This is a genomic window from uncultured Marinobacter sp., from assembly GCF_947488835.1.
GTDB lineage: Bacteria > Pseudomonadota > Gammaproteobacteria > Pseudomonadales > Oleiphilaceae > Marinobacter.
Map to the genome: position 1 here is coordinate 1 of NZ_CANLBK010000008.1, position 45,768 is coordinate 45,768.

The window sequence follows — 45,768 nt, forward strand, 5'->3', positions numbered from 1 at the left end:
ACGTTCAACGGTGGCATTTCTCCCGTTGCAGCAGAGGAAAACCTTAAAATACTGTCCGGGATTAGTTGACCACTACATGGCCTCCGACAAAACATTCAATGCAATGCCGATTACTGGCAATGATTCGACAAAAGAGCCTGATTTGCTCAGCCTGAGAGTCTTTGATAACCCGCTTCTTGTTAATGATCAGACCAGCTTTCCCCTTGCCGCTATCACGGTTGTCGAAATCAAGCGCCCAATGCGTAATGACATGCGCGAAGGCGAAGATAAAGACCCGATTGATCAGGCGCTTAGTTATTTAGAGCGGATAAGAGAAGGCAAAGTAACTACGAAATCCGGCCGCCCAATCCCCGGCAACAACGATATTCCCGGCTATTGCTATGTAATTTGTGACCTCACTGAATCCATGCACCGGCGTTGTCGCCGAGCCAATCTGCGGATTACATCTGACGGAATGGGCTATTACGGTTACAACGAGCCTTCACATGCCTATATCGAAGTAATTAGTTTCGACCAATTAGTGAAGGCAGCTAAAGAACGTAACCGAGCTTTTTTTGACAAGCTTGGGTTACCTTCCGCATAGGAGAATGCATCGGCTGACCGGCCACCAGTCTTCGTAACTGACATTGACCAAGCGCCCTCCCGGTCCCTTGAGAATAATGGATCGGTTTGAGTTTAATAGCGTTTCCCGCTCTCCAATCCACCAAAAGGCATATAGGCCAGCCTGGTGTGGCAGGTCTATCTTGGAGCCCAAGCATATCTCCCTGATCGACTGTATCTTGGTGACCGAGTGCATAAACTGAGAATCCTTACAGAGCTGGAGTGCTCAAACTAAGATCCAAAATCTATCGTAACCGATTTGTAGCACCGTAATGCCCTGATTCCCTTGTCGGTGACAAGATTTATCAGGAATTTACCGGACTCAAGCAGTTCCGCAGCTTCCTTAAGTGTCGCAGCGTAAACTTTATTCGCAGCCCGGTTTGTCGTGTTCCCGGCTGTCGGTGACGACTTTTTCCGGTTCAGCACATACCGTCCGGAACGGTCGTGCTTAGCAGTGAAAAGGGTAGGTTTGCCTTTCACCCTGCCGATGGCATCGATCCGTTTGACCTCACCATAGCTTGCTGCTGCTAACTCATCGCTTGTTAAAGCTACACGCGCTTCGGTTAGTTGTGCTGTTTCGATTTTCTCGTTGGTTGGGGCGTTCTGCTTGCCAGAGAGTATGGCTATTTGGTTAAGAAGTCCTTCGCGAGCTGCGTCGAGTTTGTCAGGGTTGGTCTTGTCCGAGAGTTGGTCCCGCTCCTTACGCTGGCAAAAGTAGGCAATCCGCTCGGCATTTGCCCCGGAAGCATGAGGTAGACCCGAAAGTACGAGAGTTCGGTCGATAACTCCTTCACTGGCAAGTTTCTCGAATACCGCATCAACTCCCTGGCCTAGAGGGATAAACACACAATCATCTGGCAGAGAACTTATTTCGGCCCCCAGCCCAGTCTGGATTTGATCCCAAAGGTAACTATTTGAAATCATGGCTCTGCCGCCGGAAAAATTCTGACCTTGGTCGAGAACCGGATTTCGCAACGCGGATGTGAAGTGCACCAGGTCTTGGTGGGTTTGGAAAAGATCCTCGCAACTATCAATACCCAGCCAATGCTGCAGTCCGATAAAATCCATCATTTCAGCCAGATTGCGCCTCATGGCTCCAGCAAAGCTGGCGGAGTGTTTGGCGTGTTTGAGCACTTCCTCGGCTAGTAGGCCCTGCCCAAGCCCTTTTTTAGCCGCTTTAATGGCAATAGTGGCCTGCTGGATGCCTCGAGTAATCCCGCAAATGACGACTTTTGCTGATTCATTGACGAACTCGAAAGGGGCGTAGTAGGTCGCGTACCGTCCATTTTCGGATAGAAGCAGTTCCTTCGGGAGATCTGTTCCGTTGATTTCAACTTGTTCCAGAGAATTGAAGTTGGTGTGTTCCATGGCGTTTTGCTCCATTCTTAGTGTTGTTGTTTGTATTTATGGCCAACCGTAATGACGCGGCCACGCTCGCCCATTACCGCAAACGGCGGGGCATCATTTGTTAGCGCACGCAGGAGTTGCTTCAGGGATTTGATAAGTGCTTTTCGCTCCCGTCGGTCGAGCTCGATCAATGAAGTCCCGCCTTTTTGCTCCTCCATTTCGCCGCATTCCAACAGCACATCGAGCACTATGTATGAGATAGCTCGCTGGGCAGCGCGTTTGCGTCCATGTTCCGTGAGTTCGTAGTTAACGTTTGTCATGTTTATGCCGCTCCCTGACCGCCGTGTGTGCAAACCCCGTTGTTACTGAGTCACCAAGAGGTTCAGTATCTCGTTGAATGAGTCACTGTCTTTGACTTTGATCTTGTTGATGCCAGCCCGACCGAGTTCGGGAAATTTCGCCAAGCCGCTGTGGCGGGTGGTTGGCTCATCAGAGCCTACTGCCGGAAAGTATTTAACGATCGAGGTGTCTGGCACGGCGACCTCATCCGGTACCCAAAGAAATTGCGTTTTCCCTTCATGCTGGTGTGCGAACGCTATTCCTCCAATGACTCGGTAGCCGTCAATTTTTGCATTGGGTTTGCGCTGCGCAGGGTGCTTCTCAATCGACGGGTGGTTTGTTAGAACCTCCCTCAAGGTCTCTTTATCAGCGACTACGCCAGAGGGGGCTTTTGGCGGGGATTTCCGAGCCATTTGCTCCGAAAGCTGGCCGACCATATATCGGCGTCTGGCTTCTGATGCCCAGAAGTCCAGGCTTTCGAACAGCCAGCATGGGTCGATCATCAAAGCAATGCCCAAGGTTTCGGCGTTCTCCGGGGTTACCCATTGGAGGTTCTCGGGGTCAAACGCTTTGGCTTTCAGGTAGGCCTCAAAGCCAGGCCGATGTTCAATTGGGAGAAGCGAGTACACCTCGCTGGTTTTATCCAGCTGTCTCAGCGCTTGGTGATGGATGGTTTCAGCCAATTCCCGAGCAGAGGGTGAGGGGGCTTCTGGTTTCAGAACGAAGGTAGGCAGCCATTTGAATTCACGGTACTTGCCTTTGTGAAGCAGCCAGCGCTGTACATCGGCTTTACGGGCTACTCCTGGACGCTCTTGCGGGAGCTTGTCTTCACCTTCTGCGAAACCGGCCAGGCGCACTGTTTCAACCGCCAGCCCGCTCAAAAGGGCGATTTGCTCTCTGGTGAGGGTGTCGTCATCCTCACCGTACTCAAAGGCCATTACCGCCTCATGTCGATCCAGGAGTAAACCGAGGGTTTCTTGGCGCTCTGTAAAGGTCGAATTGATCACCGTGTCACCGGCGTTGAATTCTACCAGTGCCCGTAGTGAATCCTGATCCGCCTGATCATCCCCGCCCTGACGACGTTCGACGGCAAAGTCGAAACAGCGATCAAGTAATAGTTCAATGACGAACTGTTCCCTGGTACTACCAGAGGGATCTTGGGATTTATGATTCTCAAGGTCCAGCGCGAGCGCGGTCCGATCCTGGCCGAGGAATAGATTGATGAAGTCACTGACCTCGTTGTTGATAAAGTCTTGAGCAATTTCTTGAACTTTTTCGCGACTCAGGTTTTCCATGTCGTGCCCTCGGTATAGGGTAATAGTGTAATTGGCTGCGATTTACACTTTAGCGCTAGCTCGGTGCTCGTGCAAGAAAAAAGTTAATTGGCAGCCAAATATATTTTTGTTTGGCTCACGTAAGAGTTGGCCTGGTCATCAATGGGGGCAGTCGCGAGGTGATTAGAAGGGGCTACCGGAGGAAAGTATTGGAGGGACATCAGAGCTTTCTGAATTGCGCAAATTGGGACCCATCCCCATATCTTAGATGCTGGAGGATGGGCCGCTTCTATCAGTGAACGGTGCTGCCCACACCGCCTAAGAACTGCTGACTGGAAGAATAGTCAACGGTCGCGTAGAACTTATTCGGCTCCTCGGAATTCTGGAAAAGATCGAGCGTAATCCAGTCATCTCCCCGTCGCATCTGGACGGTGAGACTGATCTCCTCGCAATTGAATTCCTTGGTGAGCGTCGCGGCCAGGTTCTGGGTCTTTTTCATGAAGTCCATAGTGAATCCCTCCGATCAGAACCAGATGTTCTTTTTGATAGTGCCCAGCTGGTCTGCCGCGTGGGCGGCCGCTGTGGTTAGCTGTGAAAGAGAGCTTTCGCCGGTAGTGCCATCACTGTAATTCTGGAGAATATCGCCAATCACCAGGCAGGTGCCGTCCGTGCACGACACCCGCACTTCGGCAGTGCTCAGCTCGAAGTTGTCGAGGGTCTCCGCTAGTGCATTGGCCTGTTTGAGCAGGTCGGTAATCTGGTCAATCAAGTGTTTCGTCATTTTGGAATGTCCTCTGCTTGCTTCTTGAATTGGTCACGTCATTCGAGACCTATTTCGACGTTACCCCATTTCGTCGTTCTAGCAAGCAAATAGATTTTGGCAGGACCCTGTGCTTGAATACCCTTAAAAACAGAGAGATATGGCCCTCATTAAAAAATGGCGATCGGAAAGTCGCAAAATAATGTGGCCTGGAAACTGAAAGGTGTGGTTGAAAATTAATCGTTTTAGGGTTGAGGGGTAGGTTGGTGGGTAAGCTAGATTTTGGCTTATAACTATCTGATTTGATTGTTGGTGTGGTGCCCTCGGCAGGACTCGAACCTGCTACCTTCCCCTTAGGAGGGGGACGCTCTATCCAGATGAGCTACGAAGGCGCTTCGTTAAGAAGATCGGTATGATAACGGCCTGAGGCTTATGGCTCAAGGTGTTACCGTGATTTCTGTTGCTCTGGGAGCGTGCTGTGTCTGACCCTTTCGTGTTAAGCATCGTTGTGCCTGTCTGGATGGAGGCTGCAGGCATTGTGGAGACGCTCGAGACCCTTCAACCGTTACGTACCAGGGGACATGAGCTGGTTGTAGTGGATGCTGACAGTGCTGATGGCACTGCCGCACTGGCTCGCCCATTTGCAGACAGATTGGTTAAGTCGGGTAAGGGCAGAGCAGTGCAGATGAACACGGGGGCCTCAGTTGCTAAAGGCAACGTTCTTCTATTTCTTCATGCGGATACCCGCCTTCCTCTAAACGCCCTGGAGTCCCTGACTGGCTTTTTTCAAAGCGATAAAGCTTGGGGGCGCTTCGATGTGCGCTTGAGCGGTCGCGGAGTTATGTTCCGGATGATTGCGTGGTTTATGAACCGGCGCTCGCGTTTAACGGGCATTTGTACAGGCGATCAGGCGCTATTTGTGCGCAGGGACGTGTTTGAGGCCTTGGGAGGATTCGAACAGGTACCCATCATGGAGGATATTGAGATTTCGCGCCGGCTTCGGCTTGTTTCCCGTCCCTATTGCATACAAACCCCTGTTATAACGGATAGCCGGCGCTGGGAGCAGGGGGGGGTATGGCAAACAATTTTTCTTATGTGGCGTTTACGCTGGCGATATTGGCGCGGGGAGGCCCCGGAAACCCTTGTTCACTCCTACCGGTCGGATGTTCGAAATGGCAAAGACTAACTCTTCCAATGCAGTGTTGATGCAGTTTGCTAAATGGCCGGAGGCGGGCCGGGTAAAAACGCGCCTTATACCTGCGCTGGGTGTTGATGGGGCTTTGAGAGCACATTTAATACTTACGCTTGCGGTGCTCGAAAACCTGCATCGCTCAGGTCTTACAGTGCAGTTCTGGTGGGATAGAGAGGTAGAGTCTGTTCCTGTTGATGCGGTGGAGGTTGTCAGCGCCATTGAACAACGGGGGCTGGAGCAGCGAATACAGCAGGGCCCTAACTTGGGGAGCCGCATGCTGAATGCCTTGGAGGCCAGCCTTGAATCACACGCCTGTGCATTGATTGTGGGCAGCGACTGCCCGTCTGTCGAGCCGGGCTATGTGCATCAGGCGGTGTCCAGCCTTCAAAGCTACGACGTGGTTTTGGGGCCGTCGGATGATGGCGGTTACGTGCTGATTGGCGCCCGCCGGACGGTTCCCGGCATGCTTGATGGCATCGAGTGGGGCACTGAGGGCGTACTTGAGCAAACCTGCATTCGGCTCAAAAAATTGGGGCTCAGCGTTGGCTTGCTGGAGCCCCGTTGGGATGTGGATGAGCCCGAGGATTGGGCGCGATTTCAGCTTACTTTGCAGTAACTGGTGGCTGCTGAAGGATAAGATTCCGGGCTTCGTTGGCGCCCAAACCCGCTCCACCCGTCACGACACGCAGAGCGCTGTCTCTGTTCAGTACTGAGTCGTGGAAGGTGGCTTTCAGCTCTTCAAGGCTGACAGCATTAACGGCCTTTGCGAGTTGTTCGCGGGAATCAAAGCCATCTGAGCCCCGGTCAATCTCACGCCAGTAGCGACCTGAAATCTCACCCAGTTGGCGATCCTGTTCCAAAATACTGCTGATGACTGCCTGTTTTTCGCGTTTCAGGCGCTGTTCATCCAAATTGTCGAGAGTCTCCTCAAAGCCTGCGGCGAATTCGTGAACTGCTTTGTCTATGTCGTTCTGGCTGGCGCTTGGGGACTGAACCACAAAGCCCAGAGCGGGTGTCTCAAGCATTTCAAACGGTGTGGCATACACAATGTAGCCGAGTTGGCGCGTGGTGCGGATTTCCTCATAGAACGGGCTGCTTATAATCTGTGCGAGCAGGCGGAAGCGGGCGCGTTCTTCAAAGCTGGTGTTCTTGCCTTGTGCGTATAGCGTGTATCCGGTGTCTGGGTGCTCTACATCCAGCGAAACAAGCATTTCGGTTGTCGGTAGCTTCCGAACTCGGCTGCGCTCAACCGCTGCAAATTCACTCTTTCCCAGCACAATGGCGTCAATCTGCTGGGCCAGGTTAAGCGCATAGGCTTCCGTTATGTTGCCGTGTGCCAGCAGCACCGGGTCTACTTCCGAGAGCAGTGCCTCGGTGAATGATATGAGTTCATCGCGAGTGACTTCCCGAGCTGCGCGCAGCTTTTCTTCTGTGCTCCAGGCACCCTCCAGCAGAGCTGTCTGGATGAACTCGGATGTCTGGGCCACCGGCCGGTCCTTGGCTTTGTTCTGCAAGCTGTCTATCAGGTTCTGCTTGGCGATATCAAAACGCTGCTGCGTGATATGGGGTGTTGAAATCTGCATAAGAATGCGATTCATCAAGGTGTGCAGCTTGTCGTTATAGCCACCCACGCGCACGGTGACGCCGCGCAAATGTGGGTAAATGCTGTAGTCGAGCCCGGCAAGGCGTGCGGAATAAGCCCAGGCGTTCAAGTTGCTGTTAATGCTGTCGACAAGCAAGTGTGTAAGCACGCTGCTACGGGCAGACACACGGGCTGCAGGGGTGCGCAAGCTGAAAAACACGTTGGCCTTGGGTGTGTTGAAGCGCGTATCCCGGGCAAACCATATAGCCATGCCGTCGCGGCTATTCAAGAGTTCGGGCTTGTCCATGGTCTTGCCTGGCACCATGGTCAGGTTTTCAGGCACAAACGGGTTGGGCAGTGGAAGCCGAAGCGCATTGGCCAGCGCTCTGGGCGCTTCGGACTCAAGCCCTTGCACATCCAGAGGTTCAAGTTGCCAGGGTGTTTCATACCACGGGGTTAGGTTCGGGTTGTTCAGTTCAAGCTGCGGGGCCAGCAAATAGACCATCACGTTCTCCGGGGTCAGCCGGGAGAGAATGGCCTGATATTGGTCGGGTGCGTAACGTTCCATCAACCAGGGTGCGCTGAGGATGTCGTCTGCCGGATAGTCCTGGAGCTGGCTAGACAGGCGCATAACTTCGTGCATGGGCTCGCTTTGTTCGCGAAAGCGAAAATCGATCTGGGCCAGTTGTTGCATTTCTTCAAAGCGCTTCTGGCTGATGCCTTGATCACGAATGACGTCGATGTATCGGAATGCCAGAGCTACGATCTCTTCCTGCCGGCTAAGGCCCTCGGGTGTAAGCGCAATGCTTATGTCCAAAGTGGCGTCTGTACCCGTATCCATCCCCATGCCGGCAGACAAGCTATCCGCCAGGCCATTCTTCTTGAGCACATCAAACAGGCTTCCCGGTCCTTCATGGCCCAAGAGGTTGGCAATGTAGCTTGCGGGTTTAGTGCGGTAGTTTTCCTGCTGCGATGGAATCGGGAACGACAGCGACAGGCTGCGGACATCCTTGATGGCTTCTGCAGTTACTTTTGCAGGCAGAACATCAACATCCAGCAGGCTGGCAGAGTGAATCTTAGGCTTCAGATCACGGTTCTCAATGGCATCAAAACGCACTCGCACCATGGCTTCAAGCGCATCGAGAGACTGCGGGCCGTAAACCGCGAGCGTCATCAGGTTGGCGGAGTAATGGCTTTTCCAGAATTCGATCAAGTCCGGCCGAAGGGGATTGTCATCGGTGTTTTCAAGGGTAGTCAGATTGCCGACAGCAAACTGGTGGAATGCGTGCTCAGGGTTGCTGGCGGCTTTCTTGACTGAATAGAAGCGCCGACCATCTTCCTTTTGTTTGGCACTGAACTCCGAATGCACGGCATTGCGCTCACGGTCGACAAGCTCAGCAGTAAACAGGGGGGCGGCAAATTGCTGGGCGAAGCGATCAAGGGCTGATTCCAGGTAGCCTGCCTGTATGTCAAAAAAGTAGTTGGTATTACGAAAAGCGGTATAGGCATTGTGGCTGCCGCCGTGGCTCTTTATGAACTGCTGATACTCGCCCGGCTCAGGGTACTTTTCTGTACCCAAAAACAGCATGTGTTCAAGAAAGTGTGATATGCCTTCTCGCTCTTTCGTGTCATCACCGCTGCCAACAGCTACATTCATGGAGGCAGCGGCTTTTTCCGCATCTTTATCGGAAATCAGGATGGCTCGCAAACCGTTATCCAGCTCAACAAAACGGTACTCGTTTTTGTCGTTCGGGCTTTTGTCGGGGGACGTTTCCGCGATTGATGGTGAACTGACAAAGAGAAGCAAAAGCAGTGCAAGTACATGTGCAGCCAGTAGCTGCATACGAATAGTCGTCGAAAAGCTGATATGCATAAAGCCTCTGTTATCCGTTTTGGAGCCTGAATAGATACGAGCGAGCGGTGGCGAAATATGTTCAGTGCATCATTGTTTTGCGAGTGTGATCCGTTTGTTGGTCGAGGGTCTTGCGGGCGAGGTCTGCCGCTTTCTCACCGTCGAGTTCGCCGGACGCAATACGCTCCAGAACCGATGCCATAATAGCGACGGACTGGCGGTAGTCTGCAAACTCCGCCTGGAAAGCAGTATCGATGGCTTGGTACACCGCTTGGATTTTTTGGTCCCTGTCCCCGGCATTTTTCGCCGTATCATTAATGGCTTTCAAGCAGGCGCGGGCAATGGCGATGTAACGTTCGGTGTTCGGGTTGTCGTTCTGCATGCTCTGGTTTCCGGATATCGCTTGGTCTGTGAAAAGGACTGACGCCTGAAGAGGCAATAAGTTCCAGATTATCGCATTGCTGGCAGGCTGTTTCATTGCTTTGCGGTAATTCGTCGCTGGGGAGGGCGGGCGCCGATTACTGTGCTAGTCTAAATTTTAATGTGTCGGGAAAATGCACACTCGTCTCAAGTTGGTTTTAGAGTAATAGCTCTAGGTAAAACAACGGGTTACAGAGTAAAGGCTCTAAAATAGACCGATACATGAAGGTTGCAATTAAGTACAATGCCGACCGTTAAAGTTCGTTATAAGACTTTGGTCTAAGACGGTTGGCATGGATAGACAACAACAGAGCAACAAGCAGGGTGGATTATCAATGAATTATTTCCTGACCGGTGGTACCGGGTTTATTGGCCGTTTTCTTGTGGAAAAATTATTGGCACGCGGCGGCACTGTGCACCTGCTGGTGCGAGAGCAGTCCCTGGGTAAGCTTGATGCATTGAGGGAAGGATGGGGTGTCGATGAATCCCGTGTGAAGGCCGTCATTGGCGACCTCACTAGCAAGAACCTGGGTATAGATGCCAAAACCCTGAAAGCACTGGCAGGAAAGGTCGATCACTTTTTCCACCTCGCGGCCGTTTACGATATGGGCGCCGATGAAGAAGCCCAACAGGCCACGAATATTGAAGGTACGCGAGCGGCGGTAAATGCTGCCGGCGCGATGAAAGCAAAGCACTTCCACCATGTTTCATCTATTGCTGCCGCGGGCCTGTTCAAGGGCATTTTCCGCGAGGACATGTTTGAAGAAGCCGAAAAGCTGGATCACCCCTACCTGATGACCAAGCACGAATCTGAGAAGGTTGTGCGAGAAGAGTGCAAGGTGCCGTTCCGCATCTACCGGCCGGGCATGGTGGTTGGCCATTCGAAAACGGGCGAAATGGATAAGATCGATGGCCCCTATTATTTCTTCAAAATGATCCAGAAAATTCGCCGCACACTGCCTCAGTGGGTGCCGACGATTGGTGTTGAAGGTGGTAGGCTGAACGTTGTTCCCGTGGACTTTGTGGTGGATGCAATGGATCACATTGCGCACCTGGAAGGCGAGGACGGCAAATGCTTCCATCTTGTGGATACCGACCCGTATAAAGTCGGCGAAATTCTCAATATTTTCTGCGAGGCTGGCCACGCTCCCAAGATGGGCATGCGTATTGATTCCCGCATGTTCGGGTTTATTCCGCCCTTTATTCGCCAGAGCCTGAAGAACCTGCCGCCGGTTAAACAGATCACCAGTTCGATACTTGATGATTTGGGTATTCCACGTTCCGTTCTGTCTTTCATTAATTACCCCACGCGCTTTGATGCTCGCGAAACCGAGAGAGCGCTGAAGGGAACGGGCATTGAGGTACCACGCCTTGAGGATTACGCCCCGGTGCTTTGGGATTTCTGGGAGCGCAACCTTGATCCCGATCTGTTCAAGGATCGTACGCTGAAAGGTACGGTGAGTGGCAAGGTGTGCGTGATTACCGGTGCTACCTCAGGCATTGGCTTGGCAACGGCTGAAAAGCTGGCAGAAGCCGGCGCTATCCTGGTGATTGGTGCCCGTACAAAAGAAAAGTTGGACGAAGTTGCTGCTTCTCTGGAAGCCAAAGGCGGCAATGTACACGCCTACCAGTGTGATTTCTCCGATATGGATGATTGCGACCGATTTGTGAAAACCGTACTGGATAACCATGGCCACGTAGATGTGTTGGTGAACAATGCGGGCCGTTCGATCCGTCGTTCGTTGTCCCTGTCGTTCGATCGCTTCCACGACTTTGAGCGCACCATGCAGCTGAACTATTTCGGCTCAGTACGTTTGATCATGGGGTTTGCGCCTTCCATGCTTGAGCGTCGTCGTGGGCATGTGGTGAATATTTCATCCATTGGCGTTCTTACCAACGCTCCGCGCTTTTCTGCTTATGTGGCATCGAAGTCGGCACTGGACGCTTTCAGTCGCTGTGCGGCGTCTGAATGGTCTGATCGCAACGTAACCTTTACCACTATCAATATGCCGTTGGTGAAAACGCCAATGATTGCACCCACCAAGATCTACGATTCCGTGCCGACCCTGTCGCCGGAAGAGGCTGCTGATCTGGTGACCAATTCAATCATTGATCGCCCCAAGCGAGTTGCTACGCGCCTTGGTATCACCGCGCAGGTATTGCACGCACTGGCGCCAAAGGTGGGCGAGATCGTGATGAATACCGGCTACCGCATGTTCCCGGACTCAGCTCAGGCATTGAGTGGGAAGTCTACTGAAAAGCCCAAGGTGTCCACAGAGCAAGTGGCATTTGCAGCTGTGATGCGAGGCATCCACTGGTAAGCAGAGATCGTTCGTAACACTGAATCAAAAAAACCCGCTATGCGGGTTTTTTTGGGGCTGCTGTTTGCTATTCGCTTTCGTCCATCATAAAGGGGGGCGGAAACCCACCCAGATCCAGCCAACGATTCACAATCCCGCAGAACAAATCGGCTGTTTTTTCTGCATCGTAAGCTGCGGAATGGGCTTCCTTGTTGCTAAATGGAATGCCGGCCAATTTGCAGGCTTGCGCAAGCACCGTGTGCCCATAGGCCAGTCCGGCCAGGGTGGCAGTGTCGAATGTGGAGAAGGGGTGGAACGGGTTTCGGTTGATTTCTGCCCGCTGTGCTGCGGCAAAAACAAAGTTGTGATCGAAGGTCGCGTTGTGACCTACCAGAACGGCTCGTTTGCAATCGTGTGCTTTTACCGCTTTGCGGATGGGGCGGAATATTTCACTCAATCCTTCGCGCTCGGGTACAGCCTCACGCTCCGGATTCCAAGGGTCTATTCCGGTGAAATCCAGCGCAGACTGCTCCAGGTTGGCGCCCTCAAAAGGGTCAATCTGTTGCAAGTGGGTTTCTGCACGGCGCAAGCGGCCGTCTTCGTCCATGGTCAGCATCACCGCAGCTATTTCCAGCAGAGCATCACGGTCCGGGTTGAATCCACCGGTTTCCACATCGACAACGACGGGCAGGAAACCACGGAATCTGCGGGACATTGGGTGCGATTGTCTGTTTTCGTCAGTCACTAAAACTCCGGTCTTGGCCGTTTATCAAGGAATTAGGGGCAGGATTATACCTGGCGCCAGTTGATGGTTTCGCCTGCTTTTAGCGGAACGATGGTGCCGTCCGCGAGGGGTAGTTCGTTGGGCATTATCCAAGGCTCCCTCACCAGTGTAATGGTATCGGTATTTCGTGGAAGACCATAGAAATCCGCACCGTTAAAACTCGCAAAGGCTTCCAGTTGATCGAGAATGCCAAGCTCTTCAAAAATATCTGCATACAGACCGATCGCACCGTACGCGGAATAGCAGCCTGCACAGCCACAAGCAGCTTCTTTCTTGTCTTTTGCATGGGGGGCAGAATCTGTTCCCAGAAAGAATCGCTTGTCTCCGCTGGCGACGGCATCCCTCAGGGCTTGCTGGTGGCGATTGCGCTTGAGAATCGGAAGGCAGTACAGGTGAGGGCGGATCCCGCCCACCAGCATGTGATTGCGGTTGTACATAAGGTGCTGAGGCGTAAGCGTTGCAGCCAAGTTGCTGCCCTGATAATGCCGAACAAACTCCGCGGAATCAGCGGTGGTTATGTGTTCAAGTACAACCTTGAGGTTGGGAAACGCCTCCAGTGTCGGGGCTAGTACTCGCTCGAGAAACACTTTCTCCCGGTCAAAAATATCAATGTCTGTATCGGTAACCTCACCATGAACAAGCAACAGCATGCCGCACTCTGACATGGCTTCCAGTACCGGGTAGATGTTGCGGATGTCCTGCACGCCGGACGCGGAGTTGGTGGTGGCCCCCGCAGGGTAAAGCTTGGCTGCAACAATACCCTCTGCGCTCGCTTCGAGGATGTCCTCTCGACTGGTGGACTCGGTCAGATAAAGCGTCATCAATGGCTGGAAGGCGGTTCCTTCGGCGGCTGCCAGAATGCGGTTCCGGTATGCCGAGGCTTCAGCGGCATTGGTTACCGGGGGCGCAAGATTCGGCATGATGATCGCTCGCCCGAAACAGGCAGCGGTTGCAGGCACAACGCTCTTCAGGGCGTCGCCGTCGCGAACGTGAAGGTGCCAGTCGTCAGGGCGCACAAGAGTAAGCTGATCGGTCATGGTCTGGTTTCCGCAATGCCTTAAAAAAGTTGGCAGATTATAGCAGAAGGTGCCAGTGATTGTTTTTCCTCTGGTCGATTAAAGAACACGGGGCGGGTGCCGTTAAACAGGGAAACCACGAAACATCCGTGAAACAACGGTATGGCTGTTATGGCACGCGCATTCACTAAAAGAACACAGAATCTGTTGGCAACGCTGGCGCTCGGCATTCTTCTGCCCGGGCCCGGCCAAGCCGCAAGCTATGGTGCGGGAATATCGAACAGCCAGTGGTATCTTGCCGAGTCCGTTTTCGAGTGTTCGTTGGTGCATGATGTTCCAGGTTATGGCCGGGCTGTTTTTCGCCACCGTGCCGGGGAAGATCTGTCATTTTTTCTGGAATCCGAATCCCATCTCATGCGCCCCGGGCGAGGCTCTCTTTTTGTTGAGGCGCCACCGTGGCGCCCCGGGGTCGCTCCACGCTCGGTAGGCACGGTTGATGTGTCTGAAGGGCTTCGGCAGGTGTCGCTTGAAACCCGTCATGCGGTAATTCTTGCGCAAAGCCTGCTGGACGGCATGCGCCCCACCGTTACCCGGGATTCCTGGTACGACGGAAGCCCGGTGCGGGTGCAGGTCTCGAATATTAACTTCAACGGGCAGTATCAGCGCTATAGGTCATGCGCCGCGAATCTGTTGCCGGTTAACATTGATCAGATCGGGCGTTCACGGGTGGCGTTTTCAAGCGGCAGCGCAACGCTCTCGGGTGCAGACATGGATCTGTTGGATGATATTGTTGCCTATTTAATGGCGGATTCCACAGTAGAGCGGGTCTTTATTGATGGGCATACCGACCGAGTTGGCAGTCGAATAGACAATCGTGCGCTTTCTGAGGAGCGCGCCAATGTAGTGGCAGACTATTTGAAAGATCGCGGGATAGACCCCGACTTGATTACCGTGCGGGCTCATGGTGATCAGTATCCGGTGTCCAGAAACTATGGCGAAAACCGTCGCACAACCATACGTTTGCAGCGGGAGGGCGAGCGCCCGGGCTTACAACAAGCTAATGGCTATGGTGGCGCCAGCGCAGGCTAAGGAAACCCGCTAAATCGAACTCAATACGTCCAGATGGGCGTTTACGCTTTCTGCGAGAGCTTTCAGGTGATAACCACCTTCCAGCGTTGAAATAATACGGTCGTTGCTATGTTCGCTTGCAACGCTTGTCAGCATTTCGGTCAACCAGCGGTAGTCCTCGGTTTCCAGATTCAGTTCCGCCATCGGATCAAGCCGGTGGGCATCAAACCCAGCAGATATCAGAATCACCTGAGGCTTGAAGGCATTCAGGCGCTTTATCCAGCCTGCTTCTACCTGTTTCCGGTAATCCGCGGAAGAGCACTCTGCCTCTATGGGAATGTTCACGATATTGTCAGCTTGACGATGTACGTGGGAGTGGGGGTAAAGCGGGTGCTGGAAACTGGAGCACATCAGTATCCGCTCATCTCCACTCACAATGTCCACAGTTCCGTTACCTTGATGCACATCAAAATCGACAATGGCAACTCGGTCAAGATGATGGAAATTGAGCGCGCGCATGGCAGCCAAAGCAATGTTGTTGTAAAAACAAAAGCCCATGGACTTTGTGCGTTCAGCATGGTGACCGGGGGGGCGTGCGCAGATAAATGCGTTGGTTACCTGGCTACTCATAACCATGTCGACTGCTTGAATGTTTGCACCGGCCGCAAGCCTTGCGGCGCGCAGAGTATCGGGCATCATGGCAGTATCCGGATCGGTGAAGACCCGCCCCCGTGAGGGCTGCAACATATCTAGCTGCTGCAGGTAGCTTTCCGGGTGCACGCTCAAGAGCTGGTCGCGGGTAATTTCTTCCGGGCGTACCCAGTCTAGTTTTTCCGCGATACCGGTGTCGGCGATGTAGCTGATGATGGCTGCCAGGCGGGCTGGGCTTTCGGGGTGCTCCGGCCCCATGTCGTGTTTCATGCAATCATCATGAGAAAAAAATGCGGTGGTCATAATTCTCGAAACGTCCCAGCTATACTTGTATTTTCTTTGATCTTATCAGGGATAACCTGATAGCGCCGAGTTTCTTTAGCCGTATAAGGGTAGTAGGCATTTCACAAGGGCTCATCAATGCATAATATAGCGTTAACAACCTATCAAGGAGAGAGAGCGTGAGCACCCAGTACTTGGAAAGTTTGTTCAATCCTGCTTCCATCGCAGTGATCGGGGCGTCTGAGCGTGCTGGAAATCTCGGTGGTATGGTGTTGCGAAACCTGATGAGCAGCGGCTATCCGGGTAAGCTGTTGGTTGTTAACCAGAAGGACTATGACAACGTTCACGGCGTGCCCTGTGTTAGAAAAGTATCCAAAATGGAGTTCTCGCCAGATCTGGCCATTGTTTGTACACCCCCCCAGACTGTAGCAAAAACCATCAGGCGATTGGGTGAAGCCGGCGTGCGCACCGCCATTGTGATGACCGGCGGCATGTCCCGTACCCACAGTAAAACCGGCCAACCACTTATGTATTCGGTACGAGATGCCGCAAAGGACACGGGGATCAGAGTGCTGGGGCCTAATACTATCGGCCTGATGGTGCCCGCCAGAAGCCTGAACGCTACCTATGCACACATGGGCGCATTGCCCGGCCGCGTGGCGTTTGTGGGGCAGTCGGGCACCATCGCCAGTTCAGTCATCGATTGGGCCTTTGCCCGAGGTGTTGGGTTCTCTTATTTCCTCACCCTTGGTGATGGTATGGATATCGATCATGACGATCTCATCGATTATCTTGCCCAGGACACCCAGACCCAAGCCATTCTCTTGCACATTGAACACATCCCAAACCCGCGGCGCTTCATGTCTGCTGTGCGGGTGGCTTCCAGAACCAAACCCGTAATTTGCGTTAAATCTGGCCGGGTGCCGGAGTCTGAATGGATGACCCACGAGCTACCTGAAGGTATCCGGCGCAGCGATCCTATATACGACGCCATGCTTCAGCGTGCGGGCGTTCTAAGGGTGGACGGGTTGGGACAAATGTTTGATGCGCTGGAAACGCTCACCCGCATGCGTCCATTGCGTAGAGAGACACTCGCCATTATGGCCAATGGCGTAGGGCCGGGGGTTTTGGCGGTGGATCGCCTGGCGGATCTGGGCGGAGAGCTTGCCAGCTTGTCTGAAGCCAGTGTCGGCGCTCTGGCCGAACTTTTACCAACGTACTGGACACGCAAAAACCCTATAGATCTGAACTATGACGCATCCCCCGAGCTTTATGGTAAGGCGATCAAGATTCTGGCTAAGGACCCTGAAGTCGCCAACGTGCTTGTGCTTTACGCGCCCAGTTTGACGGAAGATAGCCTGCAAATTGCCGATGCGGTCGTGCAGGCGGCAAAGGGCACGCGGTTGAATATCTTTACCTGCTGGCTTGGGCAGAGCACGGTAATGGAGGCGCGTGATGAGTTTTATCGGGCGGGATTGCCCTCCTTCTTCAATCCGGAAAAGGCCATTGTGGCGTTCATGCAGCATGTGCGGCACCAGAGGCTCCAGCGCTTGCTGAAGGAAACCCCGGAATCCTTCACCGACCATTTCTCGGATCATACGAAAACCCGCCGAGTGGTCATGAATGCGCTGCGTTCAGGTCGCTTGCATCTGTCTAGCAAAGAAGCGCGGGAAGTCGTTCGTGATTACGGTATCAATACCATCGAGACGATTTACTGTGACGATGTGGAGGAGGTGCTTGAAGCCTTCTCCATTGAGCGTCGTCCCGTAGACGTCACGGTAGTGCACGAGCAGGCCTGTCACCCCTTTGCGACTCTGACCGTGGCACAACGCCGTCATAAGGCGACGGTGCAGAAGCTTAGCAGCGAAGCTGCAATCATCGATGCCTGTAACTTCTTAATGGAGCAGTACCAGGAATACTTCCCCGAGAGTGGGTTTCTCGGTTTTGCCATGCAGCACTCTTACCAGCATGTTGGCGGTATTGAGTTCAGCGTGGGCATCACCAGAGATGCCCAATTCGGACCTCTGGTTGTCTGTGGCGCATCCGGTGCCCATGTGAACGTGATGACGGATCGACAAATCGCGCTTCCGCCGCTGAACATGGTTCTGGCACGGGAGTTGTTGCGCCGCACCTATATGTACAAGCTTCTGAGGGAGCACAGCCTGAAACCGGAAACGGATATCCGAGCGGTGTCTGAAACGCTGGTGACCCTTTCTCAGATTGTGATCGATATACCTGAGATCCGCGGGTTGGAGATTTCGCCTCTCCTGTTCAATGACCAAGGCGCTGTTGCGGTAAAAGTGGCAATCAATCTGTCCGAGGTGCCTGGGCAGCCGATTATTCAGCCCTATCCAAGAGAGCTTGAGGAATGGCTGGTATTGCCCAAGTCCGGCCGCAGGGTGATCATACGCCCGGCGCTTGCCGAGGATGAGCCGTCGCACCGCGTGTTTCATGAGCTGCAATCCCCTGAGTCCATTCGCTATCGTTTTTTCCAGTACCGTAAACACTTCTCACGGGAAGACGTCGCTCAGATGGTTCAGATCGACTACGACCGGGAGATGGTCTTTATTGCAAACGCGCCCAAAGAAGATGGTGAAGGCGAAGAAACCCTGGGTACCGTTCGAACCTGGACCGACGCTGATAACCTGCGTTGCGAATTTGCTGTGATGGTTCACGATAAGATGAAAGGAGAAGGCCTGGGCGTTGCGCTGATGCAGAAAATGATCGATTACTGCCGCACCCGTGGCACCGTAGAGATGGTCGGTGATGTGTTGGCAGACAACCGGCCAATGCTGCAACTGGCGGAGCATCTGGGCTTTGAGATCAAGTACAACGTCGAAGAGGAAGTGATGGATTTGCGGCTGGTACTGAATGAGCCGGAAAATGAATGGCAGAAAGAAAGGTTGGGGAAGTATACCCACTGAAGCTTTTGCTGAGTGCTTCAGTGGGACTTTTGGGCCTGGAGGGTTATCCTTCGACGAGGGCGGAGCGATCTTCCCCGCCCAAGGCTTCCAGTAAGCCAGGGATCAGTTTGGACAGCTCAAGAGTCATCAGCGTGAAGGCAGCATCAAATTTCGCGACTGCGTCATCCACATCGACATCATCGAGTTGGTCCTGAAGTGTTTCGCCAAACTTCAGCCGGCGAATCCCCATTTCCTCATCGAGAACGAAAGAGACATTGTCGTCCCAGGTAAGGGCGAGTTTGGTCACTTCCATCCCGGCATTCAGGTGGTTACGGATTTCGTCTGCCTTCAAGTCCAGTCCTTTGCAGCGGACTACGCCGCCATCTTCGGAAGGATCCTTGAGCTCGCATTCGTCGCCCAGAACTACGCTGGCGGGCAGGTCGATGGACTCGTTCAGCCAGCCAGTAAACGTAAAGATAGGAGCTTGCTCCAGCGCCGGCGGGCGTACAGGCAGGGAACCCAGGCTTTTACGCAGAGATGAGGCCAGGTCTTCCGCCTGTTTTGCGGAGCCTGCATCAACAATCATAAAGCCGTCTTTCGGTGCCAGGTACGCAAAGCTGCGCCGGTTCTTGGAAAATGCATGGGGCAGCATTTCCAGCATGACCTGTTCTTTGATCTCTTCTTTTTCTTTACGGCGAACCTTGCGCCCTTGCTCGATCTCGATGGCTTCGGCTTTCTCTTCCACCGCATCTTTAATGACGGGCCCCGGCAGGATTTTCTCTTCCTTACGCAGTGCAATCAGGTGATAACCATTGGCACTGTGAACAAGTAGCTCACCGTGTTTGCCTAGTGGCGGAACCCAGCCCTGGCGGGCGGTTTCTTGTGGACCGCACGGTTTGAATGCATCGCCGCTGAGCTTTTCTTCCAGCTCTTCAGCAGAAATATCAAACGGCTTGGTAAAACGGAAAACGCGGGCATTGCGAAACCACATCAGGCTTGATCCTTGTCTTTCATATTTGAATAATTTCTACGAGCACTGTTTTGACGATAAAGCCGAAAACACCAGCGCCCAGTACTGTAAAAAGGGCGATGGTACCAAACTTTCCAGCCTGTGATTTTTTGGCCAGGTCCCAAACGATGAAACCCATCCAGCCAATAAGGCCTGTCAGAAACACCAGCATGGCGATCTGGGAAAAAACTGCTTCATTCATGACGTTCTCCGAACTTAATCTGGATTAGTGTTCATCTCGCAGGAAAACCCAGTTATTTTTGTCGGATTGGTCTTCGCTGAAATAGTAACCGTCAAGGTCAAAGCCCTTGAGGTCGTTGGCATCGGTAATGCGATTCAGGATGGCGTAGCGGCACATAAGTCCGCGGGCCTTTTTGGCGTAGAAGCTGATCATCTTGTACTGACCGTTCTTCCAATCCTTGAATTGGGGGGTAATCAGCCGGCCATCAAGGTCTTTCTTCTTCAGGCTTTTGAAGTATTCATTCGAGGCTAGGTTTACCAATACTTCGTCGTCGCTTTTCAGCAGGCGATTCATTTCCTGGGTGAGGCTGTCCCCCCAGAATGCGTAAAGATCCTTGCCACGCTTGTTCTCAAACTTTGTACCCATTTCCAGCCGGTAGGGCTGCATCAGATCAAGCGGTTTAAGAATGCCGTAAAGCCCGGACAACATGCGCAGATGCTTTTGTGCAAAGCTGAAATCCTGCTCACTGAAGCTTTGTGCGTCCAAGCCGGTATACACGTCACCTTTGAAAGCCAGTACAGCTTGGCGCGCGTTCTCTGGAGAAAATGGCACTTGCCAACTCTGAAAGCGCTCGGCATTCAATTGGCCTAATTTGTCGCTGACGCTCATCAGGTTGCTGACCTGGTGGGGCTCTAACTCTTTGAGTTGATCAATCAGCTCGCAGGAATCGTCCAGGAAGTCCGGTTGAGTAAAAGTTTCCGTTGCCAGTGGGCTCTCGTAGTCGAGAGTTTTAGCAGGAGAGATAACCATCAACATGTCAGATAATTCCTCATTGCAGAAACGTAAGTAGCTGTTCCCGGGTAAATGGCCAGTTGAGTTCGTGCCCAGTATCCTTGCGCCGGAGCACCGGGATTCGCGTGCCATAGCGCTCGACCAACTCTTCCGATTGCGCAATGTCCACCACATCCACCGGTATTGGTACTGGCATCGGAGTGCTTATCAGCAGAGCTTCGGCCACATCACACAGGTGGCATTGGGACGTAGTGTAAAAAAGCAGTTCCATTACTTCGGCTGTGCGTCCAGCTTTTGGCCGTTTACACCGGCGCTGTCGGTGCCCATCAGATACAAATAGATAGGCATCAGTTCTTCCGGCGCCGGGTTCTGTTGCGGGTTTTCTGCCGGGTAGGCGTGTGCCCGCATATTGGTTCTGGTGGCGCCGGGGTTAAGGCTGTTTACCCGCACGTTATGTTGTTTGTCATCCAGTTCATCAGACAGAAGTTGGCTAAGGCCTTCAACGGCAAACTTGGAAACGGCATAAGCGCCCCAGTAAGCTTTTGCCTGCCGTCCGACCCCAGACGAGGTGAAGATAACCGAAGCAGCATCAGATTTACGCAGCAGGGGAATCATCGCACGGCTAAGCAGGAACGGCGCTGTTGCGTTCACGTGCATAACCTTGTTCCAGGTTTCCGGGTCGTACATTTCCACCGGGCTGCGGTCACCCAGAATCCCTGCGTTGTGGAGGATGCCATCGAGCTTGCCGAAGTTGTCTTCCAGGGTCATGGCCAGTTCTTCGTAATCTTTTACCGCTGCGCCTTCGAAGTTCATTGGCACAAGAGCCGGTTTGGGGTGGCCTGCGGCTTCAATTTCATCGTAGACCATTTCCAGCTTGCTCAGGGTTCGGCCCACAAGGATGACCGTAGCGCCATGAGCGGCATAGGTTTTTGCGGCGGTACGGCCGATTCCGCTGCCCGCACCGGTAACCAGTATGATGCGGTCTTTCAAAAGATCAGCGGGTGCCTGGTAATCTTGCATAACCTGTCTCCGTAGCAGACTGGGGTGTATCAGGGTTCTAAAATGGCACGCATTAAGTCGCGCGCTATTGTAACAGCTTTGCGAGATCGTTCACGGTGTCAGCGATCATGTCTGCTTGCCATAGATCAACGGTTTCGGGCTCTTCGATATAACCGTACCGCACCGCGATGGTTTTCATGCGGGCGTTGCGGCCGGCCACTATGTCCCGTTCATGATCGCCCACATAAATTGCCTGCTCGGGTTCTGCGCCGATTTGCTGGCACGCAAGAAACAGGGATTCTGGATGAGGCTTGCGATCAGTGACGTGGTCCGGGCACACCAGCGACGCGCAGCGCTCAGCTAGACCTAGGGCCTGAACCAGCGGTGCGGCGAAACGTACTGGCTTATTGGTTACGATTCCCCAGGGTATTTCCCGCTGCTCCAGTGATTGAAGCAAGGAGTCCATGCCTTCAAACAGGCGAGTTTCAACGGCAACGCCCGCTTCGTATAGATCCAGAAAGGCGGTGTGTTTGGCAAGATAGCCCGGGTGCTCAGGCTCCAGCCCAAAGCCCACACGCACCATGGCCCGGGCTCCGTTGGAAACGGATCGGCGTATGTGCTCCGCTGGAAGCGCCGGGAGCCCGTCCATTTGGCGCAGCTCGTTCAGGCAGCGTATAAAATCCGGTGCTGTATCGAACAGAGTGCCGTCCAGATCAAACAGAACGGTCGATGGCCGTTCAGTCTTCACGGGTATCCCGGGCGTGCATCAGATAGTTTACGTCTACATCCCGGCCCAGCTTGTAGGAGCGGGTAATGGGGTTGTAGGTCATGCCGGTGAGCTCGCGCACATCCAGCCCTGCGTGACGCAGGTGGTCGGACATTTCTGACGGCCGGATGAACTTTTTCCACTCGTGCGTACCCTTGGGGAGCATGTTTAGCACGTATTCGGCACCCACAATGGCCAGCAGGAAGGACTTGGGATTCCGGTTGATGGTGGATACAAACAAGTGCCCGCCGGGCTTTAGCAGTGCGGAGCAAGACTTGATAACAGAAGCCGGATCGGGCACATGCTCCAGCATCTCAAGACATGTGACAGCATCGTACTGGCCGGCGTGCTCAGGATCCCGGGCAAGCTCTTCAACTGTGATCTTTTGGTAGTTCACCTTGATTCCGCTTTCCAGTCCGTGCAACCGGGCTACAGCTAGAGGTGCTTCGCCCATGTCTATACCGGTTACATGAGCACCGCGCAAAGCCATGCGCTCAGACAGCAACCCGCCGCCACAGCCAATGTCTGCTACTCGCTTGCCCGCGAGGGATACGCGCTCATCGATGTAGTTGAGGCGAAGGGGATTAATGTCGTGGAGAGGCTTGAATTCGCTGGTGGGGTCCCACCAGCGGCTAGCCAAGGCTTCAAACTTGGCAATCTCGTTACGGTCAACGTTCTGGTTTGTCATCGTCTCTTCTACCTGGTCAATCTATCGAAATTCGGTTAGACAGCCTGTTGCTCGCGGATTTTCTCAGCCCAGTCTGTAACGCGGAGCATGAGGTCCGGTACGTCTATGCGCGTCAATTTGCCATCCTGTACCTGAGGTACGCCGTTAATCCAGCTATGGCTTACCGCGCGGCCATGATTGCTGTAAACAAGATGGGAAGCCGGATCGTAAACCGGCTGGATAAAAGGATCGCTGAGATCGATGGCGATGATATCGGCCAATTTGCCAGGCACCAATGAGCCCAGCTCATGCTCCCGCCCCAGCGCTTTGGCGCCATTGATCGTGGCAACCTGCAGCGCCTGATGAGCAGAAAGTGCGGTGGCTTCGTTGGCGACGACCTTGGCTACCATGGCGGCTGTTTGGATTTCGCCGAACAGATCCAGGTCATTGTTGCTGGCGGCACCGTCTGTTCCTATGGCCAGATTAACACCACGTTCCATGAGCTTATGAGCAGGGCAAAGACCGCTGGCGAGCTTGAGGTTGGATTCGGGGCAGTGGATAACGTGCGCGCCAGAGGCCGCTAGCAGGGTAATGTCTGAGTCACTGACCTGGGTCATGTGGACACACTGGGTTTTGGCGCCTAGAACGCCAAGTTTCGCAAGCCGCTCAATTGGGCGTTCACCGTGTTTTTCTTTAGCTTCTGTCACTTCAAATTCGGTTTCATGCAGATGAATCTGAATGCGGGCACCGGTTTTTTCGGAGAGTGCGACAGCGCGGGCCAGAGGTTCGTCGGATACAGTGTAGGGCGCATGGGGGCCAATGGCTGGCATGGTGTAGGTATTGTCTTTCCACTCATTGATCAGCGCCTCGCCTTTGCTCAGATAATCATCTGGCCCGCTGCCCCACACCGTGGGGAAGTCCAGCAGGGGAAAGCAGATTTGTGCGCGCATGCCGGTATCGTGAGCCATCTGGGCCACAATTTCCGGGAAAAAATACATGTCTGAAAATGTGGTTGTACCGGTTCGCAGCATTTCTGCCATGGCCAACTGCGTGCCGTCGACAATAAACTGTTCACTTACAAAACGGCCTTCCGCAGGCCAGATGTGGTCATTAAGCCAGGTCATCAATGGGAGATCGTCTGCCATGCCCCGGAACAGCGACATTGCGGCGTGCCCATGCATGTTGATCAGCCCGGGCATAACCACATGGTGGGGAAGATTGATTGTCTCTCGGGTACGGAAATCGCGATCTGCCTGTGCCACAGGCAATACCGCCACAATCCGGGAGCCCTGAACAATAACGGCCTGATGCTCAAGCACCACTCCGGAAGGCTCTATTGGAATCAGCCATCGAGCGTTGATGCGCATATCGGCTGCGGTGATAGTATCTGCCGTCATTAACCCTACCTTGCAGTGCCGGCGACAAATGCGATTGTGCGCTTAGGAATGCACAAGCGCGCCGAACGATAAAATGTAGCCCGGAAGTATAACCGTTATACTGGCCGTTTTCAGCGTTATGAAAGCGGAGCCAGGCGATGAATAATTCCAGAGAATCCCGACCTTTACATACCTCTTCTTCTGATCCGCGATCTGTAGGTACGGTTGCCCTTCGGTGGCAGGGTGGCAGCCTGGAATTGCTGGATCAGCGCTTACTGCCTGCAAAGGAGCACTGGCTATCTCTGGAAACCGCCACCGGCGTGGCGCAAAGCATTCACGACATGGTGGTGCGCGGCGCCCCGGCGATTGGTATCAGTGCTGCATACGGTGTCGCACTGGCTGCCCGAAAAGCTGACGGTGATGACTGGCAAGCTGAGATCAAAATGGCTGTCCGGGAGTTGGCTGCATCAAGGCCAACGGCTGTGAACCTGTTCTGGGCCTTACAGCGAATGGAGCAAGTGCTTGAGGGCTGTGCAGTGCTGGGTGAAGCCCGGCAGCGGCTGGAAGATGAAGCCATTGCCATTCATGAAGAGGATCTTGCCGCGAACCTCGCAATGGCAGATTACGCACTTGAAGCGATGGGGCTTTCTTCCGGCTATCCAGCTCCTGTCTCGGTCCTTACCCACTGCAACACAGGTGCGCTTGCGACCGGTGGTTACGGCACCGCGCTGGGTGTTATTCGTCGGCTGCATGAGAAAAACCTGCTGAAACAAGTATACGCGGATGAAACCCGGCCCTGGCTGCAGGGCAGCCGTCTTACTGCCTGGGAATTAATGCGGGATGGTATCCCGGTAACCCTGAATGCCGATGGCGCAGCGGCAGCGATTCTTGCAGCGGGTGAGGTGCGGTGGATCATCGTGGGTGCCGACCGGATTACAGCCAATGGCGATGTTGCCAACAAAATTGGCACCTACAGCCTTGCGGTATTGGCGCGGTATCACAAGGTTGGATTTATGGTTGTGGCACCCTCCAGCACCGTGGATATGGCGCTGAAGTCTGGTGCAGAAATCCCGATCGAGGAGCGGGATGGCACAGAGGTTCGGGAGATAAGAGGCATTCCGCTAGCCCCGGAGGGCGTGCCGGTGTTCAACCCGGTGTTCGATGTAACGCCAGCAAGCTTGATCGATATGATCGTAACGGAAAAAGGTGTGGTGCAGAATCCGGGTGTTTCGGGGATGCACGGGCTATTTGCCTGAGGGCTTTTTGCCGGTGGCAGATTTGCTGGTTGGGAGTTCGCCACTTTGTTTTGCAAGGCTTTCCCGCAGTTCCGCCACCTGCCTTTCCTGATCCTCAGCAAAGTGCAGGGACATCTCAAAACTCTGCCGGGTGAAATCCAGAACCTTGCGAAAGCCTTCATCCGAGAGCGTTCGGGCCGAATCGTGGCGGCGGAAGATATTGATAAACTCTCGCTCCCGCTCAAACTGCAAGGGTACTCGCGCAACACCCCAGTCATTCAGGATCTGCCAAACTTCCGGGTTGTAGTTCCGGGTGGTTCGCATAATAAACGGGATGGGATCATTCCGTGCAATGAGAGCGGTCAAGCGGAGTATGAGCTCAAAGGATAGGGTGGCTGTGCCGTTCTCGATGGCTTCAAGAACGGATTTATCACGAAGGTCGAGCGCTTCGCTCATTTCCGAAAGCGTCAGCCCGGCCACTTCCCGAATATCCTTGAGAGACTGCCCGGCTACCAGCATAGCTCTGAGCTGGTCCTGGGAGTTGATCAATGCCCGACCTACACGTAAAGACGTGTCCGTAGCACGAGCACCGAAGCGAAAGGCGGATCCGGTGAGGCTGGCAAGGCGGTCGATAATGCCTTCAGGCGCTTTTTCCGAAGCCGACGGTGTCGGTTTGCGCAGCACATCCACTTCTTCCTGGGAGCGCATGGCGTGCAGCGCATCCAGAAGCAGGTCCTGCATGGCTCGCGCTTTGTTCTGACGTTCCTGGTCGTTGGCTACCGGTTTGTCAGCCTTCCGGCTCATTACAGAGCTTCCGCCTGAGCTGCAAACTGCTGCGGGGTGAGGATGGAGGCCATGCGCTTATCCAGCTCCAGCATGTCTGCCATGATGTCACCGCCTTCGCGAATCACGAAGTCGAGCTCCTCATCGGTAGATCCAAGATCTGCTGCTTGCTGGTCTTGCCAATCTTCAAGCTCTTCCAGATTCTCAAAAGGCTCCTCGCCACGCAGCTCCCTGCGGGCATTGGCAATGGACAACCGTGTACGTTCTATTTGTTCCTGTTGAATAGTGCGCTCGTCCAGATTGAGGCTCACTGTTTCCCTCTGGCGCTGCTCATTCAGGAAGTCAATCTCTTGCTGCAGGAGCCTGAAATCCGGGCTCGTGGCAAAACGATCGTCATGGCGCTTGCGAAGCTCTTCAATGATGCCGCTGAAATCAAAGTAGCGGGTATGGGGAACTGCGTCGATTTGATCCCAGGGTAGGGCGTGATCCAGTGCGTCCTCACCAATTCGGGTTTTATCGATACGGGAAGGAATCTCGATATCCGGAATCACACCTTTGTGCTGAGTTGAGCCGCCAGATACACGGTAAAATTTTGACTGGGTGATTTTCAACTGCCCGTGGTTAAGAGGGCGAACGGCTTGAACTGTGCCCTTACCAAAGGTTTGCGAACCGACTACCAAGCCGCGACCATAATCCTGAATCGCACCCGCAAAAATCTCGGAAGCCGATGCGCTCATGCGGTTGGTAAGCACTACCAAAGGCCCATCGTAAGCAACGGATGCATCGTCGTCGTTGAGAACCTGAACTTCGTTGCTGGAGTTGCGAATCTGCACGGTTGGGCCAGTGTCGATAAACAGGCCGACCAGATCATTGGCTTCGTGCAAGGCGCCGCCGCCATTGTTGCGCAAATCCATTACAAGACCGTCTACTCCATCCTGTTGAAGCTCTGCAATTAGCTTCCGCACGTCACGTGTCGTGCTTTTGTAGTTGGGATCACCGGCCTGCATGGCACGGAAATCCGCATAAAACGTCGGAATGGTAATCACGCCAACGGTGTATTTCTCGCCATTGCGGTCAAGCTCGATGGTGTCTTTGCTGGCGCTTTGTTCTTCCAGTTTTACTTCATCGCGGTTGATGGAGATGGACTTGGTCAGGGTTTCATCAGATGAACTGGCAGGAACGACTTCCAGCGTTACCACGGAATTGCGTGGGCCGCGGATGAGATCGACCACTTCATCCAGTCGCCATCCGATCACGTTAACTGGCTTTTCATCCTCTTGAGCAACCGAAACAATTCTGTCGGCGGGCTTGAGCTGTCCTTGCTTGGACGCAGGGCCACCAGGAACCAGCCTGACTACTTTCGTGTACTCGTTGTCCGCTTGCAGTACCGCACCGATACCTTCAAGGGAGAGGCTCATATTAATGTTAAAGTTTTCAGAGGTGCGCGGCGAAAAATAAGAGGTGTGTGGGTCCCACATACCGGCAAAAGCATTCATATAAGCCTGGAACGCATCCTCGCTGCGGGCCTGGTAGGCGCGCTTAAGCTGGCCTTCGTAGCGTCGCTTGAGGGTATCGATAATATCAGCGTCGTCGGCACCGTTAAGGCGCTGAGCCAATACGGCGTTTTTGATGCGTTTAACCCAAAGTGCATCGAGAGCCTGCTGATCCGGCTCCCAATCGGCTTCTGAACGATCAAGAAGAATGGTTTCGTTAGTGGTGAAGTCCAGCTTTTCGATGCCCTCGTCGAGGGTTTTCAGCGCGAACTGGAGGCGCTCAATAATGCGCTGCTGAACCAGGTTGTAGATATCAAACCCCGGCTGTAGCTGACCGGTTTTGAGGGCAGAACCCAGTCGGTTTCTCACTTTGTTCATGGTCTGAATGTCGCCGGCTGTCAAATAGACTCGCTGGCCATCCAGATAATTCAGGTAGGCGTCAAACACATCGCCGGAGAGCTTGTCACTGATACCCAAGTCGCGGAAATGGGTGAATTGCAGCTGCCTGGCAATAAGAATGTTGGCTCGGGCCTGGTCAATCGTTGGCGCAACCGGTGAATAGACTTCCGGCTCGGCCGCTTTTGCCTGTACGCCAAAAGGTGCTGACAGCAGCAGGGCGACGGTAAGCGCTTTGCACACACCCATCCGGCCGGCTTTGAGCGGGGCGCGACGAACAGATGCTTTTTCCGCGATGGTCATAGATTGATACCTGACGATGCTGGGTACCTGCCAGACAGTTCTGGAACCGGTTAACCCGTGGGCTGATAAATTTATTGTAGGCAAGGGCTACACCCGTTGCTATAGGTATGACGTATCGGTTCGTGACAATCTGTCCATGACCCGGTGTTTTTCAGTCATAAAAAGATCAGGATTCAATAGGGTAGAGGAGGTTTACCGAGAATTGTAGCAACGGTGTGCTACACAGGATGCCGCTTGAACATGGGCACATCGAGAGAGTTGTATGGATTTTTTCAGGTAGAACGTGCGGCGGAGGACAGTGTCCTCCGCCGCTCAGCACCTTCAGACGAAGGGCTTTTCCTGCTCTGCGTGCTCAAGCAGCAAGGTCGGCGGGGTAAAGCGCTCGCCGTAGGCTGCAGCCAGTTCTTTGGCTCTTTCTGTGAACGCTCTCACACCATACTGGTTAATAAACTGTATGGCGCCGCCAGTCCAAGGTGCGTAGCCGATACCGAAGATACTGCCAATGTTGGCATCTTCCACGGTGCGCAGCACGCCTTCTTCCAGGCAGCGAACGGTTTCAATGGCCTGAATGAACAGAATCCGGTCTTTCAGTTCCTGCAACTCGACCTTGCGGGCTTTTTCGCTGTCCACATAGAGGGTTTCAAGTTCTGGCCACAGGTACTTTTTGCCTTTGGCGGGGTACTCATAGAAACCGGCACCGGCAGCCTTGCCTGGGCGGCCATGGTCGTTAACCATCTGGTCAATGATCGCTTCTGCAGGGTGGGGCTTCCATGTACCGCCGGCAGCTTCCGTATCCTTTTTACTCTGGCTGCGAACGAGGTGCATCAGAGTCATGCTGACTTCATCGGAAATGGTCAGTGGGCCGACAGGCATGCCTGCCAGCAACCCGGCATTCTCGATGCTTGAGGGGTGAATACCTTCGCCCAGCATGGAGATCCCTTCGTTAACAAAAGTGCCGAAAACGCGGGATGTGAAAAAGCCACGGCTGTCGTTCACAACTACCGGGGTCTTGCCAATTTGCTGAACGTAGTCGAACGCTCTTGCCAGTGTCTCGTCTGACGTCTTCTCACCAACAATGATTTCTACCAGCAGCATTTTGTCTACAGGAGAGAAAAAGTGCAGCCCGATGAAGTTTTCCGGCTTGGCAGACGCTTCGGCTAGCTGGGTAATGGGAATTGTGGAAGTGTTGGACGCAAAAATGCCATTGCTGACAAGCGTCGGCTCGGCCTCGGCGGTAACCTTGGCTTTCAGGTCGCTGTCTTCAAACACGGCTTCGATCACCATGTCGCAGCCTTCCAGGTCGCTGGCGGAGTCGGTGGCCTTGATGCGGCCCAGAATTTCCGCTTTTTTCTCTTCGGTCATGCGGCCGCGGCTAACCTGTTTTGCCAGCAGGTTTTCGGAGTAGCTTTTGCCTTTTTCAGCGCCTTCAACAGTGACGTCTTTCAGCACCACCTCTATACCGCGGATAGCGGTGGAGTAAGCGATGCCAGCGCCCATCATTCCTGCGCCCAGTACACCTACCTTTTTAAAGGTTTCTTTTTCTACGCCGTCAGGGCGGCTTCCGCCCGAATTAATATCGTTCAGCTGGAACCAGAAAGTGCCCGTCATGTTCTTGGCAACCTGGCCAATCACCAGTTCGGCAAAATAGCGGGTTTCAATCAGGCTGCCGCTATCGAAGTCTACCTGGGCACCTTCAACCGCTGCAGCCAGAATGCACTCTGGCGCCGGGTAGCAGCCTTTGGTCTTCTGCTTCAGCATGGCAGGGACAATTGGCAGCTTCTGTGCCATCGCAGGATGGTGCGGTGCGCCACCTGGCATCTTGTAGCCTTTCTGGTCCCAGGGCTGTTGGCACTTGGGGTTGGCATCGATAAACGCACGAGCCTTGGCCATCATGTCTTCAGGGGAATCTGCAAGCTCGTCGATAATGCCGGCTTTCAGGGCGGCAGAAGGGCGCAGCTTCTTGCCTTCCATCAGCAGCGGGAATGCCGCTTCAAGGCCAATCATTCGGGGCAGGCGTTGAGTGCCACCGCCGCCTGGAAGCAGGCCAAGTGTGACCTCTGGAAGACCCAGTTGAATGCTGTTGTTGTTCAGTACGATTCGGTGGTGGCAAGCCAGAGCAATTTCGAATCCACCTCCCAGCGCAGCACCGTTGATTGCGGCAACGACAGGCTTACCACAGGTTTCCAGCGCACGCATCTGGGCCTTCATGCCGTTGACCATGTCTTCAAAAGCCTGAGCATCGTCACGGGTAACTTTGTGGATTTCGTTCAGATCGCCACCAGCGAAAAAGGTCTTCTTGGCAGAGGCGATGATTATGCCACGAATGTTTTCCAGGTCGCCTTGGACCTTGGAGACTGTTTCGTCGAGGGCGTCACGGAACGCCATGTTCATGGTGTTTGCAGACTGGCCGAGCATATCGATGGTGAGGGTCAGAATCTGATCTGAACCCAGTTCATAACGGATGGCACTCATAATCGGTTCTCCTTACAGAAAAAGTGTGGGGTTCAGACCCGCTCAATGATGGTGGCTATGCCCATGCCGCCGCCGACGCACAGCGTCGCCAGACCAAAGCGCAACTCACGGCGCTCCAACTCGTCCAGCAGAGTGCCCACAATCATTGCGCCGGTAGCGCCGAGAGGGTGGCCCATGGCGATTGCGCCGCCGTTAACGTTCACTTTTTCATCGGGAACCGAGAGTTCCTTCTGGAAGCGCATTACCACAGAGGCAAAGGCTTCGTTTACTTCAAACAGGTCAATCTGATCCACGGTCATGCCGGCTTTTTCCAGCGCTTTGAGCGCAGCGGGGGCTGGGCCTGTCAACATGATGGTCGGGTCTGTACTGGTGACCGCAGTGGCTACGATGCGAGCACGGGGCTTGAGCCCCATTTCCTTACCCTTTGCTTCACTGCCAATCAGAATGCCGGTTGCACCGTCTACCATGCCAGAAGAGTTACCGGCGTGATGCACGTGATTGATTGTTTCCACGTAGTGATACTTTTCACGAGCCACGCTGTTAAAGCCCATTTCTCCCATCATCTGGAAAGAAGGTCTGAGGCCAGACAAAGACTCAACGGTTGTGTCACCGCGCACATGCTCGTCGCGATCCAGAATTACGACGCCATTTTGATCGGTAACAGGAATAATTGACTTGGCGAAGTACCCGTTCTTCCAGGCGTTCGCTGCTTTTTGCTGCGATTTGACGGCGAAACCGTCCACATCTTCACGGCTGAAGCCATCCAGCGTGGCAATAAGATCGGCACCGATGCCCTGCGGCATGAAGCCGGTATGCATGTTGGTGTGTGGGTCCATGGCCCAGGCACCACCATCAGAACCCATAGGGATGCGGGACATAGACTCCACGCCACCAGCAACAACCAGGTCTTCCCAGCCGGAACGGATTTTCATGGCTGCCAGATTAACGGCTTCAAGGCCAGATGCGCAGAACCGGTTGAGGGTAACGCCGGCGACTTTCTCGTCCCAATCAGCTGCGAGTGCGGCTGTCTTGGCGATGTCTGCACCTTGGTCACCAACGGCGGTAACACAGCCGAGAACAATATCGTCTACCTGAGAGGTATCCAGGTTGTTCCGCTCCTGCAGCGCGTTTAGCACAGTGGTTAACAAAGTAATGGGTTTTACACTGTGCAGTGATCCGTCTTTCTTGCCACGCCCTCTGGGAGTGCGGACCGCATCGAAGATATACGCCTCGGTGGTCATTGCTTGTCCTCTGGTGTTTATTGCTTGGGGATTTAGTGTCGAGAAACGTCACCATAGCCCTTTGATAGCCATGTGGGTAATGACGCCACCTGCCAATCGGGTTGGCAAAATTGCTCAGAGGTAGTGACAGGCGAGCCTGCGACTTCTATGTTTAGGGTTGGGTGAGAGGTTTTGCGGATGCCCAAAAATGGGTTTAAGAGGTGCGGTGCCATGTCTTTCAGTAATGCTATCGACAATTTTTACGAACGTTTGGTGATGGATGCTATAGAGGCGACGAGAGAGCCGGGAGATACTGCGGATTTTTTAACCGACGTTATGTGTGTGGCCTTGAACCGGCTGCCTTCCCGGTACTACCGGCACACCATCGACATGATGTTCTACTTGGCGGACGAAGAGCTCAGAGGTATGAAAGACAACTCCCTGGCAGCCGTCAAGAATGCCAGGGAGTTTGTAAGGGAACACCAGCGGGAGTGAGGCTCTTGACGTTTAGCCTGCAATCAGGCTATCCAGAGCTCTGTTCAAACGGTTTGCCAACGACGGATCGGCCCCTTCGTTAGACGCCTTGAGGCACCACCCTGCTACAAGGCCTTCGATGCTCTGCAAAGCATTGTCCGTTTTGTCCGTGGAGCCCATACCTTCAGCCAGCCGTTGAACCTGTATTGCCATGCGTTTTGGTTGTTCAGCGTCAGGAGAGGGTATACCGGCAAGAATCTCTGCGCGAATGACGATTTCCTGGTCGTCCAATTCGCCCACATTTCCAGCAAGGGCTGCCCACTTATCTGGCAAAATACCCGGAGCTAGATCGCCCTCGGCGCGCGCGAGCACAAGTGCCTGCCATTCGGCGATGCCCGCTTTGAGTTTCTGTGCTGCAACCGCTTGGCTCAATCGCTGCTTTTCTTGCTGAACTTGCTCCCTTACTGCTGCTGATGTCTGAGCAACGTCAATGCCTCGTATGTCAGTAATGGCTTTTGTTAGCGACTGCTCATCTTGATCGGAACCGACACTCGCAACCTGTTGCAGCAAGGTTTCTGCTGCTGAATCGGCTTCTTTTGCCGCGTGCTCTTGTTCCGTACGCTGAGCTTCCCGGCGAGCAAAGATTTCATCGCAGGCCTTACGGAATGCCTGCCACAATTTGCGATCTTCACGGTGACGGGTAATACCAACCGCCTTCCAGTCTGATTGCAGAGCTTTTGCCTTATTCATGGCTTCCTGCAGGGGTTCGTGAGCTGTCAAAGCCTGCGCCTGCTCAACAATTGCGAGCTTCAGAGCTTCATTCTTTTGACGCTCTTGCTCAATGGGCGCTTCAAGCTTTTTCAGTAAATCATCGAACTGTTTCTGCACCTGCCGGTTATCCCGGAATTCCACAGGCCAGGCAGATTTCCATTCCTGGCGGGCTGTTTGAAGAATATGTTCGACAGCTTTCCAGTCGATGCTGCTCCAGTCTGCGCCGTTAACAAAAAGCTCCAGCTCGGCGCAGATCGTTTTGCGCTTATCCAGGTTGGCCTGCTTCAGGCCCGACTTGGCTTTGAAGTAGGCTTTGCAGGGCTCATAGGCTTTGTCGGAGGCCTGTTTGAAGCGAGACCACAAAATTCGGTCTGATGAGCCACCCAGTTCCCGCCATTCCTTTTGCAGGTCTTTTATGCGCTCGGATTTAGCTTCTGGTTCCATGGACTGTTCGGCGAGATATTCCATTTGCTCACAAAGCGCAATTTGTTTGGGTTCAGTGGCAAACCCTTGCCAGTCGGTTAGTTCCCTGAGCTGGCCGGTAAGCAGTTGTATACGGGCTTGAAAACCCTTGCTGTTGCGATGGTCGAGGGATTTCAAATGTTGCTGGGCGGTTTTCAGGAGTTCACGGGAGCTCTTGAGTCGTTTGTCTTCCAGGGCTTCTTCCAGTTGATCCAGCGTGGCTTTCAGGTTTTCTGACGACGCCTGTTGCTGCTTGTGGTTCTCGGTGGCTTTTGCAGGTGCTTTGGGCTTGCCAGCTAGTTTAATTGCAGGTTCCAGTGTGTCTGGAGCCGGAAAACCTTCCGGCCAATTAATCTCAACCAACAGATCTGAGGCACGCTTCTGGTCTTCAGGGGTTGCGTCCTGAATCATGATCTCCGCGATGGCGAGCAGTGATTCTTTTGCCTGGGTGATTTGGCGGATGGCGTTGGTGTAATTGCGAAGCGCCATCATCGAAGTTTCATAGGACTTCTGTTGTTGCTTATCAACGTGAGTCTCGCGGGTCGCTTCCAGCCAACGGTTCTCCTGCGTCTTCTGAAGTGCGTCCAGTGAGGCAAGTGACGCGAGAGTGTCTGTGGGTTGCTGCCGGAGATCGTTCAGGGTTTGCGAAATCAGTTCCAGGGTTTCCTCTCGCTGAAGCCGCTGTTCAATTTCCAGCTTTTCAGCATCCTGCACTGCTTTCACCTCGGCGAGCCGCTCTCTGCAACGATGCACTGATTTAAGGAACGCACTCAGTTGGTCTGGCGTCGCGCTGGCTTCTACTTTAGCCCATTGGTTGAGAAGTGTGTCCAGACGGGCCTCAAACAGGCTGGTGTCGTCACTTTTCGCCTGGTCGTGTGCATTACGGATCAGTGTAGTGATAGTGTCTGAAACGGCATCTTTAATGGCCTGCTCTTCCCGGATAGACTGCAGCTTTTGCCGCACTAGCTGGTACACGCCCTTGTCGCGACTTTTAGCCTGTTTTTGTACCCGCTGCAGGAGATCGCCATCCTGCACCAGGTCGGCGGCTCGAAGCCGGATGTCTGCTGTTGAGCCCTCAATGGCAAGGTTTGCCGCAATTTCCTGGCTTGGGGTGCCCTGCAACATTCGAAGCTGCTCTTCCCTTAACTCGGCGCGTTTGTCCTCAACTGGCTCTGCCGGAGGTTGGGGGCGATCTGGCGCTTTGCGACCTGATGGGGCGGGTTTGCGGGATTTAAACAGTTTCTGGAGGAATGCAGCCATGACGTTATCCTTAGGGATTGAAACCAGTCTGCGGTGTCGGTCAAAGTAAGCCGGCACCGGCCATCGGCACTCGGATATTCAGGCTCAGAGTGCCGGACACGTTTGTCGCAGGTTCAGGTAGTGACGGTCAAAACCTGCGTCGACATTATAAAATCGGGGCTAGTCTAGCGTTTTGTGAACGTTTGCGGGAAGGGCTGAATGGTAAAACAGGAAAATAGCGACGAACAGGAATACAAAGTGCGCTCGGTCGCGCTGAGATTGCTTGCTCGTCGAGAGCACAGCCGACAGGAGTTGGCCCTGAAATTACGCCAGCGGAAGCTTGATAGCTCAATCATTTCACTGGTTTTGGACGACTATGAGAGCGAAGGCTGGTTGGATGACAACCGGTTTGCGGATGTCTATTCCCGGCAACGAATTGATCTGGGTTATGGCCCGTTGAAAGTACTCGCTGAATTGCAGCAACGTGGTATCCATCAGGCGCCAGCCTGCGTTGACGAACTTGGTGATGCCGACTGGATTCGAAATGCACTTTTGCTGAGGGAAAAGCGCTTCGGGTTGTCGGATCTTAGTGATGATTGGGACGAAAAGCTGCGGCAGGCCCGATTTTTAACTCGCAGAGGGTTTACCGCTAGTCAGGTAGAGCGGGTTCTGGACGTCAGCGATGAATCTGATCTCGACTTCTAGACATTATAGTGTTGGCGGTATCATTCCAAGCTCGGGGGGCAGCCCGGCTCTCATGTCAGCGCCATCTCCCGTAAGCTCTGCCGAGGAATGTGCATCTGTGCTCTGCTCCAGGCCGACAAACGGTGAGGCTGAAGCCGTTACATTATCCGTTGGCTCCATCATTCGGGCGAGTACGTCGTAGTATCGGCGAATATTCTGGACGTAGAGGACTGGTTCGTGGCCACGGGCGTACCCGTAGCGGGTCTGTTTGTACCACTCTTTTTGCGCGAGTAGTGGCAAAAACTCTTTTACGTCCATCCAGCGGTCCGGGTTCTTTCCGGCACTTTCTGTGAGCCTTCGGGCATCCTCCAGGTGTCCGTAGCCTACGTTATAAGAGGCCAGAGCAAACCAGGTGCGATCAGGCTCTGCAATGCGCTCGGGAATTCTCCGATGCACCATGCGGAAATACTTGGCGCCGCCCTGAATGCTCTCTTCCGCATCCAGTCGATTGTTGATACCAATGTAGTTTGCTGTGTTGCGCGTCAGCATCATCAGCCCGCGAACCCCAGTTGGGGACACCGCATTCGGGCGCCAGTGCGACTCTTGATATCCAATAGCCGCGAGCAGGCGCCAGTCCATATTGAATATGGCAGCGTTATCCCGGAAAAGAGACTCATATGTTGGTAGTCGGTTTTCCACATGATGCATGAAGGTACGGGCGCCAACATAGTTCAGGTGGTCCAGGTGCCCGTAAAAGCGCTCTGAAAGCTGAGCGATGGTGCCATTGATCTGCATTTTTTCAATAAATGCCGTGGCTGCACCCACCAACGAGTCGTCCTGGCTTGCCGGGAGCAACCATGCCAGTTCGCTGGCGTCACCAAGCGCAAACGCCTGCTTAACCTGAGGGAAAAAGACGTGGTTCAGTTCTAGTTCGTTGGACGAAACGACAGCGTAGGAGAGCTCGCCGGTTTCAACGCGTGCGAGAATGCCAGCAGCATCCAGCCCTGGATGGACTTGCCAGGAAACACCTGAAGCTGCGTCTGTGTGAGCTTGAAGCTGATACTCGTGGTTGCTGTCGGGAACCAGATGAAGCATTTGCCCCGTCAGGTCTGCAAGGGTTTTGGGCCGCTCAACATCGCGATTATAAACAACGACCGACTGCGCCATAATGCCGGTGGGAAGTGTTTTGTACTGGTTTTCAAAAAGTGGTTGCGCAGACAAACCCGCCAGCCCGATGTGCGCAAAATCACGGGAAAGTACGGAAAGAACTTCGGTGTTGTCTTCCGCAATCCGGAGGCGGAGTTCGACTCCCAGTCCGTCCGCGAAGAGTTTGGCCAGTTCGTAATCATAGCCTGTGGGGCCTTCGCGCCCCTCATAATAGATAGAAGGCGCGACCCGGGTAATAACGTGCAGAACACCCTCGTTGCGAATTTCCTGCAGGGTGCTCGGCTGGCTACACCCTGCGAGGGCAAGCAAGGCCAGTGTACAGGCGAGGAGCGATGTGTAAGCCGTTGCTGCATTGTATACAGTCAAAATTCTTGGCAAGTCCCTGTTCTCCGTTACCGCTGGATCAACAGGATGCGCGCAAACTGGCTGGCTGCATCCGGTGTCGTGGTGCGTGTGGACTCCATGTCCACAACCCAATGATCCCTGTTGCAGTGAAAGGGGTCAATCAAGTTGATCAATTGCTGCGCAAAATAATGTCAAATGTAGGCTGGCGGAATAAGCTTTCCAGCGCTGTATCCCGGCTGAGCTTTCGAGTATGATATGCGCCTTCTCAGAATGCACCCGGACTTCCCCGTTTCGCGCGATACAGGTTGATATCATGCTTGAACTTCGCGGCGCTCCCGCGCTTTCACCATTTCGTTCCCATAAGCTGTTTGCCAGAATCAAGGCCATCGTGCCTGAGGTTGAGCATGTTTATGCTGAGTTTATGCACTTTGTGGATCTGGAGGGCGCGTTTTCCGATTCCGAGCAGGCCATCCTGGATCGGCTGCTGACCTATGGTCCCAGCGTTCCGGTTGAAGAGCCAGATGGCGTGCTTTTCCTCGTTGTGCCGCGCCCGGGAACTTTGTCTCCCTGGTCCAGCAAGGCAACGGATATCGCCCGTAATTGCGGTTTGCGTCAGATTCAGCGCATTGAACGCGGTACGGCCTTCTACATTAAATCAAGCAAAAAGCTAGGTCTCGACCAGCGCGAGAATGTTGCCGCGCTGCTCCACGACCGCATGACCCAGAAGGTTTTTCATGAAATGGGCGGCGCCCAGTTGCTGTTCAATCGTGATGAGCCGCGTCCTCTGGAGCGAATCTCTGTGTTGGCCGGCGGTCGAGCCGCGCTGGTAGAGGCAAACAGACGCCTTGGACTGGCTCTGGCGGATGATGAAATCGATTACCTCGTGAAGTCGTTTGTAGGTCTCGAGCGGGATCCTACCGATGTAGAGCTGATGATGTTTGCCCAGGCAAACTCCGAGCACTGCCGCCATAAAATATTTAATGCCTCTTGGGATATCGATGGTGAAGGCCAGGAGAAATCCCTGTTTGCCATGATCCGTAACACCTATGAAATGAACAGCGAAGGTGTACTGTCTGCCTATAAGGATAATGCGTCGGTTATTCAGGGTAGTCGTGGCGGCCGTTTTTTCCCGGATCCGGTAACCGGCGTATACAGTTATAACCAGGAAGACATCCACATTCTTATGAAGGTGGAGACCCATAACCACCCGACGGCAATAGCACCTGCAGCGGGTGCAGCAACCGGCTCCGGTGGTGAAATCCGTGATGAGGGGGCAACCGGTCGTGGCTCCAAGCCCAAAGCTGGGCTGACGGGCTTCACCGTATCCAACCTCAACCTGCCTGAAGACCCACAGCCTTGGGAAATCAATTACGGCAAGCCTGAGCGGATCGCTACTGCTTTGGACATTATGATTGAAGGCCCCATTGGCGGCGCCGCGTTCAATAACGAGTTTGGCCGTCCCAATATTGCCGGTTATTTCCGCACATTTGAAGAAAAGGTTGCTGGCCCCGCAGGCGATGAAGTTCGTGGCTATCACAAGCCCATCATGATCGCCGGTGGCCTTGGTAACATCCGCGCAGAGCATGTTGAAAAAGGCGAGATACCTGTAGGCGCCAAACTCATCGTGTTGGGTGGCCCTTCCATGCTTATCGGTCTTGGAGGCAGCGCTGCTTCCTCTATGGACTCGGGTTCCAGCAACGAGAACCTCGATTTTGCGTCCGTGCAGCGTGACAACCCGGAAATGGAGCGTCGCTGTCAGGAAGTTATCGACCGCTGCTGGCAGATGGGTGAACAGAACCCGATGTGCTTCATTCATGACGTTGGTGCGGGCGGTCTGTCCAACGCGATGCCCGAATTGGTGAAGGACGGCGGTCGTGGCGGAAAGTTTGAGTTGCGGGATATTCCCAGCGATGAGCCCGGCATGTCACCACTGGAAATTTGGTGTAACGAATCTCAGGAGCGTTACGTCATGGCAGTGGCACCCGAAAATCTGGAGCTTTTCGATGCGTTGTGTCGTCGTGAACGCTGCCCATATGCCGTTATTGGTGAGGCAACTGAAGCCCATCATCTTGAGTTGAGCGATTCCTATTTCAACGACAAGCCTGTTGATCTTCCGATGGATGTGCTTTTTGGCAAGCCGCCTCGCATGCACCGGAGTATTAACAGGACGTCGTTCAGTAAACCGCTGTTTGACTCTACCCGTATTGATCTGAACGAGGCCATTCGCAGAGTTCTGAGACTGCCCTCGGTAGGTTCCAAGAATTTCCTGATCACCATAGGTGACCGTACGATTACCGGGCTTGTTGCACGAGATCAGATGGTTGGTCCATGGCAGGTGCCGGTCAGCGATGTTGCTGTTACGGCAAGCTCCTTTGATGTCCTGGCTGGTGAAGCCATGGCCATGGGCGAGCGTACGCCGATCGCAACCATTGATGCGCCTGCATCAGGCCGGATGGCAGTCGGGGAAGCCATTACTAACCTGGCAGCAGCTGCAATTGGCAAGCTATCTGACATTCGCTTATCGGCTAACTGGATGTCTGCCGCTGGCCATCCGGGTGAGGATGAAAATCTCTACGAAACAGTGCGCGCCGTTGGTATGGAGTTGTGTCCGGAGCTCGGGATTACCATTCCTGTGGGCAAGGACTCCATGTCCATGAAGACGGTTTGGGAAGAGGATAACGGCGAACAGAAGAGCGTTACTGCGCCTCTTTCTTTGATTGTCAGTGGGTTTGCACCAGTTACTGACGTTTCACGCACCCTTACGCCCCAGTTGATAACGGATGCCGGAGAAACGGATCTGATTCTTGTTGATCTGGGCGCAGGGCAGAATCGGTTGGGTGGATCGGCCTTGGCTCAAGCTTACCGCCAAGTTGGTGCTGTGGCCCCTGATCTCGATGACGCCGAAGACATCAAAGCATTTTTCGCTGTTATCCAGGGGTTGAACGCCGACGATAAGCTACTGGCTTATCACGACCGCTCGGATGGCGGTCTGTTTGTGACGCTTGCTGAGATGAGCTTTGCCGGCCGCACCGGTGTCGATATCAAGCTGGATGGATTAGCTGACGACGCAAGCCAGATTGTCCGCGAGTTATTCAATGAAGAACTGGGTGCAGTTATTCAGGTGCGCAGGGGTGATACGGATTTCGTTCTACAGCAGTTTTCTGCGGCTGGTTTGGGCGACCACATCAGTGTTATTGGCACATTGAATGATCACGATCGCCTGCGACTGTCCTTTGAAGGTGACATGGTTGCAGATGATTCACGAGTGGACCTACAGCGCCTGTGGTCGGAGACCAGTTATCGCATCCAGTCCTTGAGGGACAATGCAGATTGTGCGCAGGAAGAGTTTGATAATCTACTGGATGTTGCAGACCCCGGACTTCATGCCGAGCTCACCTACGATGTGAACGAGGATGTTGCGGCGCCTTATATCAACAAGGGAATTCGTCCGAAAGTTGCTGTCTTGCGTGAGCAGGGTGTTAACGGGCAGGTAGAGATGGCAGCTGCGTTTGACCGGGCCGGGTTCGAGTCTGTCGACGTACACATGAGCGATCTGCTATCCGGACGAGTGAATCTCGAGACGTTTAACAGTCTCGTGGCTTGTGGCGGATTCTCATACGGGGATGTGCTGGGTGCCGGTGAAGGTTGGGCGAAGTCCATTCTGTTCAACGACCGTGTTCGTGACCAGTTTGCTGCTTTCTTCAACCGCCAGGACACTCTCGCGCTGGGTGTTTGTAATGGTTGCCAGATGCTGTCCAATCTGCACGAATTGATTCCGGGCAGTGAAGGCTGGCCACGTTTCGTTCGTAACCAGTCGGAGCAGTTCGAGGCACGGTTGGCGATGGTTGAAGTAATGCCGTCACCTTCCGCATTCCTGGAGGAAATGGCGGGTTCCCGTATGCCCATAGCGGTCGCCCATGGTGAAGGGCGAGTAGAATTTTCAGGTAGTGCGTCTGCTGCAGAGCTCGCAGAAAGTGAGCGAGTAGCGTTGCGCTTCGTGGATAACCGGGGTCAGGCGACAATGCGTTATCCTTATAATCCAAATGGCTCGCAAGATGGCATAGCGGGGGCAACTACTCGGGATGGTCGTATTACCATTATGATGCCTCACCCTGAACGTGTGTTCCGCGCTGTCCAACACTCATGGCGCCCCGCGGATTGGCAGGAGGACGGTTCCTGGATTCGCATGTTCCGTAATGCCAGACGCTGGTTTAGCTGATGAACTGATCGGTTGCAAAGCAGGAAAAACCGACTTCGGTGGGCCTTGAGATGAGGGCTTTCGGGGGTCGGTTTTTTTGTGTCTGATTTTTGAACTTTTTGAATTTATCAAGCAAATAAAGCGGATATTTTGGAAAAATACCCCTTGACTCAGTATGTTTATGCACATTGTGAGCGTTGCCTTGTGCATTCTGTAAACAATGTAGTGCACGGGCGTTCAGTGTTTGTACAAAAACTATAACTCATTGAAAGTTAAAGGTTAAATGAATCAGGTGAATTTGTCGCCAATTTAACGAGAGTGCAGTAAATACGGGGTGTATAGCGGTGTTCCCCAAAACTTTCCCCAGAGTTATCCACAGAATCTGTGGGTAAGTGTCTAAGCCATTAATCTGTACAAAAAATATCCTGCTTAGAGGAGGTTCTATGTATAAAATATGTTATTTCGTGCCCGGAACGCATTTGGAAAAAACCAAACAAGCACTCTTCGATATTGGTGCGGGGCGCATAGGTGATTACGATTCCTGTGCATGGCAATGTAGTGGGCAGGGACAGTTTCGTCCCCTCGAGGGTAGCAACCCTTTTTTGGGGGAGCGTGGGGGGCTGGAGGTTGTGGAAGAGTTCAAGGTTGAGCTTGTTTGTTCTGATGAGCTTGTCCGTAAAGCCGTTGCGGCGCTCAAGCAGGCTCATCCATATGAGGAGCCCGCTTACGAGATATATCGTTTGGAAACATTATAGATCGTCTTTGCTTCGGGTCGCGGCGATAGGGCGTCGGATATCACGAATGTGTACACCGAAGGAGTCGTTTTTCATATCATCCAGAAACAGCTCCAGGGTTTTGCGCACAGTAGGGAAAGAAATATCGCCCCATGGGATTTCGTCCAGTGCAAACAGGCGGGTTTCAAGGGACTCCTCACCTGCACCAAATTTCCCGTTTTTGAGCGTCGCCCTATAAAACATGTGCACCTGATTAATGTGCGGGACATCGATAATCGAATAGAGGCCTTCAATATTCACTTCGGCCAAGGCCTCTTCCAGAGTCTCGCGTTCGGCTGCTTCAACCGTAGTTTCAGCGTTTTCCATATATCCGGCAGGAAGGGTCCAGTACCCGTAACGAGGTTCAATCGCGCGACGGCAAAGAAGGATCTTCCCTTCCCATACCGGAACAGTGCCCGCAATGATGCGTGGGTTCTGATAGTGTATTGTGCTGCAGTTAACGCACACATAGCGGTGACGGTTGTCGCCTTCGGGGATGCGCTGTTTAACCGGATGGCCGCATGTACTGCAGTACTTCATATTTTTCCCCGTATACTTGAATTCAGTGAATGTTGAGTTTAATGATCGACTCTACTGTAGTTTCATTCAACACCAGATTTGTCCAGGAGTTCCGGTTTGCGTGATTTACTCGTACAGCGTTTGACGGACTATGCGCCTCGGAAGCTCGACCTGAACTATACCGAAGCGGGCATCCTTGTGCCGGTTACTGACGATACTGGCAATCCGGAAATGATATTTACGCTGCGCTCGACGAATTTGAGCACTCACCGCGGACAGGTTGCTTACCCGGGCGGGAAGCGAGATCCCGGGGATTTGTCGTTGGCCGCGACAGCGCTGCGGGAGACCCATGAAGAAATTGGCCTGCCGCCAGATCAGGTGGAAATCATCTCACCGCTGAGCCAGGTAATGTCACTTCACGGGATACTTGTCTCTCCTTACGTTGGTGTTGTGCCCGTGGAGTACCCGTTGGAGCCAAACCCCGGTGAAATTGATAGCGTCTTTCGTGTACCCCTTTCTTTCTTCCTCGAGGATAAGCGCGAGCGCACAGATGCGATACCGTTTCAGAATCAGACCATTCATGTGCCTTGCTATCGGTGGGAGCGATATCAAATATGGGGGTTGTCTGCGGTGGTTCTGGTCGATTTTTTGAATGCTGTGTACGATGCAGAAATCGATTTGCTCAAACCTCGAACTTAATAAGGAAAACAGAATGCTCTATGAGTTGGATGGCTGTGCCCCGAAGCTAAAAGGCAGTGATCAGTTTGTCGCAGAGAACGCTACGGTGATTGGTAATGTGGAGTTGCACGAAAAAAGCAGTGTCTGGTTCAACGTAGTGATTCGTGGAGATAACGAGCTGATTACGATTGGGTCAGAGACAAACGTTCAAGACGGATCTGTTCTCCACACAGATCCTGGTATCCCGCTGACGCTAGGGCGGGGCGTTACCGTTGGTCATAAAACCATGCTGCACGGGTGTGAGGTTGGGGACTATTCACTGATCGGTATCAATGCGGTTGTTTTGAATGGCGCCAAGATCGGAAAGTATTGCCTTATCGGTGCGAACACCCTCATCCCTGAGGGAATGGTTATTCCTGATGGCTCATTGGTGGTGGGTTCGCCGGGAAAAATTAAGCGGGAGCTCACCGAGCAGCAAAAGAAGATGCTCGAGCTCAGTGCTGCGCATTACGTACACAACGCAAGGCGTTATGTTAAGAGCCTGAAACCTGTAAAAGTTTGAGAAGAGTCTGCTATGGCTGTTGAGGATAAAGTTCGCTCACCTTGCGTGAGCATATGTGCTCTTGATGAGCGGGATGTCTGCATAGGGTGTCAGCGTACTGGCGATGAAATCCTGCGCTGGACCTCAATGACCAATTGCGAACGTAAGGCCGTACTTGTAAAAGTCGCTGAGCGAGAGCGGGAAGTAGCTCTTTAACTGAATGTGAAAAGATGCCTGAGCACTCAGGTACGTTCTGGAGGATATGGTTTGGGTGACGCTGGGAATATAACGCTGGGCACGCCCCTTAATGCAAATGCTTTTAAAGTGTTGTTATGTGGCTCAGGGGAGCTTGGCAAAGAGGTGGCGATAGAATTGCAAAGGTTTGGGGTAGAGGTGATTGCTGCAGATCGTTACCCGAACGCGCCCGCCATGCAGGTAGCTCATCGTAGCCACGTAATAGATATGTTGGATGCGCATGCGCTAAGAAGCATCGTCGAGCTTGAGAATCCCGATTTGATTGTTCCCGAAATTGAAGCCATTGCAACAGCTGAGCTGGTCAAGCTTGAGCAGGAAGGTTATAGGGTAATACCTTCCGCAAGGGCAGCCCACCTGACGATGAACAGAGAAGGGATTCGGCGTCTGGCTGCAGAAGAGCTGGGTGTTAAAACGTCGCCATACCAATTTGTTGACACGAAGGAGGCATTCCTCGAAGCGGTTAAGGCGATAGGAATGCCCCTCGTTGTTAAGCCGGTAATGAGTTCCTCTGGTAAAGGGCAAAGTACGGTTAGCGATGAAAGTGAGATTGACTCTGCTTGGGAGTATGCGCAAACAGGTGGTCGTGCGGGAAAGGGTAGGGTAATTGTTGAAGGTTTTGTGACATTTGACTATGAAATAACCTTGCTGACCGTCAGACACTCCGGCGGCGTTAGCTTCTGCGAGCCTATAGGGCATCGCCAGGAAGATGGTGATTACCGTGAATCCTGGCAGCCGCAGCCTATGACCGCCAAAGCATTAGAGCGTTCGCGTGAGGTTGCTTTGAAAATCACCGAGAATCTCGGTGGTTATGGAGTGTACGGAGTGGAGTTGTTCATACACGGGGACGATGTGTATTTCTCAGAAGTGTCTCCTCGGCCCCATGATACCGGTCTTGTTACGCTGATATCTCAGGATTTGTCGGAGTTTGCTTTGCATGCGAGAGCCATACTCGGGTTGCCGGTCCCAGTCATTCGGCAACAGGGGCCTTCGGCATCAGCGGTCATTTTGCCAGAAGGGAATTCCTCATCTGTGGCATTTAGTGGATTGAACATAGCGCTTGCAGAGCCGGATGTGCAGCTAAGGCTTTTTGGTAAGCCTGCACTTGTAGGGCGTCGGCGAATGGGTGTTGCTCTAGCAAAAGCGTCCACCATAGAGGATGCAAAATCCAAAGCCATCGCCGCAGCTAAGGCCGTCGAAGTTCGTTTGTAGGCAGGATGATAAAGCCCCGGCCGGCTATTAGAGTGTTAAGAGTGGGCGTTGTGATCGGCACGGCAGGGGAAAAATCAGAAATAGTTGTATTGCACCGTTGACACCCGCGCAAAGCTCTGTAGAATGCGCATCTCTTTCGAGGGGAGCACAGCTGAGACGCTTTCTGACAAAAGAGTAACTGCTTGAATGAATTAGAAATTTTTGAATTTTTTCTTCAAGTTAGTGGTTGACAAGGTGAGCAAAGACTGTAGAATGTCTCATCTTGATTAAGAAGTGACGGTTTGATTCGAAAAGATATGTTTTTACTTCTCTCGAATTAAACGGTTGACAAGGCGGCGAGACGATGTAGAATACGCCACCTTGATTGAGCAACGGCTCAAACGCTCTTTAA

Annotated in this window: 39 protein-coding genes, 1 tRNA gene and 1 pseudogene; 15 read left to right on the forward strand and 26 right to left on the reverse strand. The window is 53.4% G+C overall.

From position 1 onward, the window contains the following. Window positions 1-583 (forward strand): annotated as a pseudogene (locus Q0824_RS17075) (hypothetical protein); the annotation flags it as partial. 248 nt (window positions 584-831) lie between these two features. On the opposite strand, the gene Q0824_RS17080 reads toward Q0824_RS17075, so the two are convergent. From Q0824_RS17080 to Q0824_RS17105, 6 genes are all read right to left on the reverse strand, one after another. Continuing rightward, the gene (locus tag Q0824_RS17080) at window positions 832-1,968 is read right to left on the reverse strand and encodes a hypothetical protein (RefSeq protein WP_298453642.1); all 1,137 of its coding nucleotides are present in this window, start codon (window positions 1,966-1,968) and stop codon (window positions 832-834) included. A gap of 17 nt (window positions 1,969-1,985) precedes the next feature. Continuing rightward, window positions 1,986-2,267 (reverse strand): hypothetical protein, encoded by a 282-nt coding sequence (locus tag Q0824_RS17085; protein ID WP_298453645.1) that lies wholly within the window; start codon window positions 2,265-2,267, stop codon window positions 1,986-1,988. Between the two features lie 42 nt (window positions 2,268-2,309). Next, window positions 2,310-3,581 (reverse strand): hypothetical protein, encoded by a 1,272-nt coding sequence (locus tag Q0824_RS17090; protein WP_298453648.1) that lies wholly within the window; start codon window positions 3,579-3,581, stop codon window positions 2,310-2,312. A gap of 271 nt (window positions 3,582-3,852) precedes the next feature. After that, on the reverse strand, window positions 3,853-4,068 hold the full coding sequence (locus Q0824_RS17095; RefSeq protein WP_298453651.1) for a hypothetical protein: 216 nt from the start codon (window positions 4,066-4,068) through the stop codon (window positions 3,853-3,855). A gap of 15 nt (window positions 4,069-4,083) precedes the next feature. After that, window positions 4,084-4,341 (reverse strand): hypothetical protein, encoded by a 258-nt coding sequence (locus Q0824_RS17100; protein WP_298453654.1) that lies wholly within the window; start codon window positions 4,339-4,341, stop codon window positions 4,084-4,086. Window positions 4,342-4,635: 294 nt separating this feature from the next. Next, window positions 4,636-4,712 (reverse strand) — tRNA-Arg (locus tag Q0824_RS17105). A gap of 86 nt (window positions 4,713-4,798) precedes the next feature. Here Q0824_RS17105 and Q0824_RS17110 point away from each other — a divergent pair. Both Q0824_RS17110 and Q0824_RS17115 read left to right on the forward strand, forming a co-directional pair. Then, window positions 4,799-5,506, forward strand: coding sequence for a TIGR04283 family arsenosugar biosynthesis glycosyltransferase (locus Q0824_RS17110; RefSeq protein ID WP_298453656.1), 708 nt, complete (start codon window positions 4,799-4,801; stop codon window positions 5,504-5,506). Then, window positions 5,493-6,128 carry a TIGR04282 family arsenosugar biosynthesis glycosyltransferase gene (locus Q0824_RS17115; protein ID WP_298453659.1) on the forward strand — a complete coding sequence of 212 codons (636 nt, stop codon included), beginning with the start codon at window positions 5,493-5,495 and terminating at the stop codon, window positions 6,126-6,128. Before Q0824_RS17110 ends, Q0824_RS17115 begins: the two co-directional genes overlap by 14 nt. Here the strand turns inward: Q0824_RS17115 and Q0824_RS17120 are convergent. Next, window positions 6,115-8,937: an insulinase family protein gene (locus tag Q0824_RS17120; RefSeq protein WP_298453755.1), complete on the reverse strand. Its 2,823-nt coding sequence runs from the start codon at window positions 8,935-8,937 to the stop codon at window positions 6,115-6,117. The two genes, Q0824_RS17115 and Q0824_RS17120, sit on opposite strands and share 14 nt — an antisense overlap. Window positions 8,938-9,028: 91 nt before the next feature. Then, a complete protein-coding gene (locus Q0824_RS17125) occupies window positions 9,029-9,328 on the reverse strand; it encodes a serine hydrolase (RefSeq protein ID WP_298453662.1) in 300 nt (99 codons plus the stop codon). A gap of 373 nt (window positions 9,329-9,701) precedes the next feature. Between Q0824_RS17125 and Q0824_RS17130 the strand changes: the two genes are divergently transcribed. Next, the gene (locus Q0824_RS17130) at window positions 9,702-11,687 is read left to right on the forward strand and encodes an SDR family oxidoreductase (RefSeq protein ID WP_298453665.1); all 1,986 of its coding nucleotides are present in this window, start codon (window positions 9,702-9,704) and stop codon (window positions 11,685-11,687) included. 67 nt (window positions 11,688-11,754) lie between these two features. Here the strand turns inward: Q0824_RS17130 and rnt are convergent, their stop codons facing one another. Then, the gene (gene rnt, locus Q0824_RS17135) at window positions 11,755-12,411 is read right to left on the reverse strand and encodes a ribonuclease T (RefSeq protein ID WP_298453667.1); all 657 of its coding nucleotides are present in this window, start codon (window positions 12,409-12,411) and stop codon (window positions 11,755-11,757) included. 44 nt (window positions 12,412-12,455) lie between these two features. Then, window positions 12,456-13,487, reverse strand: coding sequence for a dihydroorotase (gene pyrC / locus Q0824_RS17140; protein ID WP_298453669.1), 1,032 nt, complete (start codon window positions 13,485-13,487; stop codon window positions 12,456-12,458). A gap of 150 nt (window positions 13,488-13,637) precedes the next feature. Here pyrC and Q0824_RS17145 point away from each other — a divergent pair, with 150 nt between their 5' ends. Then, a complete protein-coding gene (locus Q0824_RS17145) occupies window positions 13,638-14,555 on the forward strand; it encodes an OmpA family protein (RefSeq protein WP_298453671.1) in 918 nt (305 codons plus the stop codon). 9 nt (window positions 14,556-14,564) lie between these two features. Here Q0824_RS17145 and Q0824_RS17150 read toward each other — a convergent pair whose 3' ends face one another. After that, a complete protein-coding gene (locus Q0824_RS17150; protein WP_298453674.1) occupies window positions 14,565-15,488 on the reverse strand; it encodes a histone deacetylase family protein in 924 nt (307 codons plus the stop codon). A 158-nt stretch (window positions 15,489-15,646) separates the two neighbouring features. Between Q0824_RS17150 and Q0824_RS17155 the strand changes: the two genes are divergently transcribed. After that, window positions 15,647-18,391, forward strand: coding sequence for a GNAT family N-acetyltransferase (locus tag Q0824_RS17155; RefSeq protein WP_298453676.1), 2,745 nt, complete (start codon window positions 15,647-15,649; stop codon window positions 18,389-18,391). Between the two features lie 43 nt (window positions 18,392-18,434). Here Q0824_RS17155 and rdgC read toward each other — a convergent pair whose 3' ends face one another. The 8 genes from rdgC to Q0824_RS17195 form a co-directional block, all read right to left on the reverse strand. Further along, complete coding sequence (rdgC, locus tag Q0824_RS17160) at window positions 18,435-19,361, reverse strand: recombination-associated protein RdgC (RefSeq protein ID WP_298453679.1); 927 nt, start codon at window positions 19,359-19,361, stop codon at window positions 18,435-18,437. A gap of 19 nt (window positions 19,362-19,380) precedes the next feature. Then, window positions 19,381-19,581, reverse strand: a complete 201-nt coding sequence (locus Q0824_RS17165; RefSeq protein WP_298453683.1) for a DUF2788 domain-containing protein — start codon at window positions 19,579-19,581, stop codon at window positions 19,381-19,383. A 24-nt stretch (window positions 19,582-19,605) separates the two neighbouring features. Beyond that, window positions 19,606-20,376 carry a peroxide stress protein YaaA gene (gene yaaA, locus Q0824_RS17170; RefSeq protein WP_298453687.1) on the reverse strand — a complete coding sequence of 257 codons (771 nt, stop codon included), beginning with the start codon at window positions 20,374-20,376 and terminating at the stop codon, window positions 19,606-19,608. Window positions 20,377-20,389: 13 nt separating this feature from the next. After that, complete coding sequence (locus Q0824_RS17175; protein WP_298453699.1) at window positions 20,390-20,623, reverse strand: glutaredoxin family protein; 234 nt, start codon at window positions 20,621-20,623, stop codon at window positions 20,390-20,392. After that, on the reverse strand, window positions 20,623-21,372 hold the full coding sequence (locus Q0824_RS17180) for a YciK family oxidoreductase (protein WP_298453700.1): 750 nt from the start codon (window positions 21,370-21,372) through the stop codon (window positions 20,623-20,625). Before Q0824_RS17180 ends, Q0824_RS17175 begins: the two co-directional genes overlap by 1 nt. Window positions 21,373-21,436: 64 nt before the next feature. Beyond that, a complete protein-coding gene (locus Q0824_RS17185) occupies window positions 21,437-22,099 on the reverse strand; it encodes an HAD-IA family hydrolase (RefSeq protein WP_298453702.1) in 663 nt (220 codons plus the stop codon). Then, a complete protein-coding gene (ubiG, locus tag Q0824_RS17190; RefSeq protein WP_298453705.1) occupies window positions 22,089-22,805 on the reverse strand; it encodes a bifunctional 2-polyprenyl-6-hydroxyphenol methylase/3-demethylubiquinol 3-O-methyltransferase UbiG in 717 nt (238 codons plus the stop codon). Before ubiG ends, Q0824_RS17185 begins: the two co-directional genes overlap by 11 nt. A gap of 35 nt (window positions 22,806-22,840) precedes the next feature. After that, a complete protein-coding gene (locus Q0824_RS17195; RefSeq protein WP_298453708.1) occupies window positions 22,841-24,181 on the reverse strand; it encodes a TRZ/ATZ family hydrolase in 1,341 nt (446 codons plus the stop codon). A 137-nt stretch (window positions 24,182-24,318) separates the two neighbouring features. Between Q0824_RS17195 and mtnA the strand changes: the two genes are divergently transcribed. Next, the gene (gene mtnA, locus Q0824_RS17200; RefSeq protein ID WP_298453711.1) at window positions 24,319-25,416 is read left to right on the forward strand and encodes an S-methyl-5-thioribose-1-phosphate isomerase; all 1,098 of its coding nucleotides are present in this window, start codon (window positions 24,319-24,321) and stop codon (window positions 25,414-25,416) included. Here the strand turns inward: mtnA and Q0824_RS17205 are convergent. The 4 genes from Q0824_RS17205 to Q0824_RS17220 form a co-directional block, all read right to left on the reverse strand. After that, entirely contained in the window at window positions 25,405-26,199 is a 795-nt protein-coding gene (locus Q0824_RS17205; protein ID WP_298453714.1) for a helix-turn-helix transcriptional regulator, read from the reverse strand. The genes mtnA and Q0824_RS17205 overlap by 12 nt on opposite strands. Then, window positions 26,199-28,370, reverse strand: coding sequence for a carboxy terminal-processing peptidase (locus tag Q0824_RS17210; protein WP_298453717.1), 2,172 nt, complete (start codon window positions 28,368-28,370; stop codon window positions 26,199-26,201). The genes Q0824_RS17205 and Q0824_RS17210 overlap by 1 nt, the downstream gene beginning before the upstream one ends. 321 nt (window positions 28,371-28,691) lie before the next feature. Continuing rightward, complete coding sequence (locus Q0824_RS17215; RefSeq protein WP_298453720.1) at window positions 28,692-30,842, reverse strand: 3-hydroxyacyl-CoA dehydrogenase NAD-binding domain-containing protein; 2,151 nt, start codon at window positions 30,840-30,842, stop codon at window positions 28,692-28,694. Window positions 30,843-30,874: 32 nt separating this feature from the next. After that, window positions 30,875-32,083: an acetyl-CoA C-acetyltransferase gene (locus tag Q0824_RS17220; RefSeq protein ID WP_298453722.1), complete on the reverse strand. Its 1,209-nt coding sequence runs from the start codon at window positions 32,081-32,083 to the stop codon at window positions 30,875-30,877. Window positions 32,084-32,293: 210 nt separating this feature from the next. Here Q0824_RS17220 and Q0824_RS17225 point away from each other — a divergent pair, with 210 nt between their 5' ends. After that, a complete protein-coding gene (locus Q0824_RS17225) occupies window positions 32,294-32,557 on the forward strand; it encodes a late competence development ComFB family protein (protein ID WP_200204052.1) in 264 nt (87 codons plus the stop codon). Window positions 32,558-32,569: 12 nt separating this feature from the next. Here the strand turns inward: Q0824_RS17225 and Q0824_RS17230 are convergent, their stop codons facing one another. Continuing rightward, window positions 32,570-35,029: a DUF349 domain-containing protein gene (locus Q0824_RS17230; RefSeq protein WP_298453726.1), complete on the reverse strand. Its 2,460-nt coding sequence runs from the start codon at window positions 35,027-35,029 to the stop codon at window positions 32,570-32,572. 198 nt (window positions 35,030-35,227) lie between these two features. Between Q0824_RS17230 and Q0824_RS17235 the strand changes: the two genes are divergently transcribed. Then, window positions 35,228-35,713, forward strand: coding sequence for a regulatory protein RecX (locus tag Q0824_RS17235; RefSeq protein WP_298453729.1), 486 nt, complete (start codon window positions 35,228-35,230; stop codon window positions 35,711-35,713). 3 nt (window positions 35,714-35,716) lie between these two features. Here Q0824_RS17235 and mltF read toward each other — a convergent pair whose 3' ends face one another. Next, entirely contained in the window at window positions 35,717-37,237 is a 1,521-nt protein-coding gene (mltF, locus tag Q0824_RS17240; protein ID WP_298453732.1) for a membrane-bound lytic murein transglycosylase MltF, read from the reverse strand. A 280-nt stretch (window positions 37,238-37,517) separates the two neighbouring features. On the opposite strand from mltF, the gene purL reads away from it, so the two are divergent. After that, window positions 37,518-41,423: a phosphoribosylformylglycinamidine synthase gene (purL, locus tag Q0824_RS17245; RefSeq protein WP_298453735.1), complete on the forward strand. Its 3,906-nt coding sequence runs from the start codon at window positions 37,518-37,520 to the stop codon at window positions 41,421-41,423. A gap of 422 nt (window positions 41,424-41,845) precedes the next feature. After that, window positions 41,846-42,157: a YqfO family protein gene (locus tag Q0824_RS17250; RefSeq protein WP_298453738.1), complete on the forward strand. Its 312-nt coding sequence runs from the start codon at window positions 41,846-41,848 to the stop codon at window positions 42,155-42,157. On the opposite strand, the gene Q0824_RS17255 is transcribed toward Q0824_RS17250, so the two are convergent. Beyond that, window positions 42,152-42,715: an NUDIX hydrolase gene (locus Q0824_RS17255; protein WP_298453741.1), complete on the reverse strand. Its 564-nt coding sequence runs from the start codon at window positions 42,713-42,715 to the stop codon at window positions 42,152-42,154. The two genes, Q0824_RS17250 and Q0824_RS17255, sit on opposite strands and share 6 nt — an antisense overlap. A gap of 96 nt (window positions 42,716-42,811) precedes the next feature. On the opposite strand from Q0824_RS17255, the gene Q0824_RS17260 reads away from it, so the two are divergent. From Q0824_RS17260 to purT, 4 genes are read left to right on the forward strand one after another with little or no spacing between them, the layout of a single operon-like run. Continuing rightward, a complete protein-coding gene (locus Q0824_RS17260) occupies window positions 42,812-43,393 on the forward strand; it encodes a CoA pyrophosphatase (protein ID WP_298453744.1) in 582 nt (193 codons plus the stop codon). A gap of 13 nt (window positions 43,394-43,406) precedes the next feature. After that, window positions 43,407-43,934, forward strand: a complete 528-nt coding sequence (locus Q0824_RS17265; protein ID WP_298453747.1) for a gamma carbonic anhydrase family protein — start codon at window positions 43,407-43,409, stop codon at window positions 43,932-43,934. A 12-nt stretch (window positions 43,935-43,946) separates the two neighbouring features. Beyond that, complete coding sequence (locus Q0824_RS17270; RefSeq protein WP_298453750.1) at window positions 43,947-44,129, forward strand: DUF1289 domain-containing protein; 183 nt, start codon at window positions 43,947-43,949, stop codon at window positions 44,127-44,129. Window positions 44,130-44,180: 51 nt separating this feature from the next. Then, window positions 44,181-45,377, forward strand: a complete 1,197-nt coding sequence (gene purT, locus Q0824_RS17275; RefSeq protein WP_298453752.1) for a formate-dependent phosphoribosylglycinamide formyltransferase — start codon at window positions 44,181-44,183, stop codon at window positions 45,375-45,377. Window positions 45,378-45,768 lie beyond the last annotated feature (391 nt).

Excerpts from the sequence above, each read along its gene's own strand:
- Q0824_RS17080 (WP_298453642.1), bottom strand. The coding sequence starts at position 1,968 with ATGGAACACACCAACTTCAATTCTCTGGAACAAGTTGAAATCAACGGA.
- Q0824_RS17085 (WP_298453645.1), bottom strand. The coding sequence starts at position 2,267 with ATGACAAACGTTAACTACGAACTCACGGAACATGGACGCAAACGCGCT.
- Q0824_RS17090 (WP_298453648.1), bottom strand. The coding sequence starts at position 3,581 with ATGGAAAACCTGAGTCGCGAAAAAGTTCAAGAAATTGCTCAAGACTTT.
- Q0824_RS17095 (WP_298453651.1), bottom strand. The coding sequence starts at position 4,068 with ATGGACTTCATGAAAAAGACCCAGAACCTGGCCGCGACGCTCACCAAG.
- Q0824_RS17100 (WP_298453654.1), bottom strand. The coding sequence starts at position 4,341 with ATGACGAAACACTTGATTGACCAGATTACCGACCTGCTCAAACAGGCC.
- Q0824_RS17115 (WP_298453659.1), top strand. The coding sequence starts at position 5,493 with ATGGCAAAGACTAACTCTTCCAATGCAGTGTTGATGCAGTTTGCTAAA.
- Q0824_RS17120 (WP_298453755.1), bottom strand. The coding sequence starts at position 8,937 with ATGCAGCTACTGGCTGCACATGTACTTGCACTGCTTTTGCTTCTCTTT.
- Q0824_RS17125 (WP_298453662.1), bottom strand. The coding sequence starts at position 9,328 with ATGCAGAACGACAACCCGAACACCGAACGTTACATCGCCATTGCCCGC.
- Q0824_RS17130 (WP_298453665.1), top strand. The coding sequence starts at position 9,702 with ATGAATTATTTCCTGACCGGTGGTACCGGGTTTATTGGCCGTTTTCTT.
- pyrC (WP_298453669.1), bottom strand. The coding sequence starts at position 13,487 with ATGACCGATCAGCTTACTCTTGTGCGCCCTGACGACTGGCACCTTCAC.
- Q0824_RS17145 (WP_298453671.1), top strand. The coding sequence starts at position 13,638 with ATGGCACGCGCATTCACTAAAAGAACACAGAATCTGTTGGCAACGCTG.
- Q0824_RS17150 (WP_298453674.1), bottom strand. The coding sequence starts at position 15,488 with ATGACCACCGCATTTTTTTCTCATGATGATTGCATGAAACACGACATG.
- rdgC (WP_298453679.1), bottom strand. The coding sequence starts at position 19,361 with ATGTGGTTTCGCAATGCCCGCGTTTTCCGTTTTACCAAGCCGTTTGAT.
- Q0824_RS17165 (WP_298453683.1), bottom strand. The coding sequence starts at position 19,581 with ATGAATGAAGCAGTTTTTTCCCAGATCGCCATGCTGGTGTTTCTGACA.
- yaaA (WP_298453687.1), bottom strand. The coding sequence starts at position 20,376 with ATGTTGATGGTTATCTCTCCTGCTAAAACTCTCGACTACGAGAGCCCA.
- Q0824_RS17175 (WP_298453699.1), bottom strand. The coding sequence starts at position 20,623 with ATGGAACTGCTTTTTTACACTACGTCCCAATGCCACCTGTGTGATGTG.
- Q0824_RS17180 (WP_298453700.1), bottom strand. The coding sequence starts at position 21,372 with ATGCAAGATTACCAGGCACCCGCTGATCTTTTGAAAGACCGCATCATA.
- ubiG (WP_298453705.1), bottom strand. The coding sequence starts at position 22,805 with ATGACAAACCAGAACGTTGACCGTAACGAGATTGCCAAGTTTGAAGCC.
- Q0824_RS17195 (WP_298453708.1), bottom strand. The coding sequence starts at position 24,181 with ATGACGGCAGATACTATCACCGCAGCCGATATGCGCATCAACGCTCGA.
- mtnA (WP_298453711.1), top strand. The coding sequence starts at position 24,319 with ATGAATAATTCCAGAGAATCCCGACCTTTACATACCTCTTCTTCTGAT.
- Q0824_RS17205 (WP_298453714.1), bottom strand. The coding sequence starts at position 26,199 with ATGAGCCGGAAGGCTGACAAACCGGTAGCCAACGACCAGGAACGTCAG.
- Q0824_RS17210 (WP_298453717.1), bottom strand. The coding sequence starts at position 28,370 with ATGACCATCGCGGAAAAAGCATCTGTTCGTCGCGCCCCGCTCAAAGCC.
- Q0824_RS17215 (WP_298453720.1), bottom strand. The coding sequence starts at position 30,842 with ATGAGTGCCATCCGTTATGAACTGGGTTCAGATCAGATTCTGACCCTC.
- Q0824_RS17220 (WP_298453722.1), bottom strand. The coding sequence starts at position 32,083 with ATGACCACCGAGGCGTATATCTTCGATGCGGTCCGCACTCCCAGAGGG.
- Q0824_RS17225 (WP_200204052.1), top strand. The coding sequence starts at position 32,294 with ATGTCTTTCAGTAATGCTATCGACAATTTTTACGAACGTTTGGTGATG.
- Q0824_RS17230 (WP_298453726.1), bottom strand. The coding sequence starts at position 35,029 with ATGGCTGCATTCCTCCAGAAACTGTTTAAATCCCGCAAACCCGCCCCA.
- Q0824_RS17235 (WP_298453729.1), top strand. The coding sequence starts at position 35,228 with ATGGTAAAACAGGAAAATAGCGACGAACAGGAATACAAAGTGCGCTCG.
- purL (WP_298453735.1), top strand. The coding sequence starts at position 37,518 with ATGCTTGAACTTCGCGGCGCTCCCGCGCTTTCACCATTTCGTTCCCAT.
- Q0824_RS17250 (WP_298453738.1), top strand. The coding sequence starts at position 41,846 with ATGTATAAAATATGTTATTTCGTGCCCGGAACGCATTTGGAAAAAACC.
- Q0824_RS17255 (WP_298453741.1), bottom strand. The coding sequence starts at position 42,715 with ATGAAGTACTGCAGTACATGCGGCCATCCGGTTAAACAGCGCATCCCC.
- Q0824_RS17265 (WP_298453747.1), top strand. The coding sequence starts at position 43,407 with ATGCTCTATGAGTTGGATGGCTGTGCCCCGAAGCTAAAAGGCAGTGAT.
- Q0824_RS17270 (WP_298453750.1), top strand. The coding sequence starts at position 43,947 with ATGGCTGTTGAGGATAAAGTTCGCTCACCTTGCGTGAGCATATGTGCT.